The 55,606-nt window shown below is 67.7% G+C and carries 55 protein-coding genes and 4 pseudogenes (2 of these 59 only partly in view); 36 read left to right on the top strand and 23 right to left on the bottom strand.

Annotated elements, in window-relative coordinates; translation table 11 throughout:
• Positions 1-575 carry the 3' portion of an AraC family transcriptional regulator gene (locus tag O3I_RS22440; protein WP_041562782.1) on the top strand. 412 nt of this gene lie to the left of the window's left edge, so the window shows 575 of its 987 coding nt (coding positions 413-987); its start codon lies off the left edge, out of view; it ends in the stop codon at positions 573-575.
• On the opposite strand, the gene O3I_RS22435 is transcribed toward O3I_RS22440, so the two are convergent.
• Entirely contained in the window at positions 563-1,972 is a 1,410-nt protein-coding gene (locus O3I_RS22435) for an APC family permease (protein WP_014985268.1), read from the bottom strand. The two genes, O3I_RS22440 and O3I_RS22435, sit on opposite strands and share 13 nt — an antisense overlap.
• A 116-nt stretch (positions 1,973-2,088) precedes the next feature.
• Between O3I_RS22435 and O3I_RS22430 the strand changes: the two genes are divergently transcribed.
• Together O3I_RS22430 and O3I_RS22425 are read left to right on the top strand one after the other, a co-directional pair.
• Complete coding sequence (locus tag O3I_RS22430; RefSeq protein ID WP_014985267.1) at positions 2,089-2,706, top strand: TetR/AcrR family transcriptional regulator; 618 nt, start codon at positions 2,089-2,091, stop codon at positions 2,704-2,706.
• A gap of 4 nt (positions 2,707-2,710) precedes the next feature.
• Positions 2,711-3,886, top strand: coding sequence for a P1 family peptidase (locus tag O3I_RS22425; RefSeq protein WP_014985266.1), 1,176 nt, complete (start codon positions 2,711-2,713; stop codon positions 3,884-3,886).
• On the opposite strand, the gene O3I_RS22420 is transcribed toward O3I_RS22425, so the two are convergent.
• The 3 genes from O3I_RS22420 to O3I_RS22410 form a co-directional block, all read right to left on the bottom strand.
• Positions 3,887-5,092, bottom strand: a complete 1,206-nt coding sequence (locus tag O3I_RS22420) for a glycoside hydrolase family 76 protein (RefSeq protein ID WP_014985265.1) — start codon at positions 5,090-5,092, stop codon at positions 3,887-3,889.
• 209 nt (positions 5,093-5,301) lie between these two features.
• A complete protein-coding gene (locus O3I_RS22415) occupies positions 5,302-5,997 on the bottom strand; it encodes a DUF2993 domain-containing protein (RefSeq protein ID WP_014985264.1) in 696 nt (231 codons plus the stop codon).
• A gap of 27 nt (positions 5,998-6,024) precedes the next feature.
• Positions 6,025-6,435 (bottom strand): TetR/AcrR family transcriptional regulator, encoded by a 411-nt coding sequence (locus tag O3I_RS22410; protein WP_014985263.1) that lies wholly within the window; start codon positions 6,433-6,435, stop codon positions 6,025-6,027.
• 146 nt (positions 6,436-6,581) lie between these two features.
• On the opposite strand from O3I_RS22410, the gene O3I_RS42835 reads away from it, so the two are divergent.
• Together O3I_RS42835 and O3I_RS22400 are read left to right on the top strand one after the other, a co-directional pair.
• Positions 6,582-7,001, top strand: a complete 420-nt coding sequence (locus tag O3I_RS42835; RefSeq protein ID WP_014985262.1) for a YbaY family lipoprotein — start codon at positions 6,582-6,584, stop codon at positions 6,999-7,001.
• A gap of 173 nt (positions 7,002-7,174) precedes the next feature.
• Positions 7,175-8,728 carry an MFS transporter gene (locus tag O3I_RS22400; RefSeq protein ID WP_167829161.1) on the top strand — a complete coding sequence of 518 codons (1,554 nt, stop codon included), beginning with the start codon at positions 7,175-7,177 and terminating at the stop codon, positions 8,726-8,728.
• Here O3I_RS22400 and O3I_RS22395 read toward each other — a convergent pair.
• Both O3I_RS22395 and O3I_RS22390 read right to left on the bottom strand, forming a co-directional pair.
• A complete protein-coding gene (locus O3I_RS22395) occupies positions 8,665-9,690 on the bottom strand; it encodes a TIGR03857 family LLM class F420-dependent oxidoreductase (protein ID WP_014985260.1) in 1,026 nt (341 codons plus the stop codon). The two genes, O3I_RS22400 and O3I_RS22395, sit on opposite strands and share 64 nt — an antisense overlap.
• A gap of 102 nt (positions 9,691-9,792) precedes the next feature.
• Positions 9,793-10,926 carry a phosphotransferase family protein gene (locus O3I_RS22390; RefSeq protein ID WP_041562781.1) on the bottom strand — a complete coding sequence of 378 codons (1,134 nt, stop codon included), beginning with the start codon at positions 10,924-10,926 and terminating at the stop codon, positions 9,793-9,795.
• 271 nt (positions 10,927-11,197) lie between these two features.
• Here O3I_RS22390 and O3I_RS45590 point away from each other — a divergent pair, with 271 nt between their 5' ends.
• Together O3I_RS45590 and O3I_RS22380 are read left to right on the top strand one after the other, a co-directional pair.
• Entirely contained in the window at positions 11,198-12,949 is a 1,752-nt protein-coding gene (locus O3I_RS45590) for a hypothetical protein (protein WP_014985258.1), read from the top strand.
• A 59-nt stretch (positions 12,950-13,008) separates the two neighbouring features.
• A complete protein-coding gene (locus tag O3I_RS22380; protein ID WP_014985257.1) occupies positions 13,009-14,295 on the top strand; it encodes an APC family permease in 1,287 nt (428 codons plus the stop codon).
• On the opposite strand, the gene O3I_RS22375 is transcribed toward O3I_RS22380, so the two are convergent.
• Positions 14,273-14,758, bottom strand: a complete 486-nt coding sequence (locus tag O3I_RS22375; RefSeq protein ID WP_014985256.1) for a DUF488 domain-containing protein — start codon at positions 14,756-14,758, stop codon at positions 14,273-14,275. The genes O3I_RS22380 and O3I_RS22375 overlap by 23 nt on opposite strands.
• A 56-nt stretch (positions 14,759-14,814) precedes the next feature.
• The gene (locus O3I_RS22370; RefSeq protein ID WP_014985255.1) at positions 14,815-15,168 is read right to left on the bottom strand and encodes a YybH family protein; all 354 of its coding nucleotides are present in this window, start codon (positions 15,166-15,168) and stop codon (positions 14,815-14,817) included.
• Between the two features lie 62 nt (positions 15,169-15,230).
• Here O3I_RS22370 and O3I_RS22365 point away from each other — a divergent pair, with 62 nt between their 5' ends.
• From O3I_RS22365 to O3I_RS22345, 5 genes are all read left to right on the top strand, one after another.
• Entirely contained in the window at positions 15,231-16,223 is a 993-nt protein-coding gene (locus O3I_RS22365) for a helix-turn-helix transcriptional regulator (RefSeq protein WP_014985254.1), read from the top strand.
• 36 nt (positions 16,224-16,259) lie between these two features.
• Positions 16,260-17,096 (top strand): NmrA family NAD(P)-binding protein, encoded by an 837-nt coding sequence (locus O3I_RS22360; RefSeq protein WP_041562780.1) that lies wholly within the window; start codon positions 16,260-16,262, stop codon positions 17,094-17,096.
• Between the two features lie 60 nt (positions 17,097-17,156).
• Positions 17,157-17,915: an SCO6745 family protein gene (locus O3I_RS22355; protein ID WP_014985252.1), complete on the top strand. Its 759-nt coding sequence runs from the start codon at positions 17,157-17,159 to the stop codon at positions 17,913-17,915.
• 102 nt (positions 17,916-18,017) lie between these two features.
• Positions 18,018-19,337 carry an MFS transporter gene (locus O3I_RS22350; RefSeq protein ID WP_041562779.1) on the top strand — a complete coding sequence of 440 codons (1,320 nt, stop codon included), beginning with the start codon at positions 18,018-18,020 and terminating at the stop codon, positions 19,335-19,337.
• 212 nt (positions 19,338-19,549) lie between these two features.
• Positions 19,550-20,443, top strand: coding sequence for an NAD(P)-dependent oxidoreductase (locus tag O3I_RS22345; protein WP_014985250.1), 894 nt, complete (start codon positions 19,550-19,552; stop codon positions 20,441-20,443).
• On the opposite strand, the gene O3I_RS22340 is transcribed toward O3I_RS22345, so the two are convergent.
• Complete coding sequence (locus O3I_RS22340) at positions 20,422-20,880, bottom strand: hypothetical protein (RefSeq protein ID WP_014985249.1); 459 nt, start codon at positions 20,878-20,880, stop codon at positions 20,422-20,424. The two genes, O3I_RS22345 and O3I_RS22340, sit on opposite strands and share 22 nt — an antisense overlap.
• Positions 20,881-21,505: 625 nt before the next feature.
• Here O3I_RS22340 and O3I_RS43945 point away from each other — a divergent pair.
• Positions 21,506-22,561 (top strand): annotated as a pseudogene (locus O3I_RS43945) (molybdopterin-dependent oxidoreductase); the annotation flags it as partial.
• Here the strand turns inward: O3I_RS43945 and O3I_RS22335 are convergent.
• Positions 22,552-24,738 (bottom strand): annotated as a pseudogene (locus tag O3I_RS22335) (molybdopterin-dependent oxidoreductase); the annotation flags it as partial. The pseudogenes O3I_RS43945 and O3I_RS22335 overlap by 10 nt on opposite strands.
• A 16-nt stretch (positions 24,739-24,754) precedes the next feature.
• Here O3I_RS22335 and O3I_RS22330 point away from each other — a divergent pair.
• The 4 genes and pseudogenes from O3I_RS22330 to narI all read left to right on the top strand — a co-directional run.
• Positions 24,755-25,231, top strand: a pseudogene (locus tag O3I_RS22330) (molybdopterin dinucleotide binding domain-containing protein); the annotation flags it as partial.
• Between the two features lies 1 nt (position 25,232).
• Positions 25,233-26,972, top strand: a complete 1,740-nt coding sequence (gene narH / locus O3I_RS22325; protein ID WP_014985245.1) for a nitrate reductase subunit beta — start codon at positions 25,233-25,235, stop codon at positions 26,970-26,972.
• Between the two features lie 13 nt (positions 26,973-26,985).
• Positions 26,986-27,666: a nitrate reductase molybdenum cofactor assembly chaperone gene (narJ, locus tag O3I_RS22320; RefSeq protein WP_014985244.1), complete on the top strand. Its 681-nt coding sequence runs from the start codon at positions 26,986-26,988 to the stop codon at positions 27,664-27,666.
• Positions 27,663-28,403: a respiratory nitrate reductase subunit gamma gene (gene narI, locus O3I_RS22315; RefSeq protein ID WP_014985243.1), complete on the top strand. Its 741-nt coding sequence runs from the start codon at positions 27,663-27,665 to the stop codon at positions 28,401-28,403. Before narJ ends, narI begins: the two co-directional genes overlap by 4 nt.
• 96 nt (positions 28,404-28,499) lie before the next feature.
• Here narI and O3I_RS22310 read toward each other — a convergent pair whose 3' ends face one another.
• The gene (locus O3I_RS22310) at positions 28,500-29,933 is read right to left on the bottom strand and encodes a nitrate/nitrite transporter (RefSeq protein ID WP_014985242.1); all 1,434 of its coding nucleotides are present in this window, start codon (positions 29,931-29,933) and stop codon (positions 28,500-28,502) included.
• Positions 29,934-30,261: 328 nt separating this feature from the next.
• Between O3I_RS22310 and O3I_RS22305 the strand changes: the two genes are divergently transcribed.
• Positions 30,262-31,443: a phthiocerol/phthiodiolone dimycocerosyl transferase family protein gene (locus O3I_RS22305; RefSeq protein ID WP_014985241.1), complete on the top strand. Its 1,182-nt coding sequence runs from the start codon at positions 30,262-30,264 to the stop codon at positions 31,441-31,443.
• A gap of 19 nt (positions 31,444-31,462) precedes the next feature.
• Here O3I_RS22305 and O3I_RS22300 read toward each other — a convergent pair whose 3' ends face one another.
• Complete coding sequence (locus O3I_RS22300; protein WP_014985240.1) at positions 31,463-31,978, bottom strand: hypothetical protein; 516 nt, start codon at positions 31,976-31,978, stop codon at positions 31,463-31,465.
• Here O3I_RS22300 and O3I_RS22295 point away from each other — a divergent pair.
• From O3I_RS22295 to O3I_RS22280, 4 genes are all read left to right on the top strand, one after another.
• A complete protein-coding gene (locus O3I_RS22295; protein ID WP_014985239.1) occupies positions 31,968-32,246 on the top strand; it encodes a hypothetical protein in 279 nt (92 codons plus the stop codon). The genes O3I_RS22300 and O3I_RS22295 overlap by 11 nt on opposite strands.
• Positions 32,247-32,530: 284 nt before the next feature.
• Positions 32,531-34,243: a cytochrome c oxidase subunit I gene (gene ctaD, locus O3I_RS22290; RefSeq protein ID WP_014985237.1), complete on the top strand. Its 1,713-nt coding sequence runs from the start codon at positions 32,531-32,533 to the stop codon at positions 34,241-34,243.
• A gap of 144 nt (positions 34,244-34,387) precedes the next feature.
• On the top strand, positions 34,388-35,440 hold the full coding sequence (locus O3I_RS22285) for a LacI family DNA-binding transcriptional regulator (RefSeq protein ID WP_014985236.1): 1,053 nt from the start codon (positions 34,388-34,390) through the stop codon (positions 35,438-35,440).
• Between the two features lie 19 nt (positions 35,441-35,459).
• Positions 35,460-35,732, top strand: a complete 273-nt coding sequence (locus tag O3I_RS22280) for a hypothetical protein (RefSeq protein WP_014985235.1) — start codon at positions 35,460-35,462, stop codon at positions 35,730-35,732.
• A gap of 1 nt (position 35,733) precedes the next feature.
• Here the strand turns inward: O3I_RS22280 and O3I_RS22275 are convergent, their stop codons facing one another.
• Positions 35,734-36,090: a hypothetical protein gene (locus O3I_RS22275; protein WP_014985234.1), complete on the bottom strand. Its 357-nt coding sequence runs from the start codon at positions 36,088-36,090 to the stop codon at positions 35,734-35,736.
• 129 nt (positions 36,091-36,219) lie between these two features.
• Here O3I_RS22275 and O3I_RS22270 point away from each other — a divergent pair, with 129 nt between their 5' ends.
• The 3 genes from O3I_RS22270 to O3I_RS22260 all read left to right on the top strand — a co-directional run bounded on the left by O3I_RS22270 (position 36,220) and on the right by O3I_RS22260 (position 39,080).
• The gene (locus O3I_RS22270) at positions 36,220-36,882 is read left to right on the top strand and encodes a TetR/AcrR family transcriptional regulator (RefSeq protein WP_014985233.1); all 663 of its coding nucleotides are present in this window, start codon (positions 36,220-36,222) and stop codon (positions 36,880-36,882) included.
• 143 nt (positions 36,883-37,025) lie between these two features.
• Complete coding sequence (locus tag O3I_RS22265) at positions 37,026-38,243, top strand: cytochrome P450 (protein WP_014985232.1); 1,218 nt, start codon at positions 37,026-37,028, stop codon at positions 38,241-38,243.
• Between the two features lie 6 nt (positions 38,244-38,249).
• Positions 38,250-39,080: a VC0807 family protein gene (locus O3I_RS22260; protein WP_081594074.1), complete on the top strand. Its 831-nt coding sequence runs from the start codon at positions 38,250-38,252 to the stop codon at positions 39,078-39,080.
• A gap of 150 nt (positions 39,081-39,230) precedes the next feature.
• On the opposite strand, the gene O3I_RS22255 is transcribed toward O3I_RS22260, so the two are convergent.
• From O3I_RS22255 to O3I_RS22245, 3 genes are all read right to left on the bottom strand, one after another.
• Positions 39,231-39,890 carry an MspA family porin gene (locus tag O3I_RS22255; RefSeq protein ID WP_014985230.1) on the bottom strand — a complete coding sequence of 220 codons (660 nt, stop codon included), beginning with the start codon at positions 39,888-39,890 and terminating at the stop codon, positions 39,231-39,233.
• 48 nt (positions 39,891-39,938) lie between these two features.
• Positions 39,939-40,607, bottom strand: coding sequence for an MspA family porin (locus O3I_RS22250; RefSeq protein WP_041562774.1), 669 nt, complete (start codon positions 40,605-40,607; stop codon positions 39,939-39,941).
• Between the two features lie 157 nt (positions 40,608-40,764).
• A complete protein-coding gene (locus O3I_RS22245) occupies positions 40,765-41,412 on the bottom strand; it encodes a maleylpyruvate isomerase family mycothiol-dependent enzyme (protein ID WP_014985228.1) in 648 nt (215 codons plus the stop codon).
• A 76-nt stretch (positions 41,413-41,488) separates the two neighbouring features.
• Between O3I_RS22245 and O3I_RS22240 the strand changes: the two genes are divergently transcribed.
• Together O3I_RS22240 and O3I_RS22235 are read left to right on the top strand one after the other, a co-directional pair.
• Positions 41,489-41,926, top strand: a complete 438-nt coding sequence (locus O3I_RS22240; protein ID WP_014985227.1) for a MarR family winged helix-turn-helix transcriptional regulator — start codon at positions 41,489-41,491, stop codon at positions 41,924-41,926.
• A gap of 184 nt (positions 41,927-42,110) precedes the next feature.
• Positions 42,111-42,797 (top strand): LGFP repeat-containing protein, encoded by a 687-nt coding sequence (locus tag O3I_RS22235; protein ID WP_014985226.1) that lies wholly within the window; start codon positions 42,111-42,113, stop codon positions 42,795-42,797.
• A 10-nt stretch (positions 42,798-42,807) separates the two neighbouring features.
• Here O3I_RS22235 and O3I_RS22230 read toward each other — a convergent pair whose 3' ends face one another.
• The 3 genes from O3I_RS22230 to O3I_RS22220 all read right to left on the bottom strand — a co-directional run bounded on the left by O3I_RS22230 (position 42,808) and on the right by O3I_RS22220 (position 45,448).
• Positions 42,808-43,197 (bottom strand): VOC family protein, encoded by a 390-nt coding sequence (locus tag O3I_RS22230; protein WP_148282704.1) that lies wholly within the window; start codon positions 43,195-43,197, stop codon positions 42,808-42,810.
• Between the two features lie 191 nt (positions 43,198-43,388).
• Positions 43,389-44,507 (bottom strand): serine hydrolase domain-containing protein, encoded by a 1,119-nt coding sequence (locus tag O3I_RS22225; RefSeq protein ID WP_041564158.1) that lies wholly within the window; start codon positions 44,505-44,507, stop codon positions 43,389-43,391.
• Between the two features lie 74 nt (positions 44,508-44,581).
• The gene (locus O3I_RS22220; protein ID WP_014985223.1) at positions 44,582-45,448 is read right to left on the bottom strand and encodes a helix-turn-helix domain-containing protein; all 867 of its coding nucleotides are present in this window, start codon (positions 45,446-45,448) and stop codon (positions 44,582-44,584) included.
• Positions 45,449-45,566: 118 nt separating this feature from the next.
• On the opposite strand from O3I_RS22220, the gene O3I_RS22215 reads away from it, so the two are divergent.
• From O3I_RS22215 to O3I_RS22205, 3 genes are all read left to right on the top strand, one after another.
• Positions 45,567-46,208, top strand: a complete 642-nt coding sequence (locus O3I_RS22215) for a hypothetical protein (RefSeq protein WP_237748111.1) — start codon at positions 45,567-45,569, stop codon at positions 46,206-46,208.
• A 174-nt stretch (positions 46,209-46,382) separates the two neighbouring features.
• A complete protein-coding gene (locus O3I_RS22210) occupies positions 46,383-47,387 on the top strand; it encodes a zinc-binding dehydrogenase (RefSeq protein WP_041564156.1) in 1,005 nt (334 codons plus the stop codon).
• Positions 47,384-48,439 carry an RNA polymerase subunit sigma-70 gene (locus tag O3I_RS22205; protein WP_014985220.1) on the top strand — a complete coding sequence of 352 codons (1,056 nt, stop codon included), beginning with the start codon at positions 47,384-47,386 and terminating at the stop codon, positions 48,437-48,439. Before O3I_RS22210 ends, O3I_RS22205 begins: the two co-directional genes overlap by 4 nt.
• Here O3I_RS22205 and O3I_RS22200 read toward each other — a convergent pair.
• The gene (locus tag O3I_RS22200) at positions 48,423-49,130 is read right to left on the bottom strand and encodes a cupin domain-containing protein (RefSeq protein WP_014985219.1); all 708 of its coding nucleotides are present in this window, start codon (positions 49,128-49,130) and stop codon (positions 48,423-48,425) included. The two genes, O3I_RS22205 and O3I_RS22200, sit on opposite strands and share 17 nt — an antisense overlap.
• 176 nt (positions 49,131-49,306) lie before the next feature.
• Between O3I_RS22200 and O3I_RS22195 the strand changes: the two genes are divergently transcribed.
• Positions 49,307-50,377: an NADAR family protein gene (locus O3I_RS22195; protein WP_014985218.1), complete on the top strand. Its 1,071-nt coding sequence runs from the start codon at positions 49,307-49,309 to the stop codon at positions 50,375-50,377.
• A gap of 18 nt (positions 50,378-50,395) precedes the next feature.
• On the opposite strand, the gene O3I_RS22190 is transcribed toward O3I_RS22195, so the two are convergent.
• Entirely contained in the window at positions 50,396-50,758 is a 363-nt protein-coding gene (locus tag O3I_RS22190) for an ArsR/SmtB family transcription factor (protein WP_041562773.1), read from the bottom strand.
• A 126-nt stretch (positions 50,759-50,884) separates the two neighbouring features.
• Between O3I_RS22190 and O3I_RS46080 the strand changes: the two are divergent.
• From O3I_RS46080 to O3I_RS22175, 4 genes and pseudogenes are all read left to right on the top strand, one after another.
• A pseudogene (locus tag O3I_RS46080) lies at positions 50,885-51,535 on the top strand (energy-coupling factor ABC transporter permease); the annotation flags it as partial.
• 33 nt (positions 51,536-51,568) lie between these two features.
• On the top strand, positions 51,569-51,955 hold the full coding sequence (locus O3I_RS46075) for a PDGLE domain-containing protein (protein WP_202804993.1): 387 nt from the start codon (positions 51,569-51,571) through the stop codon (positions 51,953-51,955).
• On the top strand, positions 51,956-52,717 hold the full coding sequence (gene cbiQ, locus O3I_RS22180) for a cobalt ECF transporter T component CbiQ (RefSeq protein WP_014985215.1): 762 nt from the start codon (positions 51,956-51,958) through the stop codon (positions 52,715-52,717).
• Between the two features lie 11 nt (positions 52,718-52,728).
• Positions 52,729-53,433, top strand: coding sequence for an energy-coupling factor ABC transporter ATP-binding protein (locus O3I_RS22175; protein ID WP_041564152.1), 705 nt, complete (start codon positions 52,729-52,731; stop codon positions 53,431-53,433).
• 33 nt (positions 53,434-53,466) lie between these two features.
• Here O3I_RS22175 and O3I_RS22170 read toward each other — a convergent pair whose 3' ends face one another.
• Positions 53,467-54,369 carry a LysR family transcriptional regulator gene (locus O3I_RS22170; RefSeq protein WP_014985213.1) on the bottom strand — a complete coding sequence of 301 codons (903 nt, stop codon included), beginning with the start codon at positions 54,367-54,369 and terminating at the stop codon, positions 53,467-53,469.
• 137 nt (positions 54,370-54,506) lie between these two features.
• On the opposite strand from O3I_RS22170, the gene O3I_RS22165 reads away from it, so the two are divergent.
• Complete coding sequence (locus O3I_RS22165) at positions 54,507-54,734, top strand: hypothetical protein (RefSeq protein ID WP_148282702.1); 228 nt, start codon at positions 54,507-54,509, stop codon at positions 54,732-54,734.
• 37 nt (positions 54,735-54,771) lie between these two features.
• On the opposite strand, the gene O3I_RS22160 is transcribed toward O3I_RS22165, so the two are convergent.
• A protein-coding gene (locus O3I_RS22160) for an FAD-dependent monooxygenase (protein ID WP_014985211.1) crosses the window boundary here: on the bottom strand, positions 54,772-55,606 show its 3' portion. 686 nt of this gene lie beyond the right edge of the window; 835 of the gene's 1,521 nt are visible here — the last part of the coding sequence; its start codon lies beyond the right edge, outside the window; its stop codon occupies positions 54,772-54,774.

Here is a 55,606-nt window from a genome sequence, read left to right as displayed (position 1 = left end):
ATCGGATCGCGGCGGTCACCGCGCGCCGGGTATCCGGTGACAACGGTGCGGGCGCGCTGTTGTCGACGCTGCTGCGTGAGCTGGCCGGCCACCTCGACGAGGTGACCGGACCGGCCGAAACCCGTTTGGCGGACAATATCGTCGATCTGCTCGTCACCGTGCTCGGCACCCGGCTCGATCTGCTCGCGGCGACCCGGTCCGCGGTACGGCGCCCGCTCACCGCGCAGCTGATGTCCTATATCGAAGGGCATCTCGGCGACGGGGATCTCGCGCCGCAACGCATCGCCACCGCGCACTTCATCTCGACCCGCTACTTGCACAAGCTCTTTCACGAGCAGTCGACCACCGTCGCGGGCTGGATCCGGGAGCGGCGGCTGGAACGCTGCCGGCGCGATCTGCGCGACCCGCTGCGGCGTGACCGCTCGATCGCCGCGATCGCCGCGCGCTGGGGTTTCCCCGACGCCGCGCATTTCAGCCGGACCTTCCGCGCGGCCTACGGGCTCAGTCCGCACGAGTACCGGTGCGCGCAACGCGCGCAACCGGTCTCGTCATCCGTGGTGCCTCACGATTCCTGAATGGGATCGGGCAGCTGCCAGCGGTCCGGCCGCGGCCGCAGATAGATCAGGTAGTAGGCGCAGCCGAGCAGCATCGCCGCGACCGCGACCACCATCTGCTGCCAGGACGCGTCGATGACGCTGTAGCCCGCGTAACCCATGGCGGCGACAACGACGATCGGCGGCAGCGGCCACAGCGGCATGCGGTAGCCGCCGGACGCCGGGCGGCTGCGCACCCGGAACGCGGCCAGCGCGACGAACAGATACACCAGGACCAGTCCGGCGCCGGTGGCGGTGATCAGCCAGGACAGCGGCAGCACGGCCGCCGCGACGGTGGCCGCCGCACCCACCGCGATGGTCGCGAGCGCGGGCGTATGCCACCGCGGGTGCACGCTGCCCAGCGCCCGATCGATCGGGTCGGGCCAGCTGCGGTCGCGCGCCGAGGCGAACAGCAGCCGCGAGATCTGCAGGATGATCGCGATCACCGCGTTCACGATCGCGATCGCGATACCGATGCTGACCAGGGTGTTCACCGTGGTTCCGCCGCGCGCGGTGAGAAAGTGGTTCATCGGGGCTGCGCTGCTCAGCAGGTCGGTCAGCGAGGGTGCGCCGAGGACGACGGCCGCCAGTGGCACGATCTCGATGGCGACGGTCGCGGCCAGGCAGATCATGATCACCCGGCCGATGGTGCGCTTGGCGTCTTTGGTCTCCTCGGCGTAGTACACCGCCGCGCCGTAGCCGTTGTAGCCGAACAGCGCGACCGGGACGAGGGCGATCAACGCACCGACGCCGATGTTCGTCTGGGTGCCTTCGGTCACGGTGACCGCGTGCAGCCACTCCGACGGTCCGCGTTCGATGTTGCTGAAGCCGAGGAAGGCCAGCGCCGCGATCGCCGCGATCTCCACGCACAGGAAAACGCCGGTGACCCAGGCGTTGGCCTTGATGTCGAGGATCGCGATACCGGTGGTCACCACGATGACGCCGATGCCGACCCATTTGCCGCCGAGCTGGGGTATCGCGACGCCGAGATAGTCGCCGGTGCCCAGGGCGATGACCGCGATGATCAACACCCCGTTCACCAGCGTGAGCGCGAACAGCGCGAACCCGACGGGGCGGCCGAGTAGCCGTGCGGCCCAGGTGTATTCGCCACCGGTGATCGGGAAGGTGGTGGCCAGCTCGGCGTAGCAGAGGCCGATGAACACCGACGCCACCGCCGCGATCGCCAGCGTCAGCACCGAGGCGCCGCCCGCCGCCAGCAGTATCGCCGGAATGATGATGAACACACTCGACGCGGGGGTGACCGCGGACAGCGTGATCAGGATGTTCTCGCCCATGCCGAGCGCTCGGGACAGCTGCTGGCGGTAGCGCGGTTGTCGATGGTCGTCGTCGGCGGTGTGGCCGGTGGTCTGGGTCGCCATGGCCGGTCCTTTCTTTGATGTACAGTCAAAGAATGGACTAAAGTCGCTGTGAAGATCTGATTTTCGACGTTTTGGATAATTGATCGGTCATCAGTATGGGGAAACAGGAGGGGTAGATGGCACGCCGGAAGGATCAGGAGCAGGCGCGTCGGGTGATCCTCGACGCCGCGCTCACCGCGGTGTCCGACCGCGGCGTCGGCAAGCTCAAGATCCGTGAGGTCGCCGAATCCGCGGGGGTATCACCCGCGACGGTGCACTACTACTTCGACGATCTCGACAATCTGTTGCGCGAGGTGCACCGCGACGCGAGTGACCGGTTCTTCGGCGGCAGGCTGGCCATGGTCGCGCGGATCGGCGACGCGCGCGCGAAGATCGGCGCGCTGATCTGGGCGGGTCTGCCTGCCTCGGACTCCGACGAACTGGTGGTCGCGCTGTACCGGCTGGCCGCCTATCGCAGCGTCGCCGCCGAGCACGGCGACCGGATCACCGCACTGTTCGAGCAGCAGGTCGCGGTGTACCTGAGCGCATTGGAGGTGGGTATCGCGCAGGGGCACTTCACGATCGACGCGCCCATCCTCGATGTCGCCGCGAATCTGGTCGCGCTGGAGGACGCCTATGGCCTGCATATCGTCAGCCGGAACCGGTCGATCACAAAAAGCCGTGCCGCCGAACTGATCTGCTCCTACGCGCGGACCGCCACGGGCTGCGCCGACATCACCACACCCGAAGGATGAGCCGATGACCGAACAGCACTCGTTCGCCCCGGACGGCCGCCCGCGGGCACGGGCCCTCGGCATCGCCCCCGAGGGCGAACCGGGGCCGTGGAACGCGATCACCGACGTGCCCGGCGTGGCGGTGGGGTATCAGACTTTGATCGCGGGCGACGGGCCGATGCGGGTGGGGGCGGGCCCGGTGCGCACCGGCGTGACGGCGCTACTGCCGCGCGGCCGGTCCGGTCTCGGGCGCCCGTGCGCCGCGGGCCGCTACTCGCTCAACGGGAACGGCGAAATGACCGGCACCGCATGGATCGACGAGGTCGGGCAGCTGGCGATGCCCGTCACGATCTCCAACACCCATGCCATCGGGGCGTGCCACACCGGTGCGATCCAGTGGATCAACCGGACCGATCCGGCGCTGGCCCGGGAGTGGCTGCTGCCGGTCTGCGCCGAAACCTGGGACGGCTACCTCAACGACATCAACGGTGGCCACGTCACGCCGGAAATCGTTGTCGCCGCGCTCGATTCGGCCCGCAGCGCGCCGCTGGACGAAGGCTCGGTCGGCGGTGGGACCGGAATGAACTGCTATGGGTTCAAAGGAGGCAGCGGCACCGCGTCGAGGCGGGTCGAGTTCGGGTCGCGCACGTACACCGTCGGAGTGTTCCTGCAGGCGAATTTCGGTGCGCGCCAAGAACTGACGATCCGCGGGCACCGCGTCGGCGCGCAACTCGACGTGCCCAATCCGATGGAAACGACGGACTGGGGTGTCGCACCCGATCAATCACCCGCCGCGCCAGGCGGTTCGGGTTCGGTCATCGTCGTCGTCGCGACCGACGCGCCGCTGGATCCGTTGCAGTGCACCGCGATGGCTCGCCGGGTGCCGTTCGGGCTGGCCCGCACCGGTACCACCGGCAGCCTGTTCTCCGGCGACCTGTTCCTCGCCTTCTCCACGGCGGACGACCGCCCGGCGGACACGGGATTTCCGCTCGGTGATCCTGCGACTGCCGAACTCGTCAGCACCGCCAGGCTCCCCTGGAACCGCATGGACCCCATGTACACCGCGGTGGTCCAAGCGGTCGAGGAAGCCGTCCTGAACGCCCTCGTCGTGAACAGTGCGATGACCGGGCGCGACGGTCATCAGTCGCATGCTCTCCCGTACGACCAGCTGAAGGCTCTGCTGTCCAACGGTTTCCGGTGATCAGCGGCCTGCGGCGGTCAGCCGGTGGTCGGCTTCCAGGAGCATCCACGCGCTCAGCTGGACCGAGAGGTCGCGGCTGAGGTTCGCCGGGGTGTCGGCGGGAGAGTACATGAGCTGGGGAAGGGTCAGCGGGTGTCGAGGCACCGGGACGGGACGGGTCCAGTCGACGCCGAACAGGGGCAGTCCGTCGACCTCGGCACGGTGCCGCCACGCGGACTGTGCGGAGGCGTGCACGATGTGCGCGGCGGTGGTGTCGCCCAGTGCGAGTGCGGCTTCGGCGAGGTATCTGGCGAGGATACCCATGAACAACCCGGAGTCGTCGTCGGCGGAAGCGGCGACCACCCCGGCGGTGGTGAGCCGGTCCGCGACCGCGCCGATGAGGTCGGTGGCACGCCGCAGATGCTTCGATTCGCCGGTGCGCGTGGCCAATTCGGTTTCCAGGCCGATGGCGACACCCTGGCAGTAGGTGTGGATGGTGCGTTCCACCCGGCCACCCGGCTCGTGGACGCCGTCCAGGATCAAGCCGCTGCCGGTGTCGCGTAATCGGCTGTCCAGGAAGTCCGCGAGCTGTGCGGCGCGCGACAGTTCGCCCAAGCGGGCCAGTACGATACCGGCGGGGCCGACCGCCGGGGTGTTGTAGTACTCGTCGTCGTTGCGCCACGGTAGCGCGCCGACGGCGGGATTCCAGCCCGCGATCAGATCGGCGGCCAATTCCGCGACGGCACCGTCGAATCGGACGCCGAGCAGCCGGTCGGCGCGTTCGAGAGCCAGTGCCAGCCAAGACATATCGTCGTAGTAGCGGTTGGTCCAGCCGGTGAGATTGCGGGCCCGGATGCCCCGGGCCAGGGCGACGACCCGCTCGACGCGTTCGGGGGTGCGGGCGCGCTCTGCGGCGTCCACCGCGCAGTCCAGCAAATGAGCCTGCCACCAGTAGCACCAGCGCGCGAACGACTGATCCAGCAGGGACGAGGGCCAGACGAGCGTGCCCAGCCGCAGGTGCGGGTGACCCCAGAGGGTGCGCACATGCCGCTGCACGATCGCCCGTTCCGCCAGATCCGCCCGCTGTGCCGGTGATTCGGGGCCGCTGGACACGTTCCCACTGATCGCCACCGCCCGCGTCGGCGGCGTCACGGTGGTGAGTGCGATCGAGGCGCCTGCCGCCAGCAACACCCTGCGCCTGCTGATCCCCGCATGCCGGCGATCCATCCGCTCGGACTCCCTCGACAACCATCGCCGCGGCCGGCACCCACCCGCCCCGCACACTCGAACTCTTCCCGATCCATGAGAACAGAGCAGTGCCACGCGCAGGGCGTGCCCCGAACGAACATTCCGCAAACAGTTTCCTGCGCCGGGCCGGGCCACCACATCGTGCGCAGGCGCGACGAGCGGCGGTGGGCGGCACCGTGAGCGGGGGCTCAGGGCAGGTCGGAGAACCGGACGTCGTGGGCCACGGCGGTCACGTGCAGGCCGTCGGCGCCCGGCTGGATGGCCGTCAGGCGGGCGCCGAGCGGTAGCCGCTGCAGCGGCACCGTGAAGGTGAGCGTGCTGCGCAGCATCGCCAGGGAGATGGCCGGACCGCCGACCGCGGACTGCACGGACACCGGGGTGACCTCGATGCCACCGTCGGTCGGCGCCACCGTCACGACCACGGTTCCGGGCACCGGGATCCCCTCCACCGGGAAGGTTCCGGCGACGCGCAACCCGTCCGGGCTGTAGGAGATCGACTCGACACCCGACGGGGCGAAGCCGCGCACGGCCTCGTACGGCACCACGGCGGTCGCGGTAGCGGTCGCCGCGACGAAATTCGAGGTGCGGCTTTGTACTACATCGGTCAGTGGCGCGGCGACATCGACCAGCGTGATATCGAGGTCGTGCACCGTCAGGCCCTGTCCGCTCCAGTCGCCGACCCGGATATCGATCTCGCGGTAGGTGCCGTCGACGGCCTGGGTCAGGAACGGAAAACCCGTGATGTCGACGTTCGGTTGTTGCGCCAGTTGATATTCCGCGGCGATCTGACGACCGATCTCGTGCTGCGCCATGGTGACCGCGACCCGGTCGCCGACCAGCAGCGCGATCGCCGCGACCACGATCAGTATCAGCAGTCCGCGCATGTGCTCACCCGTTCACCCATCCCACCATCATGCGGGTACCGCGAACGCCGCCGCGACGGCGGCGCCCATTTCGGCGCCGCCCGTCGGGCTGTGCTTGCGCGCGAACATGAGCGTGAGCAGTGCCGGATTCGCGAGCGCGAAGTCGAGGTAGGCCCGCGCCAGCACGCGGAAACGACCCTCGAAGGGCAGCGGCTCGGCTTGTGCGGCGACGGCGTCGAACGCGGCGCCGATGCGCTGGAATCCGGTCACGGCCAGGGCATCGAGCAGGGCTTGTTTATCCGCGAAGTGGCGGCTGGGGGCGTTGTGCGTGACACCTACGTCACGAGCGAGCTGACGTAACGAGAGCTGCTCGACGCCTTGTTCGCGTAGGGCCTGCTCGGCGCGTTCGAGCAGGCGGTTCCGCAGGTCACCGTGATGGTAAGGGCGGTCGGCGCACATAGTATCGGCAGCCTAGCAGGATGTGGGCATTGACCACGGGATCTTGTCGGTCGTGGCGCCGGTGCCGGTTCGGCGCTGGTTAGGGTTCCATTAGGGGACTCTTAACACCCGGCTGTGACGGCAATTATCTGGCTATCGTCGGGAGTATGACCGAGAAGACGCGATGGATCGCGGGAGCCGTGGCGGTGCTGATCATGGCCGGTGCGGTCTGTTATGCACTGACAAACACTGCCGCACAAGCGGATTCGACGGAACCGCTGGTGGTTGCCGGCGAGCTGAACTTTCCGGGCGGGCCGCCGCCGGCGGGCTCGGTGATCACGGTCCGGTTGGTGGATGTCTCGTTGGCGGACGCGCCCGCAATCGAGCTGGCCCGCGCCGGGCTGGCGGTGACCGAGCCTGCTCGTTTCGAGTTGCGGGCGGGTCGTGTCGATTCACGCCGGACGGTCGCGGTATCGGCGGATGTCTATGTGGACGGGAAGCTGCGGTGGATCACCGATACGCGCCATACGGTGCCCACCGACGGGGTGGTGCCGTTCCAGCAGCTGACCCTGAAAGCCATTCCGTAGCGGCGCTCCGCCGGGTGAGCCTCGGCCCGACCTTGTGAATGTGGACAGTGGCCACTAGTGTGGCCATTGTCCACATCGCGGTGTCGGAGGGAAAGCTCGTGAACGGTCTCCACTTATCCGAAGCTCGAACGCGCGCCGACCGGGGTGGTGCACCGGCGGTCACGCTGGCGACGGTGTGTATCGCCTTGTTCATGCTGTTGCTCGATGTCACGATCGTCGCCGTCGCGCTACCCGACATCCAGCGGGAGTATCGGGCCGATCTGTCTGCGCTGCAATGGATCGTCGACGCCTATACGGTGCCGATCGCCGTGCTGCTGCTGACGATCGCGGTCGCCGGCGATCGCTACGGTCGCAAGGCCTTCTTCGTGGCCGGCCTCGGCGTGTTCACCGCCGCGTCGGTGGCCTGTGCGTTCGCACCGAACATAGTGGCGCTCAACGTATTGCGGGCGGTGCAAGGGTGTGGTGCCGCCGCGATGATGGGACTCGCCTTGCCGTTGATATCGGCGGCCTTCCCCGCGGCCGCCGGACGGGCCAAGGCGATCGGCGTCTATGGCGCCGTCATGGGATTGGCGACGGCGTCGGGTCCGGTGGTCGGTGGCGTGCTGGTCGAGTATCTGGACTGGCGCTGGATCTTCCTGATCAACCTGCCGATCGGGGCGATCGCCCTCGTCCTGGCCGCGCGGATACCGAACAGCAAAGACGCACAAGAGTTTTCGTTGGACATCGCGGGTACGGTACTGGCGACCGTGGCGTTGCTCGCGGTCGTCCTGGCACTGGTGAACGGCAACGGGTGGGGGTGGTCCGACACCAAGACGGTTGCGCTCTTCGTCGTCACGGTGGTGGCTGCGCTGCTGTTCGTCGGCGCCGAATTACGGGCGGCCGACCCGATGGTCGATCTGCGCCTGGTGGCACGGCCGGACTTCGCCGCGATCTGTGTCCCCGGGCTGATCGCTTTCGCCACGGTGACCGCGGCAGGCAACTATCTGGCGCTGTACTTCGTCAATACTTTGCACATGTCGGCCATCCACACCGGCTTGGCGCTCGTTCCGATGTCGGTGACCGCGTTGATCACCGCGCCGATTGTGTCGGCCGCGCAACGATTCCTGCCGGATGCGGTGTGGTACCTGCTCGGGCTGGCCGCGATTCTGGGCGGTGCCTGGTCGGCCGTGCACGTCTCGGCGGAAGGCGATTGGACTCAGTTCGTTCCGGTGTTGATCTGTTCCGGTATCGCGCTCGGGATCATCGTCCCGACCACCTCGGAGGCGGCACTGCGGGTTGCCGCCAACGTGCGGCCGGGGATGACCAGCGGTGTCGCCTCGACGGCGCGGCAACTCGGGACAGCGCTCGGGGTCGCGACCCTCGGGGCGGTGTTCGGATCGACGGTGCGGTCGAGCGCCGAGGACGCTCTGCGCGCCTTCCCGCAGATTCCGGACCAGCTTGCCCGCGGTGCCGTCGACGTACTCGCGGCGGGCGGATCGGTGGAGGGAGCGGCCGCGACGCCGAGCGTGCCGCCCGCGTTGGCCGACCAGCTCGTCGCGGCGGGGCACACGGCCAGCGCGGCCGGTATCGGTGCGATCCTGGCCACCTCGGCCGCGCTGGCGGGCGGCGGCATCGTGGTAGTGCTTGTGCTGGGCCTCATTTCACGCGCCGGTTACCGGACCGGTCACGCGAACTTGCCCGGATTCGCCGCGACTGCCCGGCGCAGGGAGGGGCGGGTGGCACGGTAGGCGGTGAGGACCGAGGCCAGTTCGTGCGGGGCGGCGCCGTGCATGATCACCGAGTGACAGCCCAGGTCGAATTCGCGCGAGATCTTCTGTACGCACTGCTCGGGGGAGCCGTATGCGGCCGAGGCGAGCCACTCGTCCGGGATGAGGGCATCGAACTGTTCGAGAACGTCGACCGAGGCGGACGCGTCGATCGGGCCCGCCGCCGCGGCGTCGAGGTAGAGCTGGGTGCCGCGGATGCGCTCCCAGACCTGCGGATCCCAGCCGTTGGCGGTGATGAGCACATCGGCGTAGGCCTGCAGGTAGGTCACCAAACGGCCGGTCCGCCTGCGCAATTGGTCCGCCGGGGAGAGCGCGTCGCTCGCCGTCGCCAGACACGACCAGATCCGGACGCTGTCCGGGTCCTTGCCCGCCCGTTCCGCGCCACGGCGCACCGCCGCAACGGATTTGGTGGTGGCCTCGTCGGAGAAGAAGGTGTGCAGCACCACGAAATCTCCGATCTCGCCGGCGAGTTCGAGCGTCTTCGGGCCGACGGCGACGAAGCCGATCGGCGGAGCCTCGTCGAGGCCGTTCTGGTGATACAGGACGGGCCAGGTCCCGGCGGGCCCGTCGTGCCCGATGATGGTCTCGCCGGCCCAGAGCCGGCGCAGCAGGGCGACGAAGTCCCGCAGTTGGGCCTCGGTGACCGCGGGCAGGCCGATCGCTTTCCAGTTCGCCGCCATGCCGCGGCCGAAGGCCATGGCGTATCGGCCCTCGGTGAGGGCCTGCATGGTGGAACCGATGGTGGCGGTGACCATCGGATGCCGGGTGTGGTGATTCGTGGCCGCCGCCGCGATCCCCAGATCGGTGGTGCACCCGGCGAGCCCGCCCGAGAGCACCGCGGAGTCCTTGACCGTCATCCGTTCACCGATCATGCACGAGCCCAGCCCCAATTCCTCGGCCGCGCGGGCTTCCGGGAACAGCACCCGGCATCGGCGGGATGCCGGGTGATGCAGTAGTACGCCAGTTCATTGAGTTGTTCGATCACGAGAGTGCGCTCCCCACAAGGATTGTCGTGTGGCCGGTGCTCAGGCGCCGAGTTCGGCGAGCAGTTCTTCGACCAGCGAGCGATGATGCAACAGCGATTCGATGTCGTCGGGCCGCGCCATCTCGCCGAAATGGATCTGCCGACCGCCCGAGCGCAGAAAGACGACGCAGTAGTTGAGCGCGGCGAACAGCGTGTACCAGGTGAGATCGCCGAGCGGCCGGCCCGCGCACTCGGCGTAGGTCGCCACGACGTCGGCTTCGCGGAGCAAGCCCGGCATGCCGGGGAGCCCGAAAGTCTGCGCGATCGTCTGAAAGACACGGTGCGCGAACACGAGCCAGGCCACGTCGAGTTCGCGGGGGCCGATCGTGGCCAGTTCCCAGTCGAGCACCGCGGCGGGCACGAAGTCCCGGTACAGGCAGTTGCCGATGCGCGCGTCGCCCCAGGACAGCACGTCGTCGCCGGACGTGGTCTCGGGCAGATTCGCGGTGAGCCACATCAGGATTCGCTCGACCAGCGGCGACGGACCGGTATCGCGCGCCGCGAACTCGTACCACGCGCGAGCGCGGTTCAAGGTGCGTTCGAGCGCGCTCGTGCCCGGATGCGCAGGGGTGAGGAAGCCGAAGACGGTGCGCGCGTCGGGAATAGCGTGCAGCGCGGCGATCGCCTCGATCGTGCTGTGCTGCAGTCTGTGTTGCTGTTCAGGGCTCGCGTCGAACAGCCAGTTGTCACCGAAGGTATACGGCATGACGTCGGGCGGCACCACGCCGTCCACGCGATCCATCAGCAGGAAGGGTGTGCCCAGGACCGCGCCGGTCGGCTCGATGAAGCGCACCCGCGGCACCGGCACGTCGCTCGTCTCGGCGACGAGGCGCATGGCGTCGAACTGAGCTTGCAGGTCGTAGTGCTCCAGGATGGGGAAATCACCCGGGGTGGGCACCATCCGGCCGATCAAGTCGACGGAACGCGGGGTACCGGCTTCGGCCCAGGTCGCGTTGAGCACCAGGGTTTCCGCCGACATGCCGTTGCTGTCGATGCCCGAACGCAGGGTGAGTCGCGGCCCGGCCGCCTCGGGCAGTTGGGTGGCCAGCCAGTCGGTGAGACGCGGGATCAGCGCGCTGGTGTCGCGGCTGCTGCGTTGCAGCCGCATGCCCGATTCGGGCTGGGATGAAGACATCGACCACTCCTGACAAGATTGCGCAGCTGCGGTAACCATCGGTCGCGCCGTTTCGGGGTGTCAACAGGTGTTCTCGATGAGCGGGAGCGGGTGTGGACAGCTCGCCGTGCCGGTGGTGGGGGTGAACGGCTAGTGTCGGGGCCGGGATTGGTTCTGCTCGAAAGATGGTCTGCGTGAACAGCGTTGTCAGCGTGTCGGCCCGCCGGGTCGAAAGTGCCTGCCCGAGGGGCGGTTCGGTGGAGTGCTCGGTCGGTGGCCGAGGGGGTCGGGGGTGAGCGGTATCGGCAGGCGCCGGTTCATGGTCGGCGCCGCCGGGGCTGCGGGTGTGCTGGCCGCTGGATCAGGAGTCGCCGGAACCGCCGGGTCGCGCTCGCCCGCGCAGTCCGGTGATCGCGAGGAAAAGCCCGATGCGCGTGCTGTTTCCAGTGCTGAGCTGAGCACCTTCTTCGCGACGGCCATGGTGGGCAATGCCCTGGAGGTCGACAGCGAAAGCGACGGCGACCTGTGGGTGACCTGCTGGGCCGACGACGACAACCTCTATTCGGTCAACGGTGACGGCAGCGGGTTCGCGGACGGGCCGCGGCACGACATCGTGGTCAACCGGATCAGCGGAGATCCCAAGAACGGGTTCACCGGTGAGGTGCTGGCGGTCGCCGACGAGGTCGGCGCGATCTGGGGCGATCCTGCGCACTACAACCGGAAGCCGACCGGGATCGTCTGCGTGGACGGGCGGCTGTATCTGGCGATTCAGGATCTGCGGCTGGGTCCGGGAGATATCGCCTTCAACGATGCGCCGGACGCCAGTGTCTCGTGGTCGGACGATCACGGGCGGACCTGGCACAAGACCCAGCAGCCGATGTTCACCGGCGGGGTCTTCACCACCGTCTTCTTCCTCGACTTCGGGCGCGACTCCGGCGATGCCGCAACGGCATTGGGTGCGGACGCGGCCCGCTACGTCTATGCGTACGGCCTGGACGGCAATTGGCGCGGATCGTTCACCGCGACGGTGGCCGACCCGTTCGACCTGTATCTCGCGCGTGCGCCCAAAGAGGCGGTCGAGCAACGCAACCGGTGGGAATTCTTCGCCGGGCTCGACGGTGAAACACCACGGTGGAGCAAACAGCTGACCGACCGGCGTGCGGTGCTGCGCGACACCCGGCGGCAGTATCCGACGCTGCGCAACTACCGGGAGTGGCCGCACAACCTGTCGGTGATCTCGCAGGGCGGGGTGGTGTACGTCAAACCGTTGAAACGGTATCTGTACACCTCGTGGACCGAGTACACCTACGAGTTCTACGAGGCGCCCACGCCGTGGGGCCCTTGGAAACTGTTCCTCACCAAGGACTTCGGCGGCTATCCGTGGTTCGGCCGGGGGCCGGGGTGCCCCGGTCCGAAGAACGGCGGTTATGCCACCACCATCCCGTCGAAGTTCATCGCCGCCGACGGGACGTCGATGTGGGTGCAGTCGAACTGGTGGGTGGGCAGCGCGGGCGGCGATACCGCCTACAGCTTCAACCTCCGCAAGATGACGTTGCTGCCGTACAGCGCACAGGCGCCGGCGAACCAGCCCGACCCGCGCGACAACCTGGCCTACACCGGCGCCGCGGTCACGCCCATCGAGAAATCCGCCCACTACGGCCACACCGAGTACTACAACGACGGTGATTTCACCAAGAGCGAGAACAGTTTCGACCAGGAGAACAAGGACCTTGACTTCTGGGGTTTCACCTGGTCCAAGCCTTACCTGGTGAACCAGGTGGTCTACACGACCGGAGAAATGTTCGACGACGGCGGCTGGTTCGCCGCGCACCTGCGCGTGCAGGTGCGCCAGGACTTCCGCTGGATCGACGTCCAGAACACCAAGATCGAGCCCCGCTACCCGTACACCGCGTCGACCGGCGCCTTCACCACCTACACCTTCAACTTCGCCACCACCTCCGGCGACGGCATCCGCATCATCGGAAAACCAGGCGGCAGCGCCTATTTCACCTCGATCGCAGAACTCGAGGTCTACTACCGCTAGGGCGCAGCGTCCGCGTCCTAGTATAGGCGGCAATCACAGCGCTACCTCGGGGAGTTGCGATGGACGAAAGCGGCTCGGCCCGGGCGAATGCGGCGCTGTCGCGGCGGCTGGGCGTCGGCGACGCCGTGATGATCGGGCTCGGGGCGATGATCGGCGCGGGCATCTTCGCCGCGTTGGGCCCGGCGGCGCAGGCCGGGGGCGCGGGGATGCTGATCGGGCTCGGGATCGCGGCGGTGGTCGCCTTCTGTAACGCGATTTCTTCGGCGCGGCTGGCTGTTCGGTATCCGGCTTCCGGGGGCACGTATGTGTACGGGCGGGAGCGGTTGGGGCCGTTCTGGGGCTACCTGGCGGGCTGGAGTTTCGTGGTGGGCAAGTCTGCATCCTGTGCGGCGATGGCATTGACTGCCGGAATCTACCTGTGGCCGGCGCACGCCCATGCGGTCGCGGTCGGCGCGGTGGCGACGCTGACCGCGGTCAATTATCGCGGCGTGCAGAAATCGGCGTGGCTGACCCGGGTCATCGTGGTCGTGGTGCTGCTCGTGCTCGCGGTGGTGGTCGTCACCGCTGTCGGTTCGAACCGAATAGATTGGCAGCGAATGCAGTTCGGCGGTGCGCTGACGGCTACGGGTGTGCTGCAAGCGGCCGGTCTGCTGTTCTTCGCCTTCGCCGGGTACGCGCGCATCGCCACACTCGGTGAGGAGGTCCGTGACCCGGCCCGGACGATTCCGCGCGCGATACCGCTGGCCCTCGGCGGCACATTCGCCGTGTACACGTCGGTGGCGGTGGCCGCGCTGGGCGTGCTCGGGCCCGATCGGTTGGCGACGGCAGCGGCACCGCTCGTCGCGCTGGTGCAGGTCGCCGGCGCGGAGTGGCTGGAACCGGTGGTACGCGCGGGCGCCGCCGTCGCCGCCTTGGGTGCGCTGTTGGCGCTGATCCTCGGCGTCTCCCGCACCACCTTGGCCATGGCCCGCGATCGCCACCTGCCGCACGGACTCGCCGCCGTGCATCCGCGATTCAGGGTCCCGCACCGCGCCGAGGTGGTGGTCGGCGTGCTCGTCGCGGTCACCGCCGCCACCACCGATCTGCGCGCCGTGATCGGGTTCTCTTCGTTCGGCGTGCTGGTCTACTACGCCATCGCGAATGTGTCGGCCTGGACCCTGTCCCGCGACGAAAACCGGCCGCCCCGAGTGATTCCCGCGGCGGGGTTGCTCGGCTGTCTGGTCCTGGCGTTCACCTTGCCGGTCGGGTCCATCGTCGCCGGGGCGGGCGTCATCGCCGCGGGTGCAGTCCTGTACGTCGTACGTGTACTGCGGAACAGGTGGCTCAATCGGGGTAGAGGTGGGTGATCGGGAGTCGGTGATCGGAGTGCAGGCGGGCGGCCACGAGTGCGCGATGGCAGGCCTGCGGATCGCGTTCGACGCAGAACAGGGCGGTCGCGCGGTCGCTCGGGAGGTCTTGCACGAGGGTGGTGAGGTCGAACGGGTCGAGGATCTCCCGGGTGTAGCGCTCGGCGTACGCACCGGCCAAGGTGACCCGGCTACGCTTGCCGACGCCTGCGAGATCGTCGGCGCGGTACTGGAGTTCGCGTAGTTCGGTCGTCGGTGCCAGCCCTTTCACATGGCGATACTCGATGCCCGTCGCGGCGAGCGCGTGCTGGAGGCGGGCCGAGTTCGCCCAGGCGTACTCCGGCCCGCGGACACCGCGGCGCTGGCGCAGGTCGAGCAGCAGTCCGACGCCCGCCGCGGTGAGCGCCGCGAGGAAGGTCTCGACGGTGCCGCCATAGACGCCGATCGTCGCAATAGGTTTCATCGCAGCCTTTCGACGGTGGCGGTGGGCACGGTCGATCCGGCCCACCGCCGTGGTGCTTACGGGAGCAGTGTCGGCTGGTCCACGGCCCACAACCAGGACCCGTCCGGCTGGCGGCGGGCGACCTCGGCGGCGATCTCGCCGGTGGTCAGAGTGGTCGTCGTCAGGGCCAGGTCGCCGCTCACCAGGGCCGGGTGCTGCCTGCCCGGGACGAGTACCGGCGCGGCGGCCACGAACTGCTCGTAGACCTTGCGGATCTCCGCGTGTCCGGTCGCGAAGTGGCCCGGCGGGAACTCCAGCACCGCGTTCGCTTCGTACAGCGCCACCAGTCCGTCGACATCGCCCGCGTTGGCGCGCTCGATGAAGTAGTTGCCCAGGTCGTTGGGCTCGGTGGCCACTTTGTTGTTCGTCATACCTACTACACTCGCAGCAAATCACGACATCTTGTGTCGCGTATTTCTGCGAAGGTTTTTCTATGCGTGCCGATCGGCTGGTCTCCCTGGTGCTGCTGCTGCGCCGCCATGGCAGGCTGTCGGCGACCGCGCTCGCCCGCGAACTGGAGGTCTCCACCCGGACCGTGCTGCGCGATATCGAGGCGCTGTCCGCGGCAGGCGTGCCCGTATACGCCGAGCGCGGCAGGCACGGCGGGTTCGCCTTACTGCCGGGCTTCCAGACCGAGCTGACGGGCCTGAACCACGACGAGGCACTGGCGCTGCTGGTGGCCGGATCACGGCCGGGCGCGGAGGCTTTCGGGCTAGGCTCGGCGCTCGCCTCGGCGATGCGCAAGGTGGTCGACGCGCTGCCCGAGAGCTATCGGGTGACCGCGGCAGGCGCGGCCGAACGATTGCTGATCGATCCGGGCACCGATCTGCTGTCGCGGCGCACGGTCCCCGAGGCGGTGCCCGACGCGGTGGCGCGCGAGGTCCGGCGCGCGGTGCTGGCCGGGCACAAGTTGCGTATCCACTACGCGGCGGTGGATCAGGAGCCGGCCTGGCGCACGGTGGACCCCATCGGCTTGGTCACCGTGCGCGATCAGGCCTACTTGCTGGCCACACGGTCCGGCGCGGACCGCACCTACCGCCTGTCGCGTATTTCGGCCGCCGAGGAACTGCCGGAACCCGCGCAGCGACCGGACCGGGTCGATCTGGATCGGGCCTGGCAGGAACGCGGCACGCGGTTTCGCACCGGCGGCGACCAGGTGGCGGTGCACGCCCGGGTGCACCCGTCGCGACGCGCGGAGTTGGTCGGCACCGTGCTGGCCGTGCGCGCCGAGGCAACGGACGCGGACGGCTGGTCGCGGCTGGAGGTGACCTTTCAGGACGCGAGACACGCCGAATGGGCGCTCTGGCAATTGGCCGCGAACGCGGAAGTCCTTGCCCCGCAGTGGCTGCGGACTGTCCTGCACGATCGAGCCGCCGAACTGGCCGTCCACTACGAAGGCCCACCACTTGACCTCGACACTGGTTGAGCTTTTAGCGTCGATTGCGACGATAGGAGTTCGACAATGGCAACACTGGTAACCGGCGCAACCGGAAATACCGGCAGGCATGTGGTGGCAGAGCTGGTGCGCCGCGGGGAGCGCGTCCGAGCCTTGTCGCGTAATCCCGCTGCGGCGCACATGTTCTCGTCGGCGGTGGAGGTGGTGGCGGGCACGCACACGGCCCCTGAGACGCTCGATGCCGCCTTGGCGGGCATCGAGCGCTTGCACATCACGGTGACGGCCGGTCTGGCCGAAGTCGGTCCGGAACTCGTACGCAAGGCAGTGGCGGCGGGGGTGCGGCGGATCACCGTGGTGTGGGGCGGCGCGGTGGGGCCCGTCGAGCAGGCTGTCGCGGACTCGGGTGTGGCATGGACCCGGCTGGAACCTCAGGAGTTCATGTCGAATACGTTGACGTGGCGGGACTCGGTGGTCGATGAAGGCGTCGTGCGCGAACCGTACGATTCTCCCAGTGCGCTGGTGCACGAGGCGGATATCGCCGCGGTAGCCGCGGTGGCGCTGCTCGAGGACGGCCACGCGGGGCGCGCCTACAACCTCACCGGGCCCGAATCGCTGACGCCGCAACAGCGTATCGCGATCCTGTCCCGGGCGATCGGGCGCGATATCGGCTTTGTGCGGATCGGTCACGAGCAAGCCATCAACAGGCTGACGGCTACCGGGGTGTCTCGCGCCGATGCCGAATACGTGATCGGCTGGTACGCGGCGCCGGACGCGGCCGCGACCACCGTCGTCGAGACCGTCGCCCAGGTAACCGGCCGTCCGGCAAGGACTTTCGCGCAGTGGGTGGACGAGCACGCGGAGCGCTTCCGGTCTGTGCGGATCGATGGTGCCGCGGTGTCGTGAGCGGAAGCGATGCGGCGCCGGCCTTGTAAGGCGTACGGCCGTACGTATAGTATTTCGCACATGATGACGGCGGCTGTGGTGAAGAAGCAGATCTCAGAGCTGGGTGGGGCGTTCATGCTTTCCCGGGAAGTCAAGGAATTCGGCAGTGCCATCGGGGTGAGCGGGTTCCACGGCCCGTACACCCGGGGCCGCGGCGGTGTGCTCGGCGAGGTGGACGCGGACGTGGTCGCCGCGGGCTTCGGCTTCTTCGCGCCGGAGCGCGTCCGGTCGGCCTGGGAGTCGACGCCGATCGCCGCTGCCGAAGCGGCACAGGCGTATTCGGCTGCCTGCCAGGATTTCGGTCGCCGCAAACTCGCCTCGTTCGAAGCCGCGGACCGGCTGGCGGAACTGCTGGAGCGGGTGGCCGCCGCGGCGTCGCCGGCCGGGCTGTCGTTGTTCGCGGGCTGGCGGGCGATGCCGCTACCCGCGGATGGGCTCGGCCGGGCCACGCTGCTGTTGCACGTGGTGCGCGAACTGCGGGGTGGGCTGCACTTCCTCGCGGTGACGGCGTGCGGGCTGACGCCGCTGGAGGCGATTCTCGTCTCCGGGTCACCGATGCTCGACGGTGGTGATCAGGCTCGCCTGCTCGGCTGGCCCGAACCGTTCGCGACACCGACGCCGGAGCAGCGCGAGCGCTGGGAAGCCGCGGAAGCCTTGACCGACAAGCTGATTCAGCCGTGCTTCGAGGTACTCGACGAATCCGAGCAGCAGGAGCTCGGGGCGCTGCTGACCGACGCGCACCGCGCCGCGTTCACCCGCGAATCGTCTGCTCGACGGTAGGTCCCTACCCCCGTTCGGGGGTTACCGCCGAGTGACCCACATCACTATGGTCCTCTCACCCCGCGCCTGGACTGGCGGCGCAGGGGATGAAATGAGGACCGCATGAAAAGACTGTCGCCACAACAGGCAACGATGACGACGACCGGCACGAGCATGCGCCGGGTGGCCGTCGCGAGCTGTATCGGCACCACCATCGAATTCTACGATTTCTTCATCTACGGGACCGCGGCGGCGCTCGTCTTTCCGAAGGTCTTCTTCCCGGCGCTCGGGTCGACGGCGGGCACGGTCGCCTCGTTCGCGACGTTCGCCGTGGCGTTCATCGCACGCCCGGTGGGCGCCATGATCTTCGGTCATTTCGGCGACCGCATCGGCCGTAAGAAGACCCTCGTCTCCACGCTGTTGCTGATGGGCATCTCCACGCTGCTGATCGGCCTGCTGCCCGGCGCGGCGACCATCGGCGTCGCGGCACCGCTGATCCTGGTGCTGCTGCGCTTCGGTCAGGGTTTCGCCGTCGGCGGCGAATGGGCGGGCGCGACCCTGCTCACCGCCGAATACGCGCCGCCGGGCAAACGCGGTCTCTACGCGATGTTCCCGCAGATCGGTCCCGCGTTCGCATTCGCGTTGTCCAGCAGCACTTTTCTCATCACCGGCACCTTTCTCGGCGACACCGACGATGCCTTCCTCACCTGGGGCTGGCGCATCCCGTTCGTGTTCTCGATCGTTCTGGTCGGCGTCGGGCTGTATGTGCGGCTGGTGATCGAGGAGACTCCGGTCTTCCGTGCGACCGCGAACGAGCGCGCGCTCGACACCGGGCAGGCGCGGCTGCCCTTCCTGGAGGCCTGGCGGCAGCAGACCAGGGAAATCCTGCTGTCCGCAGGCGCTTTGGCCACGTTGTTCGCCTTCTTCTACATGGGCACCGCCTTCCTCACCAGCTACGGCACCAAGACGCTGGGGTTCAGCCGCCCGTTCGTGCTGACCGTCGGCATCGGGGCGGCGGTGATATTCGGTGCGGCGACCGTGCTTTCGGCCATCTATTCCGACCGGCTGGGCCGCCGCCGGGTCATCATGGTGTCCTCCGCGTTGGCGATCGTCTGGTCGCTGGTGCTTTTTCCCCTGCTGGACAGTGGATCTCGGCCCGCCTTCGTGCTCAGTGTGCTGACCACGCTGGCCATCTTCGGTATCGCGTACGGGCCGTGCGGTGCATTGCTGCCGGAGATGTTCCGGACCCGCTACCGCTACACCGGCGCGGGTCTCGGCTACAACCTGGCCGGGGTGCTCGGCGGTGCGATTCCGCCCCTGGTGGCCACGCCGCTCTCGTCGGCATACGGCAGCAACGCGATCGGAGTCATGCTGGCGGGTCTGGCCGTCTTGAGTTTCTGCTGTGCCAAGGCGTTGGTGGAAACCAAGGGCCAAGCGCTGTAGCCACGGCGAATGCCGATGGAGGCCACACCTGACTTGTTCGGGTGTGGTCTTCGGCTGTGCGGCACCGACCTTGCGGCGCTGAGCTGGCTACTTACCTGGACGTGCGCAACTCCCGGGGAAAGTGCGTACTTGTCCGCGCTTGTCGCCTGCCTCGACACTGGCGGAGCACGAGGCCGTGTGCCTGCCTGGTAGACAACGCGATCGGAGCCGCAATGACGGAACAGAAAACGCCGGTGACGGTGCTCGGCACCGGGTCCATGGGTTCCGCGGTGGCCGCGGCGTTCGTCGCGGCGAAACACCCGACCACCGTGTGGAACCGGAGCCCGGAGCGGGCGGCGCCGCTCGTGGCCGCCGGCGCGCGGCAACACCTGGCTGTGGCCGACGCCGTGGCGGCGAGCCCGCTGATCATCTCCGCGATGACCACGTTCGAGGCGACCAGGGCGGCGCTGGCGGCAGCCGAAGCCGAGCTGGCCGGTCGCGTTCTGGTCACGACCAACAGCGGAATCCCCTCCGAAGCAAGGGAATTCGCAAACTGGGTGACCGGGCTGGGTGCGCGCTTCCTCGGCGGCGCGATCAAGAATGTCCCGTCGGCGATCGGCGCGCCCGACACCCTGCTGTACTTCGGTGGCGCGCCTGCCGTCTTCGCCGAGCACGTGGACACGCTGCGCGTATTGGGCGGGGAGGTGGTCCATCTCGGCACCGAGCCGGATCTCGCGGCACTGTTCGAATCCGCGGTCGGCGCAACCCTGCTGCCCGCGCTGCTCGGCTTCTTCGAAGGCGCGGCGATCCTGGCCGGGCGCGGTATCCCGGCACAGTCGATGGTGCCGTATTCGATCAAATGGCTAGCGATGATCGCATCGATCCTGCCGGTCGTCGCCGACGAGATCGACAGCAAGGACTACACCCGGCTCGGGTCGTCGATCGCGTTGTTCTACACCGCGATCGACGACGACGAGCGGCTCGCCCAGGAGTCCGGGGTGGACATGTCCTGGCACGGCCCGATGCACGAGCTGCTGCGCCGGGCGGTGGCCGACGGCCGGGGCGCGCAGAGCATCACCGCCCTGATCGAACTGCTGCGCGCGGATCAGGGGCATCTGACGGTGTAGTCCCACTTGGTGCCACTCGGGCCGGTGACGCGGACCATGACGGCGGTGGCGGTGCCCGCGGGCAGGCCGACGGTGATCGAGCCGGTGCCTTGATTGAGATGGTCGCCCACATAACCCGTGGTGCGCACCAGCGCGCCCTGGTAGAAGACGTCGATCTTGTCCGGGACGTCGTAGGTCTCGTACGCCAGGACGAAGGAGAGCGGGCCGCCGCGGCCGAGTTCGTGCATGGTGTCGGTGACGCCCGCGCCGCCGGATTTGGTCGACTGGTTGCAGCGCTGGGTGGGCGGTTGCGGCGTGCCGGGGCCGCTGCCGCTTCCGGCGCTACCACTACCGCTACCGGTGTCCGAACTGCCGGAGCTACCGGTGCCCGGCCCGGCGGACGCGCCGGCCGAGGCCGCGACGGTCAGTGCCGCGGCCATGACGGTGGCCGCAGCCATGTCGCGCAGGCCTGGACGACGAATCACACTCTGGCTCAACACTTTTCCTCCACCGAAGCTTGGTTTCGATTGCGCTGACCACGATGCCACCGGCGCGAGCCTGGGGATATCCACCGTTCGGCCGACAGATCGATGTCCGCGTTCGGTAGCGGTGGCGGGCCGAACTGTGTTGCGATGGTCCGCATGACATCCGGTGCACCGGGGTTGCCCCGGTCGACGCAGGGGAAGGTGTCGGATGGTCGTCCGTATGCGACGGATGGGGGAGGGATCGAATGCGCCGTCGGGACTCGATCGCGGGACGGCAGGCCGGCGAGTACGTCGATTCCGCTGATCGATGATCTGTTAACAAATGTAAACCGCCCGAGAACCCGCTGTTTCCGAACAATCACATGATCGGCGTCGAAACAGGCGAACCGCCCGGTGTTTCGGCCGGTCGGCAAGCTCACGTGCAGGTCGAACGGCTGTGCGAGGGCGGGCGCGGGCGGCCCGCCGTGACCGGGAGATTGCCGTGATCTCACACCGCACAACCCGTCCGGGCGGGGTGTGAGGGAACCGTTTGGACGCAGGTCCCGTGGTCCTTACAGTCTGAGCACCAGCCCGATTTTCACAGCTCGAAGGGGGCGTCGTGGCGCACCGACCGACCGACCGATCAAACGCCGACGCCGGTGACGCACTGCTGCGGTTGGGCAAGTATTTTCACCGCGGCGAGATTTCGGCGGACCAGCGCACGCTGCACAAGGTCGGCGGACGCGCGGCCGACGAGTTCTATCGCGACCGATGGTCACACGACAAGGTGGTGCGCTCGACCCACGGCGTGAACTGCACCGGGTCCTGCTCGTGGAAGATCTACGTGAAAGACGGTGTCATCACCTGGGAATCGCAGCAGACCGACTATCCCTCGGTCGGGTCGGACAAGCCGGAGTACGAGCCGCGGGGGTGCCCGCGCGGCGCGTCGTTCTCCTGGTACACCTACTCGCCCGCCCGAATCCGCTATCCGTATGTGCGCGGCGTGCTGCTGGAGATGTACCGCGAAGCCAAGTCTCGGCTCAAGGACCCGGTGCTGGCCTGGGGTGACATCGTCGAGGACGCCGCGAAAGCGAAGCGCTACAAGTCATCTCGTGGCAAGGGTGGCTTCGTGCGCGCCGAGTGGTGGGAGGCGGCCGAGATCGCGGCGGCGGCGCATGTTTACACGATCAAGCGGTACGGTCCGGATCGGGTGGCGGGTTTCTCGCCGATTCCGGCGATGTCGATGGTCAGTCATGCGGTTGGTGCGCGGTTCATCTCGTTGCTGGGTGGGTCGATGTTGTCGTTCTATGACTGGTATGCCGATCTGCCGGTGGCGTCGCCGCAGGTGTTCGGTGATCAGACCGATGTGCCGGAGTCGGCGGATTGGTTCGATGCCGGGTATCTGATCATGTGGGGTTCGAATGTGCCGGTGACGCGGACGCCGGATGCGCACTATATGACCGAGGCGCGGTATCGGGGGCAGAAGGTCGTGGTGGTGTCGCCCGACTATGCCGACAATACGAAGTTCGCCGATGAGTGGGTGGCGGCGCGGCCGGGAACCGATGCGGCGCTTGCCATGTCGATGGGGCACGTGGTGCTGCGCGAGTTCTTCGTCGAACGGTCGACGCCCCGGTTCCTCGATTACGTCAAGCGCTACACCGATCTGCCGTTCTTGGGCTCACAGAACAACCCCGTCATATCCAACGGCGGCCTAAACACCGGCAACTGCTCACCCAACTCGATCATCCAATCATGATCCAAATAGAAATGCTGCCGCCCCGACAACGTATGCCACGGCTTACACCGCTCCACATTGATCGTGAACGGCGAATACCGCCGCCCACCCGACTCACTCCCCGACCACTCCGGCGAGGTGATCACCGGCACCGGACGCGCCTGCGTATCCGCAAAACTGATCCGCTTACCCTCATGCTCCGCAGCCAAATCCGCCAGCTCAGTACCCGTACGACGCTCCAACGCCTCGAAACCCTGCACCGCGAGCCGCCCATTGGTCGTGCCCGACAGCGCCAGAATCGCCTCCGCGGCATGGGTGTCCTTCGCCAGTGACGGACGCCCCTGAGCCACACCGGAAACCACGGTGCCGTTGACACCCGCGAGGTATTTCACCTCCTCCTCCGGATACGTCGTCACCCCCTTGGTGGTCAGGCCCAGCGTCTCGACCAACGGCCCCAGCGCGGCCATCTTCTCGGCGATCTTGGGGTAGTCCCGTTCCACCAGCACCAGTTTGGGCATCGTCTGACCCGGAATCGGCTCGCACTCACCGGCTTTCCAGTCCAGCACCCGCCCACCGGCCTGCGCCATCGCATCCGGCGAATCATGCTGCAACGGCACCGCCACGATGTCTTTGCGGACACCCAGGTGCTTTTCGGCCATCCACGAGAAGCCGCGCGCGATCCGGTGGAACGCCTCGAAGTCGGTCTTCGCTTCCCACGGCGGTGAAATCGCCGGGGAGAAGGCGTGCACGAACGGGTGCATGTCGGTCGAGGACAGGTCGTGCTTCTCATACCAGGTCGCCGCGGGCAGCACGATATCGGAGAACAATGTCGTGCTCGTCATCCGGAAGTCCAGCGACAACAGCAGATCCAGCTTCCCCGTCGCCGCCTGCTCCCGCCACACCAGCTCCTGCGGCCGCACACCGGTCACATCGGTGGTCTGCAAATTCGAATCCGCACCCAGCAGATGCTTGTGGAAGTACTCGTTACCCTTACCCGACGAACCGAGCAGGTTCGCACGCCACACCGTCAGACAGCGCGGGAAGTTCTCCGGGTCATCGGGGTCCTCACACGCGAAACGCAGGTCACCGGATCTCAATTCGTCCACGACATGCTCGGGCGCGGACTTCCCCGCACGCTCGGCCTCGTCCGCCAGATCCAGCGGATTGCGGTCGAAGGTCGGATAACTCGGCATCCAACCCAGCCGGCTCGCCAACGCGATATTGTCCGCCGCAGTGCGCCCCGCGAAACGTCCCTCCCCCAACGGCGAAGCGAACGCCTCCGCGGTGAACGGGTCATAGCGCCACTGATTGTTGCTGAGATACCAGAAGACGGTGCCCTGCATCTGGCGCGGCGGGCGCTGCCAGTCCAGCCCGAAAGCCAGTGTGGACCAACCGGTTACCGGCCGGCACTTCTCCTGCCCGACATAGTGCGCCCAGCCGCCGCCGTTCGCCCCTTGGCAGCCGGTGAGCAGCGTCAGCGTGAAGAACGCACGATAGATCTGATCGGAATGGAACCAGTGATTGGTGCCCGCACCCATCAGGATCATCGACCGGCCGCCCGAACGCTCGGCATTGTCGGCGAATTCACGCGCGATCCGGGTCGCCTGAACGGCCGGCACACCGGTGACCGCCTCCTGCCACGCGGGCGTATACGGCTCGGACGCATCGTCGTAACCGGTCGGCCAGGTCCCTGGCAGACCGTCGCGCGCGACACCGTACTGCGCCAGCAGCAGATCGAACACGGTGGTGACCCGCTTGCCCGCGACGACCATCGTCGGCACACCACGGGTCAGCACACCGGGCACATCGGTGTCGAAGCGGGGAAACCGCACGGCCGCAGCATCATCGGTGCGGCCGTGCAGCGTCAGCAGCGGATCGACGCCCGCCAGGTCGAGGTTCCACCGTCCGGTGCCGGACGCGCCGAACCGGTCGCCCAGCGATCCGTTGGGCACCACCGGATTCGCGTCGGCGTCCAGCAACACCGTACGGAACTCGTCACCCGCGTCCGGTTCGGCGACCCCCTGCGCCACCGAACCGGACGCGGCGAGGTCGGCCGCAGTGAGGAACTTGCCGGGTACATAGCCGCCGTCCCGCTCGTCGAGGGTGATCAAGGTCGGGGCGGTGTCGGAGCGGGGTGTGACGGTGCGGTATTTGACGCCGCATTCGAAGTGGTCGATTCATTCGGCGTATCAGGACAATTTGCATATGTTGACGTTGTCGCGGGGTGGGCCCTCGATCTGGATGTCGGAGCGTGACGCGGCGAAGATCGGTGTGGCCGATAATGATTGGATCGAGGCGGTCAACCGTAACGGGGTGGTGGTGGCGCGGGCGATCGTGTCGCATCGGATGCCCGAGGGCACGGTGTTCATGTATCACGCGCAGGACCGGGCGGTGGGTGTACCCAGGATCGAGGACCGCCCGCAGGTCGATGACGCGCGGGGTAAGCGGGGCGGGATCCATAACGCGTTGACCCGGATCATGATCAAGCCGTCGCATTTGATCGGCGGGTATGCCCAGCAGTCGTTCGCGTTGAATTATCACGGCCCGACCGGTAACCAGCGCGACGAGGTCACCACGATCCGGCGCCGTAGCCAGGAAGTGGAGTACTGAGATGCGTGTCATGGCACAACTGGCGATGGTGATGAACCTGGACAAATGCATCGGCTGCCACACCTGCTCGGTGACGTGTAAACAGGCGTGGACCAACCGCGGCGGCACCGAATACATGTGGTTCAACAACGTCGAAACCCGTCCCGGGCAAGGCTATCCCCGCCAGTACCAAGACCAAGACCGGTGGAAAGGCGGCTGGAGGCTCAACCGGCGCGGCAAACTGACGTTGAAGTCGGGGTCACGGTTCACACGGCTGCTCAACCTTTTCGCCAACCCCGACCTGCCCACGGTCGCCGACTATTACGAGCCGTGGAGCTATGACTACGACACTTTGCTCTCGGCCCCGGCGATGGACACCACCCCGGTCGCACGCCCGAAATCCTTGATCACCGGCGCCGACACCCAGATCACGTGGGGTGCGAACTGGGACGACGACCTCGGTTCCGGACCCGAACAGGTCGGTAAGGATCCGTTGCTGGGGCGGTTGTCCGACCAGGTGAAACTCGAGTTCGAGCAAACCTTCATGTTCTACCTGCCGCGGATCTGTGAGCATTGCTTGAATCCGTCGTGTGCGGCGTCGTGCCCGTCCGGGGCGATCTACAAACGCGCCGAGGACGGGATCGTGCTCGTCGATCAAGACAAATGCCGGGGCTGGCGCCACTGCGTCACCGGCTGCCCCTACAAGAAGATCTACTTCAACCACAAAACCGGCAAAGCCGAGAAATGCACCTTCTGCTACCCGCGCATCGAGGTCGGGATCCCGACCGTGTGCTCGGAAACCTGCGTCGGCCGCCTGCGCTACATCGGCGTCATGCTCTACGACGCCGACAAAGTCGGTCAAGCTGCCGCGGTCACCGACCCCCACGACCTCTACCCCGCCCAACTCGGCGTCTTCCTCAACCCCCACGACCCCCGCGTCATCACCGAAGCCGAACACGCCGGCATCTCCCCGGAATGGATCCAAGCCGCCCAGGACTCCCCGGTCTACAAACTCATCGCCGACTACCAAATCGCCCTACCCTTACACCCGGAATACCGCACCATGCCCATGGTCTGGTACATCCCACCCCTCTCACCCATCGTCGACGTGTTGACCGAAACCGGCCACGACGGCGAAAACCCCCACAACCTCTTCGGCGCCATCGACACCCTCCGCATCCCCATCGAATACCTCGCCGAACTGTTCACCGCAGGCGAAATCGGACCCGTCCGCGCCGCGTTGCAACGACTGGCCGGGATGCGCGCATTCATGCGCTCGATCAACCTCGGCGAAGAACCCGACCCTGCGATCGCCCCCTCGATTCGGCTCGAACCCGAAGAAATCGAAGCCCTCTACCGACTACTCGCCATCGCCAAATACGAACACCGCTACGTCATCCCGTCCGGTGCCGGATCAGAAGCACACCAACTCGACGCCCTCGCCACCGGATGCAGCCTCGACACCGACGGCGGACCGGGCATGACCGCCCTCGACACCATGGTCGAAAAGTTCCACCTCACCGACACCAACGGCGCTGCGCCGGAAGAGAAGTCCGCTCGCGTCAACCTGCTCAACTGGGATGGCAAGAGCACCGACGGATTGTTGCCTTCAGCGCAGAACGGCACCAACGGCAGGGAAAAGCACAACGGTACGAACGGAAACGGCACGCACGGACACGGCGCGGCGGCGAACGGGAGCAATGAGGCTGTGCCGGAAGGCACGCCGCGCGCCGCCCCGACACCCACGGGGACACCGCAATGAACAAGAGCCCAGCATGGCGCTGCTGAAGGTCCGGCGCAGGCCGGAGCCCGCGGTGCCCATGGCCGAGCGGGACCGCCGCCTGGTCTGGCGGATCGCCGCGCTACTGCTCGACTATCCCAGCGAACAGCTGCTCGCGCTGACCGGCGAACTGCTCGACGCCGCAACAGAATTGCCGCCCGCGGTGCGGGACCCGCTGCTCGGATTCCTTGCCCATATCCGGGCCGCCGTGCCACTGGACCTCGCGGCCGAATACGTCCGCACATTCGATATGCGCCGACGCTCCAGCATGCACCTGACCTTCTACGCGTACGGCGATACCCGCAAGCGCGGGATGGCACTGCTCCGCTTCAAACACGCCTATCGGCAGGCGGGTGTCGAACTCGGCGACGAGGAATTGCCCGATCACCTGGCGGTGCTGCTCGAGTTCGCGGCTACGGTCGACCCGATCGGCGGCGAACGATTGCTCGGCGAGCACGTACCGGTGCTCGAGCTGCTCCGGCTCTCGTTGGCGGACAGCGGTTCTCCGTACGCCGACGTGCTCGCCGCCGTGCTGGCCACGCTGCCGCCGCCGACCACCGCGGACCGGCGGCGCATCGCCGAATTGGCCGCCCAGGGGCCACCGGAGGAAGAAGTGGGACTCGAGCCGTTCGCCATGGATCCCACGATGTTCGCGCAAGGAGAAGGCCGCCGATGACCAGCACCCTATGGTTGACCCTGCCGTATGTGGCGTTCACCTCGTTCGTTCTCGGCCATCTGTGGCGCTATCGAAACGACCAATTCGGCTGGACCACAAGGTCTTCCCAGGTTTACGAAAGCCGCCTGCTGCGCCTGGGCAGCCCGCTGTTCCACTTCGGCATGCTCGGCGTGATCGGCGGTCACGTGCTGGGGGTGCTGATACCGGAATCGTGGACGGCCGCGATCGGCATCTCCGAGCACACCTATCACCTGATCGCGGTTTCGGCGGGTTCGATCGCGGGGGTGGCCGTGCTCGCCGGCGTTGCCATCCTGCTCTATCGCCGGATCACCGTGCCCGCGGTGCGCAAGGCCACCACTGCCAACGACAAAGTGATGTACGTCCTGCTGGCCGGCGCGCTGGTCACCGGACTGCTCAACACCTGGGGCAGCAACCTGGTTTGGGGCACCTACAACTATCGCGAGACCGTTTCCCCTTGGTTCCGTAGTCTTTTCACGCCGCATCCGGAACCGGAGCTGATGGTCGGCACGCCGTGGACCTTCCAGCTGCACGGCCTGATCGTGCTCGTCCTGATCGGCGTCTGGCCCTACACCCGCCTGGTGCACATGTTCAGCGCGCCCATCGGCTACCTCACCCGTCCCTATGTGGTGTACCGCCGCAAGCAGTCCAGCGCGCCCGACACCCGCCGCTACGCCCGCGCCTGGGATGCTCCGGTCACGCCTGATCGCTGGCGCTGAACCGGCGGCTCGGGTTCCGCCCGAGACCTGAAAAGCCGTGTGCGCCCCGACCTTTCGAGGTCGGGGCGCACCCGGCTTTGGTGCTGTTCCAGCAGGTCAGCGGCTGCTGTGTGCGGCCGCTTCGGCTTCCAGGACGAAGGCTTCCGCCTCGACCACCACGTCGGGTTCGGCGCCGGCCCTGGGACGCCGCAGGAAGACGGCCCAGACCACCAGGGCGCAGGCGACGTAGAACGCCATGAAGACCCAGAACGCGATCGTCGCGGACTGGGTGGAGGCGTAGGAGGAGCGCAGCATCAGATTGATGCCGACACCGCCGAGCGCACCGATCGCGCCGACAAAGCCGATGAGTGCGCCGCCGGTGTTGCGGGCCCACGCGGCCTGCCCGGCACGGGGGAGATCCAGGCTCTTGGACTTGGCGTCGAACACCGACGGGATGATCTTGGTGACGGACCCGTTGCCGATGCCCGACAGAATGAACAGGGCGATGAACCCGGCGATCAGCGTCACCATCGCCGCTCCGCTCGGAACGCCGCCGTTGCGATCACCGAGCGTGCTCGCCACCACGACCAGTACCGCCGCCGCCATCATCGCCCCGAAGACGTACATGGTCACCTTGCTGCCGCCGATCCGGTCGGCCCACTTGCCACCGTACGGGCGGGCCAGCGAACCGAGCAGCGGACCGATGAACGCGATCTGCGCGGCGTGCAGCGCCGCCTGCGCGGCGGTGTCACCGCCTGCTTTGAAGCTGATCTGCAGGACCTGGCCGAACGCGAAGCTGTAGCCGATGAACGAGCCGAACGTGCCGATGTACAGGAACGCGATCGCCCAGGACTGTGGCACTTTCAGCGCCGCGAGCATATCGGTGAGATCGGCCTTCTGATTGCGCAGATTGTCCATGTACAGGGCGGCGCCGAGGGCGGCGACCGCCACCAGGACCAGATAGATCGCGCAGATCAGGGATGCGTAGTCGTTGCCGAGCGTCGCGATGATCAGCAGGCCGAGCAGTTGAATCGCCGGCACGCCGATATTGCCGCCGCCCGCGTTCAGCCCCAGCGCCCAGCCCTTGAGTCGCTGCGGGTAGAAAGCGTTGATATTCGTCATCGACGAGGCGAAGTTGCCGCCACCGACGCCGGCGAACGCGGCCACGATCAGAAATGTCGTGTACGAGGTGCCGGGCTGATTGATGAAATACAGCGTGAGCAGCGTCGGAATCAGCAGCAGGACCGCGCTGAAGATGGTCCAATTGCGACCGCCGAATTTCGCGGTGGCCACCGTGTACGGAATGCGCAGGATCGCGCCGACCAGCGTCGGCACCGCAACCAGGAAGAACTTGCCGGCCGGGTCGATGCCGTAGGTTTCGGTCGGCATGAACAGCACCATCACCGACCAGATCGACCACACCGAGAATCCGACATGCTCGGCGACGACCGACCAGATCAGATTTCGTCTGGCGATATCTTTTCCACCCGCGTCCCAGGCCGCGACATCCTCGGCATCCCAATTCTCGATGTCACGGTTACGCGTCAGCATGCTCAACTCAGGCCTCCCATAATCGGTTGAACCCAAGGTATGCAGCGGGTATTGCGGACATGATGCGCGCAATGACCGGGAGATCAACGCTTGCTCACGGGCCGCACGAGCGGCGCGTGAAACGAAATGGCCTACATGCGACCTTTGTGGGCTGCATCACTCCTGCCCAGCCGAGTGGCAGGAATTACCCTGATGACTCGCTGAGACATTATGGCAGAATCTGCCACCCCGATTTAGCCTGTGGTCAGCCGACCTCCCCTTACCAGTGCCGTTAGGGCGGCGGTGCCGGGCTGCTCGACCCCCAGGTGAAGTCGAAGGAGACAGTGTCATGACGTCGTCGCAGCTGTTGGTTCGTCCGCTCGCCCCGAGCGAGCTCATGTATTTCCGGTTCGGGCTCTACGTGGGGTACTCCACCCGAGTGCGCGGCAGGCTCGACCCCGCAGTGCTGACCCGGGCTTTCGAGACGTTGCGGGCCGCCTATCCGGTGCTGTCCACCCGGATGGTGCAGGATGACGAAAGCGGGCCCGCCATCGCGGCAGTGCCGGATGTCGCGGCCGCGCTGTTCGACGTGGCCGGTCCGGTCGAGGACCCGCTGTACGAGCTACCCGACCTGGACGGCCGGGCAGCGGCAATCCACACGGTGCGTGGTGGCGACGATACGGCCGCGGTGACCTTGCTGACCCATCACGCCATCGCCGATGGCCACCACTCGTTGCATCTGCTGTCGGAACTGTGGAAGTACTACACCGCCCACGCCGAAGGCGAGCCTGCCGCACCCGCACGTCATGCCTACCCGCATTCCCTGGAGCACCTGCTCGCGGCGCGCGGCGTCAGGGCCGCGCCCGCCCTCGAGCTGCCGGATACGGACGGGGTCGAATCATTGGCGGACACTTCGGCGAATCCGGCCGACCGTGTTCGTATCCGTTTGTCCGCCAACGTGACTCGGTCATTGCTGGCCACCGGTCGGCAGCACGGCACCACCATCAACGGATTGGTCTCGGCGGCGCTGCTCACCGCGACCGCGCAGAGCCGTGGCGTCGATATCGACACACTGCACTACACCTATCCCGTCGATCTGCGCAGCAGGGTCAGCCCCCGGATCGGATATCCCGAGGGGACCAACGTGTTGAGCATCGCCTACTTCGCCGCCGATCCACACAGCGAGCGCGACCTGCTCGCGCTCGCCCGGGCGGTCAGCGCCACGTTGCGCGAGTCGATCGCCACCGGCACCCTCTTCACCGGCGGTGCCGAACTCGCATCCATGTTGACGCCCGAAGCTTTGTCCAGCGCACTGATCTCGACGAACTGGGGTGTGATTCCGCCGCTACCCACCCCGGCGGACCTCACCATCGAGGACTTTCATCCCCTCATGTCGAACGCGCCGCTGCTTGCCCTCACGCCGCATGTCATCACGACCTACGACGGTCAGCTCACGATCGACACACGGGCGCATGCCCCGGACGCGGGCCGCCTCTTCGCCGAGCATCTGCACCGTTTGGCCGCGCTCTGATTCCTGGTTCGCGAATCCACTACTGCGGCAACATGGGGATGCTGCTCGGCTCGGCCACGGCGACCAGCACGACGACGTCGGCGTAGGGTGCGTCGCCGTGCCCGAGGCGATGGGCGAAGCGTGCCATGGGAATTCGCCACCGGTACTTCGCGGCGATCTCGGATTCGACGTAGGGGAGCAGCGTGCCCGCGGTCACCAGCTGGGCCTGGCCCTGCCGCTGATGCGAGCCGAGGGCGGGCGTGCCGCGCCGGTCACCCGGCTGCACCAGCACGCGGCCGTCCCGGGCCAACTGTTCGGCCTCGGCGGATTTCGAGGACACCCGGAAGGCGAGCTGGGTGTCGCCGATCGGAATGACCAACCGGGGCACGGTCGTCAGCTGCCGCGGACCGGTAATCCTGGTCACCAGCACGGTTTTGGCGTCGCGCCATTCCGCCGCCACAGCGGAATGACCACTGCGCCAGGGTGATTGCCCTCGGGTGTCCGGTCGCGCGACCTGTCCGCTGTCCGCCGTCAGATCGACCAGGGTGTCTGTCATCGCGTTCGTTCCTTCCCCTGCGGAATTGCTGCTGAATCGGCGCGGGCCCCGGCGAAGTGCGCTGCCCGCATTCATCAGCCGTACCCCGCGGATCGCCGATCAATCGCGTTCGATCACCGCTTTCGCCGGATGGCGCTGCGGGATCGGCCGCATTGCGTCGGAAGTCGTTGTGGCCGAGCCGTTCCGCCTGGACACGGCTGTTGCCGCCGAGGGAAGGATCGGCCCCGGCGGCAACAACACAGCGGCGCGGCCGAATGCTGTGGGGTAGGGCTCGCGCCAGGTCAGCCGGGCGAAAGCAGCTGACCGGAACCAGGTTATGACGTCCGCGCGACAAGGGGCAGAGTCGTTCGTCCCGGTTGTGGCGGACCTTCGGTCCGACTTCGCCGCCGAGCAGGTCCCGTGCGCGGGGACGAAGGTCATCGGACGGGTCGCCGAAGGTCATTTCCTTTGCAAGGGGGGTGTTTTCGGGGGATGCCCGGTGTTTACGGTCGGCTCGGCCGCGTGTCGTTCGCGGGCCGACGGCGACCTGCGCCGAGGTGTGAGGAGGGTGTGGTGACAGCGGTAACTCCCAAGCCGGAACCGGAATTGGTGGCGCGGCGGCCGTATCCGGCGCGGCGGTTGCCGAAGGGTTCGGCGCTGTATCGGATGGTCACCACGACCGATCCGAAGGTGCTGGGTCAGATGTATCTGGTGACCTCGATGACGTTCTTTCTGATCGCGGGTGTCATGGGGTTGCTGATCCGCGGTGAGCTGGCGCGGCCGGGTCTGCAGTTCCTTTCCCCGGAGCAGTACAACCAGCTGTTCACCATGCACGGCACGATCATGTTGCTGTTCTATGCGACTTCGATCATCTTCGGGTTCGCGAATATCTTGGTGCCGTTGCAGATCGGGGCTCCGGATGTGGCGTTTCCGCGGTTGAACGCGTTGAGCTATTGGCTCTATCTGTTCGGTGCTTCGATGGCGACCGCCGGTTTCGTGACGCCGGGTGGCGCCGCCGATTTCGGTTGGACGGCGTATGTGCCGCTGACCGACATCATCCACTCGCCGGGGGTGGGTGCGGATCTGTGGATTCTCGGTGTGGGGGTCTCGGGCCTCGGCACGATTCTGGGTGGGGTGAACATGATCACCACGGTGGTGTGCCTGCGTGCCCCGGGTATGACGATGTTCCGGTTGCCGATCTTCACCTGGAACGTCGTCGTGGCGAGTGTGCTGATGCTGATGGTGTTTCCGCTGCTGACCGCGGCGGCACTGGCGCTGTTCTACGACCGGCATCTCGGCGGGCACATCTACGATCCGGCGACCGGCGGGGTCATCCTGTTCCAGCATCTGTTCTGGTTCTTCGGTCATCCCGAGGTCTATGTCATCGCGTTGCCGTTCTTCGGCATCGTGTCCGAGATCTTTCCGGTGTTCGCGCGGAAACCGATCTTCGGTTACACGGCACTGGTGTATGCGACGTTGGGGATCGCGGCGCTGTCGGTGGCGGTGTGGGCGCATCACATGTACGCCACGGGAGCCGTTCTGCTGCCCTGGTTTTCGTTGATGACGTTCTTGATCGCAGTGCCGACGGGGGTGAAGTTCTTCAACTGGATCGGCACCATGTGGCGCGGTCAGCTGACCTTCGAATCACCGATGCTGTTCTCGCTCGGCTTCCTGGTGACCTTCCTTTTCGGTGGTCTGTCCGGTGTGATCCTGGCCAGCCCGCCGCTGGACTTCCACATCAGCGACACGTATTTCGTGGTCGCGCACTTCCATTACACGTTGTTCGGCACCGTCGTGTTCGCCACCTTCGCCGGTATCTACTTCTGGTTCCCGAAGATCACCGGCCGGATGGCCGACGAGCGTCTCGCGAGATGGCACTTCTGGACCACCTTCTTCGGCTTCCACCTCACGTTCCTGGCCCAGCATTGGCTCGGGAACGCCGGCATGCCGCGGCGCTACGCCGACTACCTGCCCGGCGACGGATTCACCACGCTCAACACGATTTCCACGATCGGGGCCTTCGTGCTGGGCGGGTCGATGATCCCGTTCCTGTGGAACGTCTTCAAGAGCTACCGCTACGGGCAGGTCGTGACCGTGGACGATCCGTGGGGCTACGGCAACTCACTGGAATGGGCCACCACCTGCCCGCCGCCACGGCACAACTTCTACGAGCTACCCCGAATCCGTTCCGAGCGCCCGGCTTTCGAGCTGCACTACCCGCACATCGTCGACCGGATGCGGTCCGAAGCGCACGTGGGCCGGCGGCACCGTCAACCTTCGCGATAGTCGAGAGTCGCGGCTGCTGTGATCCGGGCACGGCTGCGCTGACAGCTTCCGCCGAAGCGGTGCGGAGAACCCGCTGGCCTTTGGGCGCGGCCTTCTGTATCGTTCTAGTAGAACGTTTCAGTAGCCCGTGGGGAGTTGTCCGGCATGCCACCCAAAGCGACCATGAAGTCCGTTGCGGCGGCGGTGGGGGTCTCGCTGTCGACGGTGTCGAATGCCTACAACCGGCCCGAGCAGCTCTCGGCTGCGGTGCGGGAACGGATTTTCGAGGCGGCTCGGGAGCTGGGCTACACCGGTCCCGACGCGGCGGCGCGGACGCTGCGCGGCCGGCGGGCCGGTGCGATCGGCCTGATCCTCACCGAAGAGCTGTCCTACGCGTTCTCCGACCCGTTCGCGGTCGGGCTGCTGGCCGGGTTGAGCGAGGTGGCCGAACGCACCAGCACCGGCCTGCTGCTGATTCCGTTGCCGCGCTATGAGTTCGGCGCCGACGAGCAGGCCATCCGGGAGTCCGTCGAGGCGGTGCGCAACGCGGTGGTCGACGGGATCGCGGCCTACTGCGTCGACCCGGGCCATCCCGCGCTGGACGTGGTCGCGGCCCGTGGTCTGCCGTTCGCGCATTCCGACGACGAGTTTCCGGGACGCCGCGTGGTGATCGATGAGGCGGCCGCGACCAAGGCGGTCGGCGCGCATCTGGCGAAACTCGGCCATACCCGGGTGGCCGCGGTCGTCGACTGCGGCCGCGACGCTCCGGGCGTCCGCGAGATCAGCGATCTGTCGGTGCTCTACAACAACGCCCGGCTGCGGATCGGTGGCCTGCGCGACGGTCTCGGTCCGGATGCCGAGATCACCGTCGTCTCCGGCGGCCACAACTCGGTCGACTCCGGAATCGCCGGCGCCGAACTGGTATTGGATCGGCGCGACCGCCCCACCGCGATCGCCGCCATGGGCGACGTGCTCGCGCTGGGTGTCCTCGAAGCCATGCGGCGGCGCGGACTCACCCCGGGGCGCGATATCTCGGTCACCGGTTTCGACGACATCTCGGCCGCGGAGGCGGCCGGCCTCACCACGATCAGGCAACCGATCCGGCTGAAGGGTCAGTTGCTCGGGCGCATGCTGCTCGACCCCGATTACACCGAGGAACGAGTCGTGCTGCCCACCGAATTGATCGTCCGCTCCAGCACCGGACCGGTGCGCGGCTGACGATCCGAAAGGAATGACAATGAATCCTGTCGCGGCCACCATGGCCGTCAAAGCTGTTCGTGCGCAAGCCGACTCGGCCCTGCCGGAAGCGCCGGTGGTGCGCGCGGAACCGGCGCGGAACTCCCCGGCACGGCGCTGGATCACCGCCTATCTGCGCGCGTCGGCGCACCGGCGGACCTCGCTGGCCGATCGCCTCGACCACAGCCGGGCGACTCGCACAGCCTCCGCCGCCCGATCGCTCGGTGTCGCCGGTGGCTGCCCGGGCGGCCGCGCATCCACCTGTACGCCCTGAGCTACAGCACGGCAAGAATGAGGGCGGCCAGCAGCGCCAGGCCGAAGGCCGCCAGGACGGCGAGCATGAGCGCGCGCAGCAACCCCGGCCCGCCGGCTCGCGCGATGAAGTAGCCCGCACCGCCGCCGAGCGCGGCGAGCACGAATCCTTCGCCTTTGACCAGATAGAACACCGAGGCCATGGCCGCGTTGCCCGCCTCGCCGAAACCCTGCGCGTGGTCGCCGAACGGGATCGGGAACCGGTAGACCACACCGACCAGGGCGGCCGCCACCGGGGCCGACAGCACGGCCGCGATCAGGCCCCAGGCCGCCACCGCCCACAGCGCGGGCAGGCCCAGCCGCTCTCCTTCGATCCCCATGCACGCCCTTTCTGCTCGCCACGTGTTTGTTCAGCGCAAGGCTCAACTGTAGGGGTGTGGTTGCGGGAACCGGGCCTGCTCTAGAACCGGAGGTTAGGGGCGCGCCTGTGCGCATGCCTAGGGTGAGACATGGTCTCGACTCCTCAGCGGCGGCCGCGCGCCGACGCGGTCCGCAACATCGAGCGCATTCTGGGTGCCGCACGGGCGGTGTTCGCCGAGCACGGCCCGGACGCGCAGTTGAGTGCGGTCGCTCGGCGTGCCGGAGTGGGTGAGGCAACGCTGTATCGGCATTTCGCGGGCCGGGACGAATTGATTCACGCCGTGCTCGCGCGGCGCTTCGACGAGGCAATCGCGCCGGTGGCCGCCGCGGCGCTGGACACCGCGGATCCGTGGCAGGCGATGGTCGACATGCTGACCGTGGTGCTCGAGGTGGCCGCGGACGAGCAGCGCACGATCGCGGCCGCGCAGTCGCCGGATATCTTCTCCGGGTTGGCCGCACAGTATTTCGAGGCGTTCGGTGTCGTGCTGCGACGGGCGCAGGATGCGGGGGTGGTGCGCGGCGATCTCGTCGCCGCCGATCTGCCCCGGTTGACCACGATGTTGATCGGCGCGCAGCGGCTCGGCGGCGCCGCTGACGCCATGTTCCTCGGGATGGGCAGTGCGGGACGAGGACCGGTCGAGGGGTGGCGGCGCTATCTCGCGCTGATGCTGGACGCGATGCGGCCCGCCGCGGCCACCGCGTTGCCACCGTTCGATGCGGCCGCGGCCACGGAATCACCGCGCGGCCGTTGAGTTCTCGCTGATCAGAACGCCCGTCCGGGCTTGTAACGAGAGTCGACTCTCACTTGTGCTACCTTCGGGGCAGCGACACAAGTGAGAGTCGACTCTTGCTTATTTGTCGCGTTCCTGCGTGCTGAGTGAATGGGATTCGATCGATGACGCACACCGCCTCCGTACCGTTCTATCGACGACGAGAACGATTCGACCCGACCGCCGAACTCGTACGGCGCCGAGAAACCCTGCCGGTCAGCCGAGTCGAGCTGCCGATGGGCCCGGTGGCCGTCCCGGTGTGGCTGGTCACCCGCTACCACGATGCCAGGCAGGTGCTGAACGACGCTGCGCTGTACAGCAATTCGTTCGATCGCATGGCCGAGCACCTCGCCGGACTGCTCGGCGCGCAGGCCGCCGCCCGGATGGCCGATGTCGCACCCGGGCCGCTCGTCGTCGCCGATCCGCCGGAGCACACCCGCCTGCGCCGGGTGCTGACACCGCAGTTCACGGTCGCCCGGATGCGCAGGCTACAACCCCGCATCGCGCAGATCGTCGCGGAACACCTGGATGCGATGGCCGCGCACGGCGGTCCCGTCGACCTGGTCCAGAGCTTCGCGCTGCCGGTGCCGTCGCTGGTGATCTGCGAGCTGCTCGGCGTGCCGTACGCCGACCGCGCCGAATTCCAGCAGTGGGGCGCCGCCCAGCTCGATCGGTCGCTGAGCACCGTCGAACGCGCCGCCGCTGGAGCCGAATCACGCTGGTACATGGCCGAATTGGTGCGCAGGCAACGAGCCGACCCGGGCGAGGATCTGCTGGGCATGCTCGTTCGCGAGCACGGCGCCGCGCTCTCCGACGCGGATCTGGTCGGTATCGGCGCGCTGCTGCTGCTCGCCGGGCACGAGACCACCGCGAGCATGCTGGCATTGAGCACCCTGCTGTTGCTCGACCATCCGGACCAGTGGACGCTGCTGCGCGACGATCCGGCCAGTACGGATCGGGCGGTCGAGGAGCTGCTGCGCTATCTCTCTATCGTGCATCACCCCGGTATGCGAACGGCGCTGCGGGACACGGTGGTCGGTGGCCAGACGATCGCCGCGGGCGATATGGTGCTCTGTTCGATTCCCGGCGCGAACCGCGATCCCGCGCTGGGGCCCGACGGTGACACCTTCGATATTTCCAGGAAGCCCAGCGGCCATCTGGCTTTCGGTCACGGCATCCACCACTGCGTCGGCGCACCCCTGGCCCGCCTGGAACTGCGGATCGCGCTACCGGAACTGGCTCGCCGGTTTCCCGCGCTGCGCTTGGCCGTGTCGCCGGACGAACTCGTGTTCCGGGCGGATTCCATCGTCTACGGTGTGCAGTCGCTGCCGGTGCGGTGGTAGTGGCGCATGCGAATTCAGGTGGATCGAAATGCGTGTATCGGGTCGGGAAACTGTGTGCTCGCCGCGGCGGCGGTGTTCGACCAGGACGACGACACCGGTCTGGTCCGTGTCGTGGCGGAGCGACCGGCGCCCGCGCATCGGCTCGCGGTCGGGGACGCGGTGACGCGCTGCCCGGCCGGTGCGATCACCGTGCTCGAGGATGAGAAAACAAGTCCGGCAAAGACATCCAAAATGCTGGTCGCCAAGACGATCGTGGTCGACGTCGGGGTGCCTTACGCCGCCTACCTGGCGCTGACGCTCGCGGGGGTTTCCGATGTCGTCGCGCTCGTCGCCGCCGGCGGTGTCTCCGCGCTGCGGGTCGGGGTGAGCTATCTCAGGCATCACCGGGTGGGTGCGCTGTCGGTCCTCGTGCTGAGTCGATTCGTGCTCGGCATCCTGGCCGGACTGCTGACCGGCAATGCCACGGTCGTGCTGCTCAAAGACCCGATCATCACCGCGGTGATGGGCGCGGTGATCCTGGTGTCGCTGGCGCTGTGGCGGCCGTTGACCTATTACATCCGAAGAGATTTCGTCCCGGACGGACTCAGCTGGGACGAAGCCTGGCGGCAGTCGGGAGCCTTCCGGCGACAGCAGCGCACCGTCGCCGCGGTGTGGGGGATCGGCCTCATCGCGGAATCGCTGGTGCGGGTCGCGCTCGTGCTCACCAGCCCGGTGCAGGTGGCGGCCGTCGCGTCGCCACTGGTCGGCACCGGGTGCATCCTGCTGCTGTTCGCGTGGATGAACTGGCATGTGCGGGTCGGCGAACCGGTGAAAGGGCAAGCGCCAGTGCGTCGATGAGCTCACGACCGGCACTCCGTCACTGTCCTTGCTCGAAGTCGAACAGAGCCGGCACATTGGAGATGGTGCTCGCCGAGAATGAGGGGTTGGCGCGCTTCGGCGGGCGAGTCCGCGGATCCGGTGATCCCGCCGGATCCGGCTCGCCGTGCGTCAACCGATGCTGAAGGGCTGTCCCCACAGGGTGACCACCGAATTCACCGTGGCGGTGGCGACTTTCACGCGGACGAAGGCGCGGGCCTGGGCGTAGCCCGCACAGCCTTGCACGCCGATGGTGGAGTCGGCCCAGGTGACGCTGCCGCTCGTGCCCTTGAATTTGTTTCGGGTGCTGTGCGATTCGTTGCCGAAGTCGTCGGCTTCTTCTTGGTCGAGCAGATACAGGGACTTGGCTTGACCGGGACCGAGGGTGAGGTTGCCGCCCGCCTTGCCGCCGATCTCCGGTTTCTTGCCCTCCCAGTCTGTCTTGGCGTCGACGCCGCCGTTCACGCCGCCGCCTTTGAGCGTGACCTGGCAGCCCACCACGTAGCCGGGATAGATTTTGCCGCCGACAGCGTCGGAGCCGGACAGTTCGACCTGTGCCGAGCCCGACACCCACGCGTTGCGGTGGACGGGGGTGGCGCCCATGGACGGGCTGATGGTGGCGGATTCGCCGACCAGCCGGACCGTCAGCACCGTGCCGTCCGAGAGCGTCTTGGTGAGCTCGCCGCCCGGCAGCGCGACGACGGTGTCGGCGTGGGCGGCGGTGGGGCACAGGCCGAGGGCCGCGGTCGCGGCGACGCCGGTGGCCAGGCGTGCCACAGTGCGATTGATCATCGAGAAATCCTTGGGGTCGAATGCTGTTGCGCGAGTGGGGCTTCGGGGTCAGCCGATGCTGAACGGCTGGCCGTAGAGGGAGACCTTGGCGTAGTTGTCGCCGATGATCTCGGCCACCGTGTACGAACGCGCCTGCGCGTAGCCCGCACAGCCCTGGATCTGTATTTCGACATCGCGGTACTCGATCGAGTAGCTGCCGGGGCGCAGGATGTCCTTGCCCTCGATATCGACGAAGCTCACCTGGCCGGGCCCGAGCTTCAGGCCGATCGAGCCACCCACTTTTCCGCTGGTGACGTTGACGCCGGCGGACAAGCCCGCGGAAATGGCGTTGTCGCTGATACTGACCTGGCAGCCGACGATATAGCCCGTGCTGAGCCGCGACGCTCCGTGCGTCGAGGAGTTGTTGGTGCCTGGCGCGTTCTTGGCGCCGTTGTTGGGTCCGGGTTTGCCCTGCGGGGTCGTCGTCACGTCCGCGGTCACCGTCCCGGTCAGCCACGCGACGCGTCCGGCGCCGTTGGCCGCCAGCGACGGCGAGACCAGCGCGCTTTCCTGTGTGCGACTGATCTTCACGCCGGGGCCGAGTCGTTCCCCGTCCGGTAGCGGCACAAAGGTGTCGGCGTGCGCCGCACCGGTAGCCGACAACCCGAGCGCCACAGTCGCCACGACACCGAGCCCGGCAGCTCGTACGCCGCGGTTGCCCGCGCGAAATCTATTCATGCCTACCCTCATCACCTTGCAGGGGTGCGAATTACGCACCGCGAGAACAGATCACCGCTCCGTCCGTGCGCCGGAGCGGTGATCGCGCTGAGCGTAGGCCCGCCCCGCCGCCCCCGGCCATCCCCCAACCGGCCGAACCTCCCCTCCGTCCGGCTGGTCAATCCTGGTGGAGGGGGAGGCCTTCGGTGGTGAGGTGGTGGTGCAGGGCGGTGCGGCCGGTGGCGAAGAGGAGCAGGGCTTTGATGGGGCCGTGGATTTCTCGGCCGGTGCCGTAGGACCAGTCGATGTCGGTGGCGCACAGGCGGATGCCGTCGAGGCGATGCCGGGCGAAGACCGGCCAGCCGATGGTGGCGGCGCGCTGGGTGGCGACGGCCGCGGCGAATGGCGGCAGGTCGAGGGTGCGGCCGAGCGGAATCGCGATGTCCTGACCGTGCACCATCGTGTCGAACAGGATGTTGCGGTAGTTGGTGAGTTTCGGCAGAGAACGGTCCGCCGCGTGCTCGTCGATATCCGAAATAAGCTGTGCGACAGGATGTTCGGCGTAGTCGGTGGTGAGCTGGTCGATCATCCGATTGTAGTTCCCGCGCGCCCGGGCCGCGGCGGTGATCATCGCCCGGATCGAGGGGACCTGCGGGGTGAGGGCCAGATGTGCGGCGACGTCGCGAACGCGCCATCCGGCGCACAGCGAGGGGCTTTCCCATTCGCCGGGAGTCAGTTCGGTGAGCAGGGCGGCGATCGCGCGGCGCTGGGCTTCGATGACCCGCCAGCTGCCTTCGCGGTCCAGCGTGACTTGTTCGGTCGGCATAACGCACCTCCCGCTAGCATTGGTCAGTGACTCTGACTAGTATCGTCAGTCTCTCGTACTAATGTCAAGGAGCGTGATGGCAGACGAGCAGCTCAACGTGGGTCTGCTGATGATGATCGCCTACCGATCGATGGAGAACCGGGTCTTCGCGGCGCTGGCGGAGTCCGGCTACGGCGACCTCACCGTCGCGCAGGGCCGGATCGTCGCGCAGATCGGTGCGGCGGGCACCCGGCTCACCGAACTGGCCGAGCGGGCTCAGGTGACCAAGCAGACCGCGGGCTTCCTGGTCGACCAACTGGAACGTGCCGGTTACGTGGAACGCGTCGCGGACCCCAGCGACGGTCGCGCCCGCCTCGTCCGGCTGACCGCGCGCGGGCAAGCGGGCGCGACGTACGCGAACTCGGTCGCCGAGCAGGTGCAGATGGAATGGGCCGAGCAACTCGGACCCGCGAGCATGCGCCAATTGCGTCGAACGATGACCCGGTTGCGCGCGATCACCGACCCCTACGCTTGAGTGGGCAACGCGGACAGCGGATTTCGTTCCTTCCCGGTCGACCCCTGTCGAAAGTCCTCGGGCGCAAGTAAAATGGAGGCATTATCCGGGGGCATAAGGAGGGGCCATGTCAACTGGTCCGCGAAATTCGAAACATGGTCGGCGTAGCGTCGTTCGAGTAGCTCGGGCTGCCACCATTCTGGCGGTGTTCACCAGCTTCGCCCTGGTTCCCGCCGAATCCGCCGCGCAACCATATCCGATCTACGGTGCGATCCGCATCGAATACGATGCGGCCGGCGGCGTCGCCTTCTTCGGTATCGCGGTGAACCCGGAGTCCGACGCTTCCCGCGGCGGGCGCTGGCAGGCGTTCGAGAAGGACAGTTCGATCTATTGGCATCCGCTGGTTTCCGACGGACATGCCAATCAGATCGGCGGTGCGATCCGCGCCAAATGGGGTGAACTCGGATGGGAGGACGGCGCTCTGCGGTATCCGACCAGCCGGGAAATGCCCACCCGGAAACCTGGGCGTTTCAACCACTTCGAGGGCGGCACCATCCATTGGTCCCGGGCCACCGGTGCGCACAACACCTGGGGCGCGATCCGCGACAAGTGGGCGACGATGTCCTGGGAGGACGGCAGGCTCGGGTTCCCCGCCACCGACGAATTCCGTGCGAAGAACAACGGCGCGGGCCAGCATTTCGAGGGCGGCTCGATCTACTGGTCGGCCGATACCGGCGCCCGCGCGGTGGTCGGCGCGATCCGCGAGATCTGGGCGAGCCAGAACTGGGAGAACGGCCGCTACGGGTACCCGATCAGCGACGAGTACGACTACAACGACGGCCGCGCCCAGGATTTCCAGGGCGGCCGCATCGAATGGCAGCCGCCCCGCTGACCGATCCGGTTCACACCCACTCGGTCAATCGGACGATGAGACCGTTCGGGTCCCGCATCTGGAAGTACCGTTCGCCCGAACTGCCTTCCCATTCCGAGAAACCGAGCGGAGTGACGATCTCGACGCCGGCCTCGGCCAACCGGGAATGCTCGGCGTCCACGTCGGTGACGACGAGAACGATGATCATTCCTTTACTCAGGGCGCCCGCCACGGACTCGGGCCGGAAGTCCGGCGCGCCGACGCGCAGGAACGCCAGATGCAAATCCGCGGCGGCGGAGAAAATCACCGCGAGCCCCTCGTCGGTGATCGTCTCCGTGAAATCCAGATGTTCGATCATGAATTTCGCCGAAGCGTCCGGATCGGGAACGTTGATCATTACCGCGCCGCCGAGGACATTCAAGCCGCCGCTCCCTTCGCCGGGTCAGCACGAGGATGTGTTCGCTTTCGCGCTCGGTTGCGCCGAACGCCGTGACGCCGCATATCGGGGGCGGGCAAGATGACTTCGTTCAGCCCGCTGTCTGCTCATCGTATAGTCCGCAGCCCGGGCTCCCTTCGTGACTTACGCCATGCGCGTCCTCGCCGCCGGGCAGGTCAACCGCAGAGTGCGAGTTGGGTGAACGCGTGCAGCGCGAAGTCGATGGGGTGTGGTTGCGGCTTTTGTGCGGAATCGAGCTGGTTCCACCGCTGCATGTTCACCGCCAGCGCCAGCTGCCGTTGCCCGTCGGCGCTGATCATGGCCATCGCACCGCTGCCCCAGGCGGAGCCGTCGTGGCCCCAGAAAACGCCGTGACCGGGCACGGTTAGCTTGTGCAGGCCGAGACCGTAGGTGATGGTCTTGCCCTCGAACGAGATGACCGGGCCGGTCTGCTGCATCTGCGCCAGTGACGACGGGCTGACGATGGCGCCCGCCAGCAACAGGCGATAGAAGCGGTTCATATCCGTGACGGTCGAGATGAGCGAGGCGGACGGGCCGACCCACGACATGTCGAAGACGCTGAAGTCACGCGGCGGATCGAACATGCCGAACCATGCCTCGTAGTGCAGGGCGTGTGGACCGGTGAGGTAGGGCTCGGTGGGGAGTTCGGTGTCCGGCAGTCCGGCGCGGTTGATGACGTCGCGGGTAATGCACTTTTCTGCGGACAGACCGCTGACCAGCTCCAGAAGTTGGCACAGCAGAAGATAATTCGTGTTCGAGTACACGCCGGGTGTACCACCGGGGGCGCCGACCGCGGGCGCACCGACACCCAGCTCGATCAACTCGACGGGGTGGAAGCGGGTGAACCTGTTGTCCTCCAGGCTTTTCGGTGTCGTCTTGCCGATAGCCGGGAAAGCGGCGAGCGAAGGGTAGGCCAGCGGTAGATATTCGGCGAGACCGCTGGTGTGGTTGATCAACATCCGCACGGTGATCGCTGCGCCGCGCGGACCGGGAACCAGGTGCGGCAGGTAGTGGGCGATCGGTGTGTCCAAAGCAATTTCGCCGTTCTCGACCTGTCGCAACACCGCGGCGGCGGTGAAGGTCTTGGTGATGCTGCCGACCCGGTGCCGCATCTCGGTGGTGACCGGTCTGCCGGTGGCCAGGTCGGCGACTCCGGCTGCGCCGCGCCAGGTTTGGTCGCCGGCCCGGACTTCGGCGAAGGCGCCGGGCAGTCCTGCGGCGTGGACGGCGTCCAGGGCTGCTTGCAGTGCTGCGGGATCAAAAGTGTTGTGCACGACAGCTGTCCTCTCGTTGTCGATGGGTGAGCCCCGGGTGGCGATCGGCCGACCGCCACCCGGGGCGAACACCACTATCGATCGAGGGGAGTCGCGCGGTATTGGAAGAATTTTCCCCAGGCTTGGTACCGGTGCCGCGCGATGGCAGGCAGATACTGGGCTTTCAACGCTCCTGGCGTATCGGCGGCGAAGATCGACACGTCACGGCACAGGTGGGCCTGATCGGTGTAGCCGGAATCCGCCGCGACCGTGGCGGCGGGGCGGCCGGCCAGCAGCCCGTCGACCGCGTACCGGAACCGGGCCAGCATCGCCGCGCGCTTGGGCGTCAGCCCGATCTGGGATTCGAACCGCGACCACAGTCGCTTGTGACTCCAGCCGAGAGCTTCGGCGAGCGCGCCGATCCGTACCTGTCCCCGCGCGGCAAGAATGCGGTGCCAGCCCGCCAGTACCTCCGGGTCGAGCGTGTGTGACCGCCGGTCCTGCTGCGCCAGAAACGATTTCGTAATAGCGAAACGCTCGTCCCAGTTCTGGGCGGCCGCGAGTTGTTCGCGCAACCGCCGGGCCCGCGGCCCCCACAGATCCTCCAGGGCGACGGCGCCGCGGCCAAGTTCGGCGGGCGCCACGCCGAGCAGCGAATACGCCCGCAGCGGCGAGAGCCGCAGCTCGACGCACTCGGCGCGTGCGCTGTGCACCCGCATCGGGTCGAGGGGGAGCCCGGCCACGAAGCTGTCGAGGGTGCGCCGGCCGCCCGCGTCGTCGACGAGCACGTCCTGCGTCCCGAACCCGATCACCACGGTGATCGCCGTCGTCCCGGCGACGCGCAGATCCAGCCCGCCGCCGTTCAGATCGCGGTAACCGATGATCGCGGCCCCCGGCGGCGCTGCCGCGGTCGCGAAATCCCACCTCGGTTCGGGCTCGCGGCCGACGTGTACAACTCCCACGCGTTCAGGCTACGCATCGCCCCACGGGCGCGTTTCGACTCATTCATGCAGGTTATGCATAGGTCGGTGCGGCGCGGGTAGGCCGTAGGAGCAGTTACTTCGACGAATGGAGGCTCTGATGAACGTCGATGACAACGTTGCTGCCGACCGCGGCCCGGCACTCCGGATTCCCCGCAGTCGCGGCGCCCTCGGCGGGCTCGCGGTGCTGTTGCTGGGGATCTGGGGCGCATTGATTCCGTTCCTGGGCCCGTACTTCGATTTCGCGTTCACCCCGGACGACTCGTGGGTGTGGACGTCGGCGCGCGGCTGGCTCGAGGTGCTGCCCGGCGTGGTCGCGATCGTCGGCGGATTTCTGATGTTGACCAGCCGGAATCGGCTCGTCGCCAGTTTCGGCGGTTGGCTGGCCGCGGCGGCCGGTCTGTGGTTCGTCGTCGGTCCGTTCCTGGCGGACCTGCTGAACCTGGGTGCCCTCGGTGAGCCGGTCGCGTCCTCCGATTTCAAACGGGCACTCCTGCAACTGACCTTCTTCTACGGTCTCGGCGCACTGATCCTGTTCTTCGCCGCCACCTCGCTCGGTAGGTTGTCGGTGCGCAGCGCCCGCGATATCGCCTTCGCGCGCCGCGAGGTCGACGCCCGGACCACCCGGACGGACAACCGTGGCGCCGTGGTCGCACCGGAACCGGTGCGCCCCACCGACCGCCCCACCTTCGAATCCCAGCCTCGATTGCACAAGCCGGGCCTCGGCGGCGGGCACGCCTAGCCGCCGCGGTTCCCATCAGACATCCGATCCCCGGGCTCGACCTCCTCGTGCCCGGGTTCGGCGTGCGCGACCTGGGCAACGATTCCTTTGCGCGGTGATCGAGGTCTACACAGGCGACGGATGTGGTCCGTCGCAGGGCGGACCGCGTGGAGCCGAGTAAAGGAGTTGGTTGCGGTGGTAGTGCCGACCATGATGCGTGCGCTGGAGCAGACGTCGCTGCACGGTCCACTGGATATGCGTGTGATCGTCGACGTGCCGGTATCGGCGCCCGGCCCGGGCGAGGTGCTGATCCGAGTCGACGCCGCCGGCGTCAATTTCGTCGATATCTCGCGGTCCTACGGCACCTTTCGCGGCGGCCCGCAGCCGCCGTATCTGGCGGGTTTCGAGGCCGCGGGCGAAGTCGTCGCGGTGGGGCCGGAAGTGCCCGAGCCAGCCCTGGGTGCGCGCGTGTTCGGGGTGGGCGAGGCGGCCTTCGCTGAATACATGGTGCTGCCCGCGGCCGCGGCGCAGCCGGTGCCGCCCGGTTGGACTGCCGAACAGGCTTTGGGCCTGGGCGTGAACTGGCCTACCGCCATTGCCGCGCTGCGGCCGTTGGGCGGCCTGGCCGCGGGGGAGACCGTGCTGATCCAGGCCGCGGCAGGGGCGACCGGCCAGGCCGCGGTGCACCTCGCGAAGCACTACGGCGCGACGGTCATCGCCGCCGCGGCACCGGACAAACACGAAACGGTGCGCTCGTGCGGCGCTGACCACGTGGTGGACTCCCGCAGCGCAAATCTCACCGCGGAGGTGCGCGCGCTGACCGGCGGGCGCGGCGTCGATCTGGTGCTTGAATCCGCGGGTGGCGCCGCGCTCGAGGCCGGCCTGAGCGCGGCACGACGGGTGAGGGGGCGGGTCGTGGTGTACGGCCTGGCCGGCGGGACCGCCACGCTAAGCAACTGGGATCTGGTGTACCGGAACCAAATTCAGGTCATCGGGCTCAATATGGGCGTGCTGATCGACGCCGCACCGGATATTTTCGGTGCGGTGCTGGCTGAATTGTCCGGGCTTGTCGCCGACGGTGTCTGCGCGCCCGCGCATCCCACGGTGCACGATCTGGCCGAGGGCCCGAAGGTATTGGCGGCCCTGGAGTCCCGCGGCACCGTCGGCAAATTGGCACTGCGGCCTACACTCCCGGCATGACAACGTCGCGGACGCGGGCGGCGCAGCAAGACCGGTTCGCCGCCGAGGCCGAGCTATTCCGGCGGGAGCTGCTGGCGCACTGCTATCGCATGGTCGGCTCCGTCCACGACGCCGAGGATCTGGTACAGGAGACCTATCTTCGGGCGTGGCGTGCGCGGGCGGATTTCGAGGGCCGGGCCTCGTTGCGGGTCTGGCTGTACCGGATCGCGACCAACGTTTGCCTGACCGCGGCGGCTCCGCGCGGGATTCGGGTACTGCCCTCCGGCCTGGCGGACGCGTACGCCGGCCCGCCGCGCGCGCCGAAAACCACTGCACCGGGCGAGGTTGCGTGGTTGACGCCGTTGCCGGACGCACTACTTGCCCCGGTGTGCGATGACCCGGCCGCGGCCGCGATCACCCGTGAGTCGCTGCGGCTGGCGCTGATAGCCGGATTGCAGCATCTGCCCGCCCGTCAGCGCGCGATTCTGCTCCTGCGCGAGGTGCTGGCGTTCTCCGCGGCCGAGACCGCCGAGATCCTCGGCACCACCACTGCCGCGGTGAAGAGCGGCCTGCAACGCGCTCGGATTCGCCTGCGGGAGGTGGAGCCCACGCGCGAGCGACTGCTCGAGCCGACAGAGCAGCGGGCACGCGCACTGCTCGACGGCTACATCGCGGCCTTCGAACACGCGGACGCCCGGATGCTCGAGCAGGTGCTGCGCGCGGACGCCACCTTGGAAGCCACACCGTTTCGCGATTGGTACGCCGGGCGCCGGCACTGCATCGGCACGCTCGAAACGTATGTACTCGGCAACCCAGGGGATTGGCGAATGTTCGCGACCACGGCCAACGGCCAGCCTGCCGCCGCGGTGTATCGCAGGGATGAGCACGGCGTGGTACGGGCGAACGGCATTGTCGTGCTTTCCGTTACGGCCGCCGGGATAGCCCGGGTTGTCGCGTTCCACGATCCCGCGGTGCGCATCCTCCCCGGCTTCCCCGAACTGCTGCCTGTCGACGGCCCGGGCGGCCGGTGTCGCGACGGCCACCCGGGGCGCTCGGCTACTTGTGGCGGGTGATCACCACGGGTTTGATCTCGGTGGGGACGTTGGCGAAGGCCGAGACCGGGATACCGAACGACGCGGCGAGGACCTCACGGGGCAGCGAGTTCAGGGTCGCGACGATGCCGATATCGTCGTTGGGTTCCTTGGCGCTGGTGTTGAAAACGACGAGAACATCCAAAGGCGCGTCGGCGCTGGCATTTTCGAAGTAATGGAAATAGCCCTGCGGCGCGAAGACCAGTTCGCCCTGGGCGGCCTCGAAGACGTCGTTGTGGTAGGTCCCGTCCGGGTGTGTGCCCAGGATCGTCCACTTCGCCTTACCGGAAATGATGTAGTTCAGTTCCCATGCCGAGGGATGCCAGTGCGGTTCCCGAATGCCGCCGCCCTCCAGGTGCACGAAGTACACCGACCCCTTCTGGCCTTGCAGCACAGGGAAATTGTCCTCGTTCGCTCCCTGCAGGTATCCGCCGTCGAAGTTCGCCCGTTCGGCGTCGCGCAACTTGAACAGGTGGGAGGCGTTGTTGAGATTGCTGTCGAGCGCGCCGTCACTCGCGAGCGCGGGCGGGTCGGCGGGACTCGCCGCGGCCGCCCCGACCAGGCCGCCGCCCAGCGCAGCCGCTCCCACGGCGGCGACGCCGGTGCCGAGCAGCGCTCGACGATCCATCCCGCCGTTGTTGTTGTCCTGCTTGGCATTCGAGTCTTCTGACATATCGCCGTCTCCTGATGCGCAAGAACCGAGTGAATGGGTAAGCACCTCTGCGATCAAAGTTAACCGTGCAACACTTCCGTGGCCAGGTGACACGCGTCATAGTCCGGTAAGTCCCATTCGGTGCCGTCTCGGCGCGGAACCGTTGCGGGTCAAGGGTTCCCGATAAGGTCGTCGGCATGACGGTCTTCCACCGCACCTACCGGGACGTCGACGGTGAGCGCATCGAGGGAACGTGGCGACACGCGTTCATCCGCAACGGCGACTACTTCCTGACCGATCTGAAGATCTACGCCGACGGCATGGTGGACTGCTGGGGTCTGGTGAACTTGACCGAGTTCGCCGCGAAGGTGCGATCGGGCTGGGTCGCCACGACCTTGCCCGCGGGCGCGAAGGCCAGCGTGCACGAGCTGGCCCAGTGGACGTTCGGCGACCCGCACTCGTGGATCGACGCGGACGAACTGATCGCCGAGGTCGCCGACGAGGTGGAACGGCTGGCCGGGCGGCCCGACTCGCGCGCTCGCTGCCGGCTGGCCGTCGATGCCTACCTCGCCCAGCCGACCGAGCAGAACCGCGCCGCGTTGCGTGCCGCCTACCTGGCGATTCCGGCGCACCTGCGGGTGTACACGCTCGGCGACATGGATTACCAGGATCGGCCCATCGTCGCTCTTTTCGACGACGACGAGCAGGAACGGACATGGGCCGTCGAGTACTTCGCCCGGTGCGAGCGGGAACGGGAGGCCTCCGCACAACGACTTGCAGCCGACGGACCGGACGAGCCGCAGGCACTGCCGGTCACCTTCGGTGGCGTCGGATATCCCCGCGGCTGGCCAGCGGAACCGGGCCTGGAGGCGCTGCAGAACCGTTACCCCGCACCGATCGTCGTCGGCGGGACCGCCTATCCCACTGTCGACCACGCGTATTGGGCGCTGAGCACGTCCGACGCGGCGGCGCGCGCCGATATCGCCGCCGCCGAGACCCCGTACCGGGCCGCGGAATTGGCTCGTGACCTACCCCGTCGGCCGGGTTGGTCCGATGCCCGGCTCGCCGTGATGGCCGGCCTGCTGCGCGCGAAGTTCCGTCAGCATCCGCACCTGGCCGACCTGCTGCTGACGACGCAGGACGCCAAACTGCTGTCCAACGAACACTTCTCACGCTTCTGGGGTCCCGGCCGCGGCTGGGTCGGGCGGCTGCTGGAAGTGGTTCGCGCCGAACTCGCCGCGGAGCGTGCGGGCATCACTGATTTCTGAGAGCGGTCTGCCACCGATTCAGGTGAAGTCGTGCTCCAGTGCCTCGCTCGCGTGGGTGGCGCCGATCCAGTGCAGGAGGCGGTGGATCGTGTCGTCGGCGAGCCGGTACCGCACGATCCGCCCTTCCTTGCTGCTGGTGACCCAGCCCTGCTGCCGCAAAATGCGCAGCGCCTGAGACGCGGCGGTGGCCGACATGCCTACCGCGGCGGCGAGATCGCTGACGCTGATGTCGGGTGCGTAATGCAGGCAGACCAGCAGGCGCAGGCGGTTGGCGTCGGAGAGCAGATCGAACCGGCCCGCCCAGTGCTCGATCGCCATGATGTCCAAACCGGACGCCGCGCGGCGGGCGTGCTCGGGATTCAACGGAGGACTTACTGCCACTCTTCTACTCTGCCACCTCGCCGGTCGCCCTTCGCCGGGGACCGATCGCCGAGCAGAACACGTACACATCTGTTCATGTGAACACATGACCGCGTAGTGTCTCGCGAGGTGAGCAGTACGTTGGCAATGCATATGAGCGACGGCATCGTCGATGTCCCGGCCAGTGCCCTCTTCGCCGTCATCGCCGTCGCCGGACTGGGTTTCGCGGCCTGGCGGGCACGCGCCGAACTCGACGAGCGCGCCGCGCCGATGGCGGGATTGGTCGCCGCGTTCATCTTCGCGGTGCAGATGGTCAATTTCCCGATCCTGCCGGGCGTGAGCGGTCACCTCCTGGGCGGGGCGCTGGCGGCGATCCTGGTGGGTCCCCATGTCGGTGCGCTGTGCGTCGCGATCGTGCTCGTCGTCCAGGCGCTGCTGTTCGCCGACGGCGGGTTGAGCGCGCTGGGCACGAACATCACCAATATGGCCCTCATCGGTGTCGCGGTCGGGTATTCGGTCGCGCGCTGGACGCTGCCGGTGCTCGTCGACCGCGTCCGTTCCGGCATCGGCATCGTCGCCTTCCTCGCCGCGTTCGTCGGGACGGTCTGCGCCGCAATGGGGTTCGTGCTGGAGTACGCGATCGGCGGTGCGGCCGGCTCGACGGTCGGCGCGGTGGCGGGGTACATGCTGATCACCCACGCGCTGATCGGCGTGGGCGAAGGGATCATCACCGCGATCACCGTGGTCGCCGTCGTCAACGCGCGCCCCGATCTGGTCTATCTGTTGCGCCGGGCACGGGGTGGCGCATCGCCGGTGCGCGCGCGAGTGTCGATGACCGGATTCCTCTGGGCCTTCGCCGCGGTCGCGGTGCTGATCGCGGGATTGCTGTCTTACGTGGCCAGTTCGCAGCCCGACGGCCTCGACGCCACCACGCAACGCGGCTGCACGGTGGTGGAAACCGAGGGTGTCGAGGAACTGCGCGGTGAATGCATCGCGCAGAGTGCCGAGGAGCACCGGTTCGCCAACTCGCCGCTCGCCGACTACACCATCGACGGTGACGACGGACTCACCGGGTTGGCGGGCGTGCTCGGCGCCGCCGCCGCCTTCGCCGCTCTGTTCGCGGTGCTCCGGATGATCCGGGCGGGCCGGGCTCGCGGTCGAGAAACCCACGCGCACAACGAAACAACTGACGAACGTGCGCAACCGGGATCGCCGTAGGTGCCCCGTACGAGCGATCGCCTCTACCTGCAAGGCGCCTCGCCCGCGCACCGGGCGCCGGTCGAGGTGAAGATCGTCTGCGCGGTGCTGACTGTGTGCGCCGTCGTCGCGACGCCGCGAGAGTTGTTCTGGCCCTACGCTTGCTACGCGCTCGGGTTGGTCGCGCTGTGGCGGTGGATCGGTGTCCCGGCGCGCTGGATCGCGCCGCGCCTGCTGATCGAAGTGCCCTTCGTGGTGTTGGCGGTGCTGCTGCCCTTCGCGGCAGGCGAGCCGCGCACGTCGATGCTCGGGCTGTCACTGTCCACGACGGGCCTCTACGCGGCCTGGGGCATCGTTGCGAAAGGGACGCTCGGCGTAGGTGTTTCGCTGACCTTGGCGGCGACCACCGCGGTCCGGGAGCTGCCCGGCGGACTGACCCGGCTGCGTGTCCCGGGCCTGATCGTCACCATCGTGGTGCTGATGCTGCGCTACGTCGATGTGCTGGCCGACGAGGCGGCGCGCATGCGGCTGGCCCGGATCTCGCGCGGCGACGACCCCCGCACGCTGCGCCAGGCCGGCGCGACCGCGCGCGGTGTGGGCAGTCTGTTCCTGCGGTCCTATGAGAGAGGTGAACGCGTGCATCTGGCGATGCTGTCGCGTGGTTTCACCGGCGTCGTGCCGGATCTCGGGGAGCCGTCTGCCGGGCTGCGGCAGTGGCTGCTCGGCTGTCTGCCCGCGGTTGCGGCCTCCGGAATCTGCCTGAGCGCCTGGGTGGTTCGGTGACCTCGGCACCGATGCCCGCGGTGCGCCTGCTCGACCTGCGGTTCGCGTACCCGGACGGCACGGCGGCGCTGCACGGGGTGGACCTCGAGATCGCCCACGGTGAGCGCGTCGCCGTGCTCGGCCCCAACGGCGCGGGAAAGTCGACGCTGATGCTGCACCTCAACGGTGTGCTCATCGCGGCCTCCGGCGAAGTCCGGATCGGCGGAACACGATTGGGCCGCGAGACCGTGCGGGCCATCCGCGAGCGGGTGGGCGTGGTCTTCCAGGATCCGGACGATCAGCTGTTCATGCCGACCGTCGCGCAGGACGTCGCGTTCGGGCCGGCCAATTTCGGCGTTCGCGGCGCAGCGCTGGCCGAGCGGGTCCGGGACGCGCTCGCGGCGGTCGGGATGACGGACCAGGCGGAGCGCTCACCGGCCCGGCTCTCCCTGGGCGAACGTCGCCGCGCCGCATTGGCCACCGTATTGGCGTGCCGGCCTGAGGTTCTCGTCCTCGACGAGCCCGCCGCCAACCTCGACCCGGTCGCGCGCCGCGAACTCGCCGAGATCCTGCTGACCCTGCCCACCACGTTGCTCATGGTCACCCACGACCTGCCCTATGCCCACCGCGTCTGCGACCGCGCCGTGATCCTCGACGGTGGCCGGATCGTCGCCGACGGCCCGATCGACACTGTCCTCGCCGACGCCGAACTCCTTGCCGCCCATCGCCTCAGCTGACCTGTACGGCGTCCGGTGACCTCGCCGACGTAGTCAGGCTGTCTGTGTGGCGGCCGCCTGGCGGATGTGGTCGGTGAGCGCGGTCAGGGCAGGGGAGGAGGGGTCCGCCTTACTGCCCCAGGCGATCAAGTGGTGGCGATGGGACCAGGCGTCGGACAACTCGCACATGTCCAGGGTGGCGTCGGCGTGGATCGCGTTGCGGGGAACGATGGCCAGGCCGACGCCCGCGGCGACGAGCGTGAGGACGGTGGTGAGGTTGGCGACGCGGGTGCGGTAGCGGGGCAGCGGACCGCCCTGCACCCCGACGTGCTGCTCGATCCACTGCTGCAGCGACGAGCCGGTATCCAGGCCTACCAAGGGATGTTCGGCGACCTCTCGGAAGGTCAGCATCGTTCTGCCGGTGAGGATTCCGCCCGCCTGACCGATCGCCACGAGCGAGCCGTCGCAGAGCGGTTCGACCGACAGCCCGCAGTCGCCCGCCTCGTTGCCGATCACGATGCCGAGGTCGGCCGCGCCGTCGGTGAGCATCCGGACCATCTGCGGGGTACGGCGTTCCGCGACAACGACATCGATGCCGGGTTGCGCGCGCAGGAACGAGATCAAGGCCCGCGGCACGATCTGATGCATCGCGCCGCCGCCACTGAGCAGGGTGAGCGCGACTTCGGGTGAACTCGTGTAACCGGCGAGCGCGCTGTCCAGCCGGGCGGTCTGCCGCAGCACCTCCCGTGCGTGCCGCGCCAGCGTGGTACCCGCCGGGGTAGGGCGGACGCCGCGACGGCCCCGGATCAGCAGTGGCAAACCGGCCTGATGTTCCAGCGCACGGATCCGTGCGCTGGCCGAAGGCAGGCTCAGATGCCGCCGTTGCGCGCCCGCCGTGATGGACCCTTCCGAGACGACGTCGAGGAACAGCCGCAGGTCGACCAGGTCGTAGTGCACCGCTTCAGCCTAAGCCGCTGCCTGAGGCTGCGTGCGGGGATTGCGCATTGTGGGTGGTCGGCCGGTCGGCGACGCTAGATACCTGGCGTGCTGATTTCACGTCGCAGACCTATTCGAGACGGAATCGAGGTGCGGTGGTGACTAAACCTGTCGCGAACCCTGGCGAACCAGGGCAGGCGCCCGTCGACCCCGAGACCGACGTCGCGCGCCTGCTCCGGGTCTTCGGCCGGCGTGCCATATTCTTGGCCGCGCTCGCACTGCCGGCCGGGCAGCATCTGCTGGCCGTTTTGCTCTTGCTCGCCGGTCTCGGGCTCCTGGTCGTACCAGGATCGGGCTGGCCGGATGGTGCGTCGCCGGACCAGTAGGCGCACGGGTCCGGCGACTCGCCTGCGATCGAATCGATCAGACGGCGGTACCGAACCAGCGCGTCAACGCGTCGTGCAGGCCCGGTCCGGCGGTGTCGGCGGGTTCACCCACCCCCGCGGCCCAGGCGATGTGGCCGTCCGGGCGGATCAGCAGCGCGTCGGCGAGCTGCTCGTCCGTTTTGGCGGCATGAATTTCGATGCGGTGCAGCCACTTCCGGCCGGTCTCGGCGAACTCGGGCCGATCCGCCAGGACGAGCAGGACGGGTCGCCCGCCGGGCATCAGTGCGGCGACGCTCGTCGTGCCGCGGTCGGTGTGCAGGGGAAGATCAGGGACGAAGGTGCCGGTCAGGACGTGGTCGCCGGGCATCGGGTAGCGAATGTCGGTGCCGCCGACCATGGCTCCGATGCGGCGCAGGGCCGGTTCGTCGCCGAGTATTTCCTGGAACACCGTGCGCAGCGCCTCCGCGGCCTCGTCCTGCCCGCGGCGCAGGGCGACCTGAGCGCGGGTCTGCAACCGGGCGCGCGCCCCGGCGAGATGCCGTTCCTCGTGATAGGTGTCCAGCAGTCCGGCCGGGGCCCAGCCCTGTACGTCGGCGGCCAGTTTCCAGGCCAGATTGACCGCGTCGATCATGCCCACGTTGAGCGCGGTGCCGGTGGCGGGCAGCAGGTGCGCCGCGTCGCCGGCCAGCAGAACGCGCCCGGCACGGTAGGTTTCGGCCTGCCGATCCTTGAAGGTGAAGCGGGACAAGCGCTTCGGATCCGACATCGGCAGGTCGACGCCGAGCACCCGGCGCGCGCTGGCGGCGAGTTCGGCGAGGGTCAGCGGCTCGTCGTCGTCATAGTCGGTGGTGTCGTCCTCGACGGTCTGCAGG

It is taken from the genome of Nocardia brasiliensis ATCC 700358 (assembly GCF_000250675.2).
In the GTDB taxonomy this organism is placed as follows: Bacteria; Actinomycetota; Actinomycetes; order Mycobacteriales; family Mycobacteriaceae; genus Nocardia; species Nocardia brasiliensis_B.
Note: the sequence above shows the minus strand (reverse complement) of the source record. Positions and strands in the feature narration are given on the sequence as shown.

Bases quoted from the DNA above. Each gene is read 5' to 3' on its own strand.
- O3I_RS22435 (WP_014985268.1), bottom strand. From the start codon at position 1,972: ATGGCGACCCAGACCACCGGCCACACCGCCGACGACGACCATCGACAA.
- O3I_RS22430 (WP_014985267.1), top strand. From the start codon at position 2,089: ATGGCACGCCGGAAGGATCAGGAGCAGGCGCGTCGGGTGATCCTCGAC.
- O3I_RS22425 (WP_014985266.1), top strand. From the start codon at position 2,711: ATGACCGAACAGCACTCGTTCGCCCCGGACGGCCGCCCGCGGGCACGG.
- O3I_RS22420 (WP_014985265.1), bottom strand. From the start codon at position 5,092: ATGGATCGCCGGCATGCGGGGATCAGCAGGCGCAGGGTGTTGCTGGCG.
- O3I_RS22415 (WP_014985264.1), bottom strand. From the start codon at position 5,997: ATGCGCGGACTGCTGATACTGATCGTGGTCGCGGCGATCGCGCTGCTG.
- O3I_RS22410 (WP_014985263.1), bottom strand. From the start codon at position 6,435: ATGTGCGCCGACCGCCCTTACCATCACGGTGACCTGCGGAACCGCCTG.
- O3I_RS42835 (WP_014985262.1), top strand. From the start codon at position 6,582: ATGACCGAGAAGACGCGATGGATCGCGGGAGCCGTGGCGGTGCTGATC.
- O3I_RS22390 (WP_041562781.1), bottom strand. From the start codon at position 10,926: ATGTCTTCATCCCAGCCCGAATCGGGCATGCGGCTGCAACGCAGCAGC.
- O3I_RS22380 (WP_014985257.1), top strand. From the start codon at position 13,009: ATGGACGAAAGCGGCTCGGCCCGGGCGAATGCGGCGCTGTCGCGGCGG.
- O3I_RS22375 (WP_014985256.1), bottom strand. From the start codon at position 14,758: ATGAAACCTATTGCGACGATCGGCGTCTATGGCGGCACCGTCGAGACC.
- O3I_RS22370 (WP_014985255.1), bottom strand. From the start codon at position 15,168: ATGACGAACAACAAAGTGGCCACCGAGCCCAACGACCTGGGCAACTAC.
- O3I_RS22365 (WP_014985254.1), top strand. From the start codon at position 15,231: ATGCGTGCCGATCGGCTGGTCTCCCTGGTGCTGCTGCTGCGCCGCCAT.
- O3I_RS22360 (WP_041562780.1), top strand. From the start codon at position 16,260: ATGGCAACACTGGTAACCGGCGCAACCGGAAATACCGGCAGGCATGTG.
- O3I_RS22355 (WP_014985252.1), top strand. From the start codon at position 17,157: ATGATGACGGCGGCTGTGGTGAAGAAGCAGATCTCAGAGCTGGGTGGG.
- O3I_RS22350 (WP_041562779.1), top strand. From the start codon at position 18,018: ATGAAAAGACTGTCGCCACAACAGGCAACGATGACGACGACCGGCACG.
- O3I_RS22345 (WP_014985250.1), top strand. From the start codon at position 19,550: ATGACGGAACAGAAAACGCCGGTGACGGTGCTCGGCACCGGGTCCATG.
- O3I_RS22340 (WP_014985249.1), bottom strand. From the start codon at position 20,880: ATGGCTGCGGCCACCGTCATGGCCGCGGCACTGACCGTCGCGGCCTCG.
- narH (WP_014985245.1), top strand. From the start codon at position 25,233: ATGCGTGTCATGGCACAACTGGCGATGGTGATGAACCTGGACAAATGC.
- narJ (WP_014985244.1), top strand. From the start codon at position 26,986: ATGGCGCTGCTGAAGGTCCGGCGCAGGCCGGAGCCCGCGGTGCCCATG.
- narI (WP_014985243.1), top strand. From the start codon at position 27,663: ATGACCAGCACCCTATGGTTGACCCTGCCGTATGTGGCGTTCACCTCG.
- O3I_RS22310 (WP_014985242.1), bottom strand. From the start codon at position 29,933: ATGCTGACGCGTAACCGTGACATCGAGAATTGGGATGCCGAGGATGTC.
- O3I_RS22305 (WP_014985241.1), top strand. From the start codon at position 30,262: ATGACGTCGTCGCAGCTGTTGGTTCGTCCGCTCGCCCCGAGCGAGCTC.
- O3I_RS22300 (WP_014985240.1), bottom strand. From the start codon at position 31,978: ATGACAGACACCCTGGTCGATCTGACGGCGGACAGCGGACAGGTCGCG.
- O3I_RS22285 (WP_014985236.1), top strand. From the start codon at position 34,388: ATGCCACCCAAAGCGACCATGAAGTCCGTTGCGGCGGCGGTGGGGGTC.
- O3I_RS22280 (WP_014985235.1), top strand. From the start codon at position 35,460: ATGAATCCTGTCGCGGCCACCATGGCCGTCAAAGCTGTTCGTGCGCAA.
- O3I_RS22275 (WP_014985234.1), bottom strand. From the start codon at position 36,090: ATGGGGATCGAAGGAGAGCGGCTGGGCCTGCCCGCGCTGTGGGCGGTG.
- O3I_RS22270 (WP_014985233.1), top strand. From the start codon at position 36,220: ATGGTCTCGACTCCTCAGCGGCGGCCGCGCGCCGACGCGGTCCGCAAC.
- O3I_RS22265 (WP_014985232.1), top strand. From the start codon at position 37,026: ATGACGCACACCGCCTCCGTACCGTTCTATCGACGACGAGAACGATTC.
- O3I_RS22260 (WP_081594074.1), top strand. From the start codon at position 38,250: ATGCGAATTCAGGTGGATCGAAATGCGTGTATCGGGTCGGGAAACTGT.
- O3I_RS22255 (WP_014985230.1), bottom strand. From the start codon at position 39,890: ATGATCAATCGCACTGTGGCACGCCTGGCCACCGGCGTCGCCGCGACC.
- O3I_RS22250 (WP_041562774.1), bottom strand. From the start codon at position 40,607: ATGAATAGATTTCGCGCGGGCAACCGCGGCGTACGAGCTGCCGGGCTC.
- O3I_RS22245 (WP_014985228.1), bottom strand. From the start codon at position 41,412: ATGCCGACCGAACAAGTCACGCTGGACCGCGAAGGCAGCTGGCGGGTC.
- O3I_RS22240 (WP_014985227.1), top strand. From the start codon at position 41,489: ATGGCAGACGAGCAGCTCAACGTGGGTCTGCTGATGATGATCGCCTAC.
- O3I_RS22215 (WP_237748111.1), top strand. From the start codon at position 45,567: ATGAACGTCGATGACAACGTTGCTGCCGACCGCGGCCCGGCACTCCGG.
- O3I_RS22205 (WP_014985220.1), top strand. From the start codon at position 47,384: ATGACAACGTCGCGGACGCGGGCGGCGCAGCAAGACCGGTTCGCCGCC.
- O3I_RS22200 (WP_014985219.1), bottom strand. From the start codon at position 49,130: ATGTCAGAAGACTCGAATGCCAAGCAGGACAACAACAACGGCGGGATG.
- O3I_RS22195 (WP_014985218.1), top strand. From the start codon at position 49,307: ATGACGGTCTTCCACCGCACCTACCGGGACGTCGACGGTGAGCGCATC.
- O3I_RS46075 (WP_202804993.1), top strand. From the start codon at position 51,569: ATGACCGGATTCCTCTGGGCCTTCGCCGCGGTCGCGGTGCTGATCGCG.
- O3I_RS22175 (WP_041564152.1), top strand. From the start codon at position 52,729: ATGCCCGCGGTGCGCCTGCTCGACCTGCGGTTCGCGTACCCGGACGGC.